General features: G+C 62.8%; 48 protein-coding genes and 1 tRNA gene (1 of these 49 running past the window's edge). 18 read left to right on the plus strand and 31 right to left on the minus strand.

Features of this window, described 5'->3' with window-relative positions:
* Positions 1 to 343: 343 nt before the first annotated feature.
* The 4 genes from ACREXZ_RS19575 to ACREXZ_RS19590 all read right to left on the minus strand — a co-directional run bounded on the left by ACREXZ_RS19575 (position 344) and on the right by ACREXZ_RS19590 (position 6,063).
* Positions 344 to 1,525: a porin gene (locus ACREXZ_RS19575; protein WP_431765773.1), complete on the minus strand. Its 1,182-nt coding sequence runs from the start codon at positions 1,523 to 1,525 to the stop codon at positions 344 to 346.
* 94 nt (positions 1,526 to 1,619) lie between these two features.
* Positions 1,620 to 2,933 carry an MFS transporter gene (locus tag ACREXZ_RS19580; protein WP_431765774.1) on the minus strand — a complete coding sequence of 438 codons (1,314 nt, stop codon included), beginning with the start codon at positions 2,931 to 2,933 and terminating at the stop codon, positions 1,620 to 1,622.
* Between the two features lie 68 nt (positions 2,934 to 3,001).
* On the minus strand, positions 3,002 to 4,414 hold the full coding sequence (locus ACREXZ_RS19585; protein WP_431765775.1) for a dipeptidase: 1,413 nt from the start codon (positions 4,412 to 4,414) through the stop codon (positions 3,002 to 3,004).
* A gap of 35 nt (positions 4,415 to 4,449) precedes the next feature.
* The gene (locus ACREXZ_RS19590; protein ID WP_431765776.1) at positions 4,450 to 6,063 is read right to left on the minus strand and encodes a carboxylesterase/lipase family protein; all 1,614 of its coding nucleotides are present in this window, start codon (positions 6,061 to 6,063) and stop codon (positions 4,450 to 4,452) included.
* Positions 6,064 to 6,256: 193 nt separating this feature from the next.
* Between ACREXZ_RS19590 and ACREXZ_RS19595 the strand changes: the two genes are divergently transcribed.
* Positions 6,257 to 7,201, plus strand: a complete 945-nt coding sequence (locus ACREXZ_RS19595; protein ID WP_431765777.1) for a LysR family transcriptional regulator — start codon at positions 6,257 to 6,259, stop codon at positions 7,199 to 7,201.
* Positions 7,202 to 7,236: 35 nt separating this feature from the next.
* Here ACREXZ_RS19595 and ACREXZ_RS19600 read toward each other — a convergent pair whose 3' ends face one another.
* Complete coding sequence (locus ACREXZ_RS19600; protein WP_431765778.1) at positions 7,237 to 8,016, minus strand: SDR family NAD(P)-dependent oxidoreductase; 780 nt, start codon at positions 8,014 to 8,016, stop codon at positions 7,237 to 7,239.
* 161 nt (positions 8,017 to 8,177) lie between these two features.
* Between ACREXZ_RS19600 and ACREXZ_RS19605 the strand changes: the two genes are divergently transcribed.
* Entirely contained in the window at positions 8,178 to 9,065 is an 888-nt protein-coding gene (locus ACREXZ_RS19605; RefSeq protein WP_431765779.1) for an AraC family transcriptional regulator N-terminal domain-containing protein, read from the plus strand.
* Between the two features lie 55 nt (positions 9,066 to 9,120).
* Here ACREXZ_RS19605 and ACREXZ_RS19610 read toward each other — a convergent pair whose 3' ends face one another.
* Positions 9,121 to 9,897, minus strand: a complete 777-nt coding sequence (locus ACREXZ_RS19610; protein WP_431765780.1) for an alpha/beta hydrolase — start codon at positions 9,895 to 9,897, stop codon at positions 9,121 to 9,123.
* A 130-nt stretch (positions 9,898 to 10,027) separates the two neighbouring features.
* On the opposite strand from ACREXZ_RS19610, the gene ACREXZ_RS19615 reads away from it, so the two are divergent.
* Positions 10,028 to 11,506: an HD domain-containing phosphohydrolase gene (locus tag ACREXZ_RS19615; RefSeq protein WP_431765781.1), complete on the plus strand. Its 1,479-nt coding sequence runs from the start codon at positions 10,028 to 10,030 to the stop codon at positions 11,504 to 11,506.
* A 60-nt stretch (positions 11,507 to 11,566) separates the two neighbouring features.
* Here the strand turns inward: ACREXZ_RS19615 and ACREXZ_RS19620 are convergent, their stop codons facing one another.
* The 5 genes from ACREXZ_RS19620 to ACREXZ_RS19640 all read right to left on the minus strand — a co-directional run bounded on the left by ACREXZ_RS19620 (position 11,567) and on the right by ACREXZ_RS19640 (position 17,154).
* Positions 11,567 to 12,721 (minus strand): porin, encoded by a 1,155-nt coding sequence (locus ACREXZ_RS19620; RefSeq protein WP_431765782.1) that lies wholly within the window; start codon positions 12,719 to 12,721, stop codon positions 11,567 to 11,569.
* Positions 12,722 to 13,166: 445 nt separating this feature from the next.
* Complete coding sequence (locus ACREXZ_RS19625) at positions 13,167 to 15,452, minus strand: LPS-assembly protein LptD (protein ID WP_431765930.1); 2,286 nt, start codon at positions 15,450 to 15,452, stop codon at positions 13,167 to 13,169.
* A gap of 292 nt (positions 15,453 to 15,744) precedes the next feature.
* Positions 15,745 to 16,137 (minus strand): hypothetical protein, encoded by a 393-nt coding sequence (locus ACREXZ_RS19630; protein WP_431765783.1) that lies wholly within the window; start codon positions 16,135 to 16,137, stop codon positions 15,745 to 15,747.
* 116 nt (positions 16,138 to 16,253) lie between these two features.
* Positions 16,254 to 16,640, minus strand: a complete 387-nt coding sequence (locus ACREXZ_RS19635) for a hypothetical protein (RefSeq protein WP_431765784.1) — start codon at positions 16,638 to 16,640, stop codon at positions 16,254 to 16,256.
* A 238-nt stretch (positions 16,641 to 16,878) separates the two neighbouring features.
* Complete coding sequence (locus ACREXZ_RS19640; protein ID WP_431765785.1) at positions 16,879 to 17,154, minus strand: hypothetical protein; 276 nt, start codon at positions 17,152 to 17,154, stop codon at positions 16,879 to 16,881.
* Between the two features lie 276 nt (positions 17,155 to 17,430).
* Here ACREXZ_RS19640 and ACREXZ_RS19645 point away from each other — a divergent pair, with 276 nt between their 5' ends.
* The 3 genes from ACREXZ_RS19645 to ACREXZ_RS19655 all read left to right on the plus strand — a co-directional run bounded on the left by ACREXZ_RS19645 (position 17,431) and on the right by ACREXZ_RS19655 (position 20,331).
* Positions 17,431 to 18,183: a COG4705 family protein gene (locus ACREXZ_RS19645; protein WP_431765931.1), complete on the plus strand. Its 753-nt coding sequence runs from the start codon at positions 17,431 to 17,433 to the stop codon at positions 18,181 to 18,183.
* 46 nt (positions 18,184 to 18,229) lie between these two features.
* Positions 18,230 to 18,661: a histidine kinase gene (locus ACREXZ_RS19650; RefSeq protein WP_431765786.1), complete on the plus strand. Its 432-nt coding sequence runs from the start codon at positions 18,230 to 18,232 to the stop codon at positions 18,659 to 18,661.
* A gap of 452 nt (positions 18,662 to 19,113) precedes the next feature.
* A complete protein-coding gene (locus ACREXZ_RS19655; RefSeq protein ID WP_431765932.1) occupies positions 19,114 to 20,331 on the plus strand; it encodes a helix-turn-helix domain-containing protein in 1,218 nt (405 codons plus the stop codon).
* A 48-nt stretch (positions 20,332 to 20,379) separates the two neighbouring features.
* On the opposite strand, the gene ACREXZ_RS19660 is transcribed toward ACREXZ_RS19655, so the two are convergent.
* The 4 genes from ACREXZ_RS19660 to ACREXZ_RS19675 form a co-directional block, all read right to left on the minus strand.
* Positions 20,380 to 21,705, minus strand: a complete 1,326-nt coding sequence (locus ACREXZ_RS19660; RefSeq protein WP_431765787.1) for an MFS transporter — start codon at positions 21,703 to 21,705, stop codon at positions 20,380 to 20,382.
* Between the two features lie 139 nt (positions 21,706 to 21,844).
* Positions 21,845 to 24,058 carry a molybdopterin cofactor-binding domain-containing protein gene (locus ACREXZ_RS19665; RefSeq protein WP_431765788.1) on the minus strand — a complete coding sequence of 738 codons (2,214 nt, stop codon included), beginning with the start codon at positions 24,056 to 24,058 and terminating at the stop codon, positions 21,845 to 21,847.
* Between the two features lie 2 nt (positions 24,059 to 24,060).
* Positions 24,061 to 24,522: a (2Fe-2S)-binding protein gene (locus ACREXZ_RS19670; RefSeq protein WP_431765933.1), complete on the minus strand. Its 462-nt coding sequence runs from the start codon at positions 24,520 to 24,522 to the stop codon at positions 24,061 to 24,063.
* Positions 24,523 to 24,790: 268 nt separating this feature from the next.
* Complete coding sequence (locus ACREXZ_RS19675) at positions 24,791 to 25,297, minus strand: Fur family transcriptional regulator (protein WP_431765789.1); 507 nt, start codon at positions 25,295 to 25,297, stop codon at positions 24,791 to 24,793.
* Between the two features lie 285 nt (positions 25,298 to 25,582).
* Here ACREXZ_RS19675 and ACREXZ_RS19680 point away from each other — a divergent pair, with 285 nt between their 5' ends.
* The 7 genes from ACREXZ_RS19680 to ACREXZ_RS19710 all read left to right on the plus strand — a co-directional run bounded on the left by ACREXZ_RS19680 (position 25,583) and on the right by ACREXZ_RS19710 (position 30,623).
* On the plus strand, positions 25,583 to 26,464 hold the full coding sequence (locus ACREXZ_RS19680) for an RNA polymerase sigma-70 factor (protein ID WP_431765790.1): 882 nt from the start codon (positions 25,583 to 25,585) through the stop codon (positions 26,462 to 26,464).
* Between the two features lie 163 nt (positions 26,465 to 26,627).
* Complete coding sequence (locus ACREXZ_RS19685) at positions 26,628 to 27,107, plus strand: carboxymuconolactone decarboxylase family protein (protein WP_431765791.1); 480 nt, start codon at positions 26,628 to 26,630, stop codon at positions 27,105 to 27,107.
* Between the two features lie 68 nt (positions 27,108 to 27,175).
* The gene (locus ACREXZ_RS19690) at positions 27,176 to 27,592 is read left to right on the plus strand and encodes a cupin domain-containing protein (protein WP_431765792.1); all 417 of its coding nucleotides are present in this window, start codon (positions 27,176 to 27,178) and stop codon (positions 27,590 to 27,592) included.
* Between the two features lie 86 nt (positions 27,593 to 27,678).
* Entirely contained in the window at positions 27,679 to 28,725 is a 1,047-nt protein-coding gene (locus ACREXZ_RS19695; RefSeq protein WP_431765793.1) for a LysR substrate-binding domain-containing protein, read from the plus strand.
* 129 nt (positions 28,726 to 28,854) lie between these two features.
* The gene (locus ACREXZ_RS19700) at positions 28,855 to 29,610 is read left to right on the plus strand and encodes an SDR family oxidoreductase (protein ID WP_431765794.1); all 756 of its coding nucleotides are present in this window, start codon (positions 28,855 to 28,857) and stop codon (positions 29,608 to 29,610) included.
* Between the two features lie 21 nt (positions 29,611 to 29,631).
* Complete coding sequence (locus ACREXZ_RS19705) at positions 29,632 to 30,147, plus strand: Ohr family peroxiredoxin (protein WP_431765795.1); 516 nt, start codon at positions 29,632 to 29,634, stop codon at positions 30,145 to 30,147.
* A gap of 104 nt (positions 30,148 to 30,251) precedes the next feature.
* On the plus strand, positions 30,252 to 30,623 hold the full coding sequence (locus ACREXZ_RS19710; protein WP_431765934.1) for a DUF3331 domain-containing protein: 372 nt from the start codon (positions 30,252 to 30,254) through the stop codon (positions 30,621 to 30,623).
* Between the two features lies 1 nt (position 30,624).
* Here the strand turns inward: ACREXZ_RS19710 and ACREXZ_RS19715 are convergent, their stop codons facing one another.
* The 10 genes from ACREXZ_RS19715 to ACREXZ_RS19760 all read right to left on the minus strand — a co-directional run bounded on the left by ACREXZ_RS19715 (position 30,625) and on the right by ACREXZ_RS19760 (position 44,028).
* Entirely contained in the window at positions 30,625 to 30,984 is a 360-nt protein-coding gene (locus tag ACREXZ_RS19715; protein ID WP_431765796.1) for a hypothetical protein, read from the minus strand.
* A gap of 104 nt (positions 30,985 to 31,088) precedes the next feature.
* A complete protein-coding gene (locus ACREXZ_RS19720) occupies positions 31,089 to 32,141 on the minus strand; it encodes an SEL1-like repeat protein (RefSeq protein WP_431765797.1) in 1,053 nt (350 codons plus the stop codon).
* Positions 32,142 to 32,488: 347 nt separating this feature from the next.
* Positions 32,489 to 32,776 (minus strand): PAAR domain-containing protein, encoded by a 288-nt coding sequence (locus ACREXZ_RS19725; protein ID WP_431765798.1) that lies wholly within the window; start codon positions 32,774 to 32,776, stop codon positions 32,489 to 32,491.
* Positions 32,777 to 32,801: 25 nt separating this feature from the next.
* Positions 32,802 to 34,109: an SEL1-like repeat protein gene (locus ACREXZ_RS19730; protein WP_431765799.1), complete on the minus strand. Its 1,308-nt coding sequence runs from the start codon at positions 34,107 to 34,109 to the stop codon at positions 32,802 to 32,804.
* 3 nt (positions 34,110 to 34,112) lie between these two features.
* Positions 34,113 to 36,122, minus strand: coding sequence for a phospholipase D-like domain-containing protein (locus ACREXZ_RS19735; RefSeq protein WP_431765800.1), 2,010 nt, complete (start codon positions 36,120 to 36,122; stop codon positions 34,113 to 34,115).
* Between the two features lie 2 nt (positions 36,123 to 36,124).
* On the minus strand, positions 36,125 to 38,974 hold the full coding sequence (locus ACREXZ_RS19740; protein ID WP_431765801.1) for a type VI secretion system Vgr family protein: 2,850 nt from the start codon (positions 38,972 to 38,974) through the stop codon (positions 36,125 to 36,127).
* Positions 38,975 to 39,575: 601 nt separating this feature from the next.
* Positions 39,576 to 40,478: a hypothetical protein gene (locus ACREXZ_RS19745; protein WP_431765802.1), complete on the minus strand. Its 903-nt coding sequence runs from the start codon at positions 40,476 to 40,478 to the stop codon at positions 39,576 to 39,578.
* A 608-nt stretch (positions 40,479 to 41,086) separates the two neighbouring features.
* Positions 41,087 to 41,176, minus strand: a tRNA-Ser gene (locus tag ACREXZ_RS19750).
* 149 nt (positions 41,177 to 41,325) lie between these two features.
* On the minus strand, positions 41,326 to 42,621 hold the full coding sequence (serS, locus tag ACREXZ_RS19755) for a serine--tRNA ligase (RefSeq protein WP_431765803.1): 1,296 nt from the start codon (positions 42,619 to 42,621) through the stop codon (positions 41,326 to 41,328).
* A 93-nt stretch (positions 42,622 to 42,714) separates the two neighbouring features.
* Positions 42,715 to 44,028 (minus strand): replication-associated recombination protein A, encoded by a 1,314-nt coding sequence (locus ACREXZ_RS19760; protein ID WP_431765804.1) that lies wholly within the window; start codon positions 44,026 to 44,028, stop codon positions 42,715 to 42,717.
* 232 nt (positions 44,029 to 44,260) lie between these two features.
* Between ACREXZ_RS19760 and cytX the strand changes: the two genes are divergently transcribed.
* On the plus strand, positions 44,261 to 45,580 hold the full coding sequence (gene cytX, locus ACREXZ_RS19765; protein ID WP_431765805.1) for a putative hydroxymethylpyrimidine transporter CytX: 1,320 nt from the start codon (positions 44,261 to 44,263) through the stop codon (positions 45,578 to 45,580).
* A 28-nt stretch (positions 45,581 to 45,608) separates the two neighbouring features.
* Here cytX and lolA read toward each other — a convergent pair whose 3' ends face one another.
* Positions 45,609 to 46,343 (minus strand): outer membrane lipoprotein chaperone LolA, encoded by a 735-nt coding sequence (lolA, locus tag ACREXZ_RS19770; protein WP_431765806.1) that lies wholly within the window; start codon positions 46,341 to 46,343, stop codon positions 45,609 to 45,611.
* A 78-nt stretch (positions 46,344 to 46,421) separates the two neighbouring features.
* On the minus strand, positions 46,422 to 48,737 hold the full coding sequence (locus ACREXZ_RS19775) for a DNA translocase FtsK (protein ID WP_431765807.1): 2,316 nt from the start codon (positions 48,735 to 48,737) through the stop codon (positions 46,422 to 46,424).
* A 319-nt stretch (positions 48,738 to 49,056) separates the two neighbouring features.
* Between ACREXZ_RS19775 and trxB the strand changes: the two genes are divergently transcribed.
* The 3 genes from trxB (at position 49,057) to ACREXZ_RS19790 (ending at position 51,603) form a co-directional block, all read left to right on the plus strand.
* The gene (gene trxB / locus ACREXZ_RS19780; RefSeq protein WP_431765808.1) at positions 49,057 to 50,055 is read left to right on the plus strand and encodes a thioredoxin-disulfide reductase; all 999 of its coding nucleotides are present in this window, start codon (positions 49,057 to 49,059) and stop codon (positions 50,053 to 50,055) included.
* A 158-nt stretch (positions 50,056 to 50,213) separates the two neighbouring features.
* Entirely contained in the window at positions 50,214 to 50,969 is a 756-nt protein-coding gene (locus tag ACREXZ_RS19785; RefSeq protein ID WP_431765809.1) for a Smr/MutS family protein, read from the plus strand.
* A gap of 46 nt (positions 50,970 to 51,015) precedes the next feature.
* Positions 51,016 to 51,603 (plus strand): trimeric intracellular cation channel family protein, encoded by a 588-nt coding sequence (locus ACREXZ_RS19790; protein WP_431765810.1) that lies wholly within the window; start codon positions 51,016 to 51,018, stop codon positions 51,601 to 51,603.
* Between the two features lie 763 nt (positions 51,604 to 52,366).
* Here ACREXZ_RS19790 and ACREXZ_RS19795 read toward each other — a convergent pair.
* The 4 genes from ACREXZ_RS19795 to ACREXZ_RS19810 all read right to left on the minus strand — a co-directional run bounded on the left by ACREXZ_RS19795 (position 52,367) and on the right by ACREXZ_RS19810 (position 56,789).
* Positions 52,367 to 53,482: an ABC transporter ATP-binding protein gene (locus ACREXZ_RS19795; protein ID WP_431765811.1), complete on the minus strand. Its 1,116-nt coding sequence runs from the start codon at positions 53,480 to 53,482 to the stop codon at positions 52,367 to 52,369.
* Between the two features lie 110 nt (positions 53,483 to 53,592).
* Complete coding sequence (locus ACREXZ_RS19800; RefSeq protein WP_431765812.1) at positions 53,593 to 54,450, minus strand: carbohydrate ABC transporter permease; 858 nt, start codon at positions 54,448 to 54,450, stop codon at positions 53,593 to 53,595.
* The gene (locus ACREXZ_RS19805) at positions 54,440 to 55,381 is read right to left on the minus strand and encodes a carbohydrate ABC transporter permease (protein ID WP_431765813.1); all 942 of its coding nucleotides are present in this window, start codon (positions 55,379 to 55,381) and stop codon (positions 54,440 to 54,442) included. The genes ACREXZ_RS19800 and ACREXZ_RS19805 overlap by 11 nt, the downstream gene beginning before the upstream one ends.
* A 160-nt stretch (positions 55,382 to 55,541) precedes the next feature.
* Positions 55,542 to 56,789 (minus strand): ABC transporter substrate-binding protein, encoded by a 1,248-nt coding sequence (locus ACREXZ_RS19810; protein WP_431765814.1) that lies wholly within the window; start codon positions 56,787 to 56,789, stop codon positions 55,542 to 55,544.
* A 506-nt stretch (positions 56,790 to 57,295) separates the two neighbouring features.
* On the opposite strand from ACREXZ_RS19810, the gene zwf reads away from it, so the two are divergent.
* Positions 57,296 to 57,671, plus strand: the start of a protein-coding gene (zwf, locus tag ACREXZ_RS19815; RefSeq protein WP_431765815.1) for a glucose-6-phosphate dehydrogenase. It continues 1,085 nt past the right edge of the window; 376 of the gene's 1,461 nt are visible here — the first part of the coding sequence; the start codon lies at positions 57,296 to 57,298; its stop codon lies off the right edge, out of view.

The following is a 57,671-nucleotide window of genomic DNA, read 5'->3' on the forward strand; positions in this document are numbered from 1 at the left end:
TCGCCCTTGTCGCCTGCATGCGCAAACTGCTCATCACGCTTAACGCAATGGTTCGCTCCAACACTCCCTGGCAGTCGGACTTCCATGACGCGTGACATTGCTCGTCTCAAGATAGTTGCTGTCGACCCGAGTTAGCGCTTTAGCGCTTACTCGGGTCCCATGTCGGAGTTGGCGCTTTAGCGCCTTACTCCGGCGTCGACCCCATTCCATAGCGGCGCGTCGCCCGACGCGTCATGTTTCCACGATACGCGCGGCAGTTAACCGGAAGCTGACGGCCAGATTAAATCGCCGTCAGGTACGGGAACGTCAGATGAATCGCGGGCCTGACCGCAAGCAGCGTGACTCAGAACTTGTGCCGGATGCCCAGCCTGACCGCGGCAGCGTGGTTGTTGCTCGATGGTGTCAGGTTGTTCAACGAAGCCACGGCGGTAACATCGCGCGAATCGACGCCCGAGGCCTTCTGATAGACGCCGACGCAATACACGTCGGTGCGTTTCGACAGGAAGTAATCGGCGCCAATCGACAGTTGGTGGTAACTGGCAGCGGGCTTCTCGCCGCTCTTGTCGGCGACACTGCCGCCATGCGTGTAGTCATAGGCCGCACCGATCAGGAACGCGGACGTGAACTGATATTGCGCGTTCACTTCGACGTTGTTGAAGACCGCCGTGCCCGAATAGCCATGCGGGTTCGCACCAGCCGACAGATCCCCCAGGTTGCTGAAGCGCGTATTCGAGTAGGTGAAGCCCAGTGTCGCCGCTCCGAACACATAAGAGCCCGCTGCCGCAGCGACGCTATAGGCGCGAGCCGAAATGAAGCCCGTGGTAACCGGCGACGCAAGCGACACCGATGCCGGCGTGACCGCGGCGGCAGCGCTATTGCCGAAAAACCCGACGTTCGGCGTCCGCGCGTTCAGGTACGCGGCAGCAAGACTGAGTGGACCGTTGGCATAGTTTGCGCCGAGCGACCAGACCTGATCGCCGGTTACGTCACCGGCCTGCCCGCCAGGGGCATACATACCGCTGAAAGAGAAGCCACCATACGTATTGCTCACGTACTTGACCGCATTGTTGGTCCGGACCGTGTTGTTGAAGTTGTCGAGATCGCCAGGATGAGCGGTGATATAGCCGCCCCACTGGTCCCCGACTGCGAACAGACCGATCGAGGTCACGACCGAATCGTACTGTCGCCCCAGCATTAACGTGCCATACCGGCTGGATGCGAGACCGACATACGCCTGCCGGCCGAACATGCGCCCTCCTTGTCCGAGTGTGCCGGAGTTGACGTCGAAACCGTTCTCCAGCACGAATAGCGCACGAACACCACCGCCGAGATCCTCCGTCCCCTTGAGACCCCATCGGCTGCCCTGAAGGACACCGCTCGACAGGTTATAGAGCGCGTGTCCATTGGCGTTCGATTGATAGTTGATGCCCTCGTCGATGATGCCGTAGAGCGTCACCGAGCTTTGTGCGTGACTCGCCGACGAGATCAGCATCAGTGCCGCGATACCCGCAATCTTTTTGTCCATTCCCTTCTCCTCACCGTGGTTAATATTCATATTTCTTTTAGTCATCCGAAATTATTTACCGTCACCATTCCATTTTTATCTCACAGCATTCTGTCTAGCGCCCGCCTGTCCCGTCGATCGCTGGCTCCATCGCCACACGTCTGACAAACGGGAGCGCGAACGTTGAAAGCACGATGCAGCCGGTCACCGCGATAGCGGGCGACAGTCTGTTCCCTGTTGCGTGAATCAGCCAGACGGCAACCAGTTGCGTCATTCCGCCGAACAGCGCGACGCCGACGCTATACACGCTGCCCGTCGCCGTGGCACGCAACGCCTTGGGGAACATCTCGGGAATCAGCGTGATCGACGGTGCGCCCTGTATCGTGAAGAAGATGGACAGGCTGACGACGACAATGAACAGACGGGCAACACTGGGATTGCTCGTCAACCATGCGTCTGCGGGATAAAGCAGGAGGACCAGGACGACCCGTGCTGCAACGATCGGAACCATCCGGCCGAACGCGTCGGCAATCTTTCCGACGATGGGCGACAGAAACGCCATCACCAGACCCGACGCCATCGCACACGCGTAGGAAGCGGACTCATCGAGCTTCAGTTCGCGAATCGCATACGTGGGAATGAAAAACAGGATCATGTACGCGGTGACGGTACCGCCCATGATGAGGAAGATACCGGCGACGACGTCGCGTGCATGGCCCCTCAACAACGCGACGATGGGCGAGCGGGAAGCCGCTTCGTCGACCGTTCCTCGCGGAGGCGGGACCTCGAGCCCGGACAGCTGACGGCGAATCAGGATGCCGATCGGAAGAATCACCGCACCGGCAAGGAACGGCAACCGCCAGCCCCACGCATAAAGCGCGTCATGAGGAAGAAGCCACGCAAGCAGCGCCGCCGACGCCGCACCCGCCGCGATACCGAGCCCCTGGCTGGCCAGTTGCCAGCTCGTGTACCACGCCCGCGCGCCCGGGGGTGCGTGTTCGAGCAGCACGGTCGTCGCGGGGCCGACCTCGCCGCCCGCGGAAAACCCCTGAATAAGCCGCGCGACGACCATGATGATCGGTGCGGCCACCCCGACGTCGGCATAGGTCGGCGCGAGGCCCGCGAGACAGACGCCGAGTGTCATCAACGACAGCGTCAGCGTCATCGCCGCGCGCCGGCCGGCGCGATCGGCGTACATGCCGATCAGCACGCCGCCCACCGGCCGCATCACGAAGCCGACGCCGAACGTGGCGACCGACGACATCAGCTGACCGTCCGCACTGAGCGGCGAAAAAAACTGATGCCCGATGATGATGGCGAAAAAGCCGAACACGGTGAAGTCGAAAAACTCCAGCGCATTGCCGATGGTCGTCGCGCTCAGAAGCTTCGACCGCGACGTTCGGGCAGTTTCGGGTAAGGCGATGCTCAAGTGGTCTCCCATGATGTCTCTCTGATGGAAGCTGGATGGAGGGTGGGTCGATGCGGCAATGCGATGCTTCACGCCCTGGGCGCTCCCCGCGAAGCGGCAAAGTCCTGAACCGGATAGCGTGCGAGTTCGTCGAGCAGAAATGTCCATCCGCGCAGCCCTTCGCCGATCGAGCGGATGTAGAAGAATTCATTCGGCGCGTGCACGTCTTCGTCGGGCAGGTTGTAGCCGAACATCAGCGTGTCGACACCCAGCATCTCCTTGAAGATCGAGGTGATCGGCACGCTCGCGCCGAGCCGGACGTGGGTGGGTCGACGACCCGTTTCGTTGAGCAGCACGGTTTCGGCCGCACGGACGAGCGGATGGTCCGGCGACAACGTGGACGCGGGCGCCCCGCCGTGCGTCGCCAGAATCTCGAGCGATACGCCATGCGGACAATGGCGCTGCAGGTGCTGCACGACCCGTTCGAGCACGTCCGCCGGATTCTGGCCTTCGACCACCCGCACGGTGAGCTTCGCGCTCGCGACGTTCGGGATGATCGTCTTGCCGCCTGCGCCGGTATAGCCGCCCCACATCCCGTTGACGTCGAGCGACGGACGCAGCGTCATCTGCTCCCTGACCGTGTAGCCGGGCTCGCCGTGATGCGTGGCCGCGACATCGGCGACATAGGCGTCCGCATCGAACGGAAAAGCGGCGGTGTGGGCCCTCTGCGCGGGCGTGAGCGGCGCGATGCCCGCATAGAACCCCTCCACCGCGATCGCACCGCTTGCGTCGTGCAGCGACGCGACCAGCCGCGCCATCTCATGCAGCGCGTTACGAACAAGGCCGCCGTAGCGTCCCGAGTGCAGATCCTTGCTCGCGGTGCACACGCGAAATTCCAGCTGGCCGCTGCCTCGCGCACCGGTGTTGATCGTCGGTACCTCCGCGCTTGCGCGACCGCCATCGGCCGACAGCACCGCATCGACACCGAGCAGATCGCGATACCGCTCGATGATGCCCCTGAGCGATGGACTGCCCGTCTCCTCCTCGCCCTCCAGAAACACCTTGACGTTCACCGGGCACTGCCCCGTCACCGCGAGGAACCCCGCAATGACCTCCAGCGCGATCGTCGTCGAGCCCTTGACGTCCGACGCACCGCGCGCAAAGAGACGCCCGTCCCGCTCCGTCGGTTCGAACGGCGGACTGTTCCACAGTTCGAGTGGATCGGCGGGCTGCACGTCGTAGTGTCCGTAAATCAGGATCGTCGGCTTCCCCGGCGCACCCAGCCATTCGCCGTAGACCGCCGGCTCGCCACCTCCGTCCAGTTCGCGGATGTTGTGCAGCCCGATCTCTTTCAAGCGCGTCGCGAGGTACTGTCTCGCTTCGTTCATATGCGGCGCGAACGCGGGGTCCGCACTGACGCTGGGAATACGGAGCAAGGTCTTGAGCCGCGCCAGGATGGGCGCGTGCTCCACCCGAAGATAATCCACCACATGTTCGATCATAGGTATTCCGGTTTCGTAGTCTGTTTCGCGAGTCATCAGTAGATCGGGGGGAAAACGCCAGGCCCCCACAGCGTGCTGCACTTGTGCACCGTTTCGAATGCGGTGTTCGAGACCGTGCTCGACGGCGACGTCAACTCGATCGTCTCGCGATCGCCAGGACCGGCATAACGCGGCCAGCGGGGCAGTGTCGGGTCCGTACCCGTGCCGTTCGGATCGCCGAGGCGAACAAAGTTGCCGAGATACTTCTTCATCTGGACACCGAGCGCCTGCATGGCAGGAGCCGGATTGCTGCCCGCGACAGCCGACGGACCGAACCAGTAAGCCGCATCGGTGCCATGCGCTGTCCCCAGATAGAACGTCTTCGGGTCGGTCGGGAACGACAGCGTCGGATCGGTGAATTCCCATCCGTACACCGGTACCCATGCGGCGAGCTGGTCGCGGCGAGCGCTGTTGCCGCAGCCGTACAACGCGTCGCCCATTGCGCGGGCGAAACCTTGCGCGGGCACCGCATAGTTCGCGAGTGGATAGGCCGCCTCGATCGCCGACGTGTCGTAGCCAGGCGGCGCAAGCGATGCGATCGCCTGCGTATAGACCGACGCCGACAACGTGGGGGGGACGAACAGCGTGCCCTCGTCGTACACGCCGCCGATCATGACCGGCACGCGGTTGAAGGTACCCGCAGCGAAGGAGACAGCCGGCACCTGCGTGACGATCTTCCCGTCGATGGTCGGACGCCACTTGCCGGCCGTCTGCGCCGCCACGAGATCGTCGGGGGACTTGCCGCGCAGACACGCGACGACATCCGTCGCACCGCCGCACCCTACAGCCTGGATCAGCGTATCGCCTTGCGCGGTCGCGGTTGAAGGCATCAGATTCGAGTACGCGCCGCCGCCGCCACTTTGCATGACCGCCTTGCTGAACAGCCCCTTCGATTGCGGCGACTGCAGCAGCGTGAACATCGACGTGGCGCCGGCCGACAGGCCCCACACCGTGACGTTAGCCGGATCGCCGCCGAATGCCGCAATGTTCTTCTGCACCCACTGCAGTGCAGCCTGCTGGTCCATGACGGCGAAATTTCCCAGACTGCTGTCGCCGGCCGATGCCTGTAGCGCCGCATTCGCCAGATAGCCCAGCGCGCCCAACCGATAGTTGAAACTGACGAACACGAGGTTGTCCGTCGTCGCGATCGTGCTGCCGTCGATCTGCGCGCCCGAACCGATCGTGAACGCCCCGCCATGAATGTAGACGAGCACCGGCAACTTGCCTGTGGCCCGTGCGGACGCCGGCTCCTGCACGTTGATGAAGAGACAGTCCTCCGCCATGGCGTTTGCGGGGATGTTGTTTTGCGCAGTCGGTTGCGGACACGCATTACCGTAGGCCGCGGCCGTCAGCGTGCCGGTGCGGGACGCCGGCGCCTGCGGCGGCCTCCAGCGCAACGCGCCGACGGGAGGCTGCGCATAGGGCATCCCGAGCCACGCAACGATGTCACCGCTTTGCGCCCCGACGACGGGACCTTCCGTCGTCTGAACCTTGAGACTCGCCGTGCTATCCGCGCTTTGCTGAACCCCGCCGCCACATCCTGCGAGCGCAACCGCGAGCACGGTGGCGAACAGCGCGAAGCCAGGCATCCTCCATCTGTCTGCTTTCATCTCTCCCCTCATTCATGTCTGCACGTCTGTGTCGACCGAGCCCGATAGCCAGTCGATGACGCATGCTAGAAATCCGAAATTCATATGTCCAATGCATTGTTTTTTTGATTATCATTACATTCCCTGATAGGAAAACTCCCGCCATACCTCACGGAATACCTCACGCAATACGGTCTCTGAACAGGGATTCACGATGAACCTGCATCACCTCGAGCATTTCCTCGCACTCGTCGAAACAGGCTCTTTCAGCAGGGCGTCGGAAGCGCTTCATCTCACGCAGCCGGCGTTGAGCCGCAGCATCCAGATGCTTGAACAGGAGCTCGGCACGCGGTTGATCGATCGCATCGGCAAACGAAACGAACTCACGCCGTTCGGCGTCGTGGTCGCGGAGCGCGCACGAAAGCTCGTGTCCGATGCGGTGGATCTGAAGCACACCGCGCAGTTGCTGACGCAGGGGGAAGGAGGCACGGTCCGCCTTGGGTTGGGATCCGCGCCCAATGCGATGTTCGCCGGGCCGTTGCTGTCGTACATGCTGAGCAAGTACCCGCGCGTCGGCGTTCATCTTTTAACCGGCGGTCCCGAAGCACAGGTGGCCGCTTTACGGGAACGTGAGTTCGACGCACTGCTCATGCATTCGCGCTCCATTGCGCCACAGGAAGATCTGCGCATCCAGTTGCTGGGCCGGGTGCAGTCCGGTTTCATGTGCCGGAGCGGTCATCCGCTAGCGAGGCGCCGTCGCGTGGAATTCGCCGAGATTGCCCAGTATCCGGTCCTTGCGACCAAGTTGAGCGACGACGTGACGCGCGCGCTGATCGAGCGCTTCGGGCCGGACGCACATCCAGCCCGCTTTCTGCGCGCATCGTCGGATTCCGTCGCGGCGTTGATCGAGGCGGTCCTGACGACGGACGCGATCGTTCTCGGCACGCTCGCCACAGCGCGTGTGTGGCTCAGCAGCGGCGACATCTCAGTGGTGCGTCTAGATCTGCCGCCCGAGGCCACGGCGCAGTATGCGTTCGTCACGCTTGAAGGCCGCACGGAGTCCCCCGTGCTCGAAACAATCCGGCAGTTCTGCGTCGAGCTCGCGCTCGGCGAGGCGACGCAGGCGGTTAGCGGCCGGAAAGCGAAGCGCGGCCGCTGATCCGGCCGCGTGTTGCTACATCGATAAGCGTCGCGCTACACCATCATCCCCCCCGACACCTCGATCCGCTGCGCGTTGACCCAGCGGTTATCGTCCGACAGCAGCGCGGCGATCATCGGGCCGACGTCGTCCGGTTCGCCCGCGCGTCCGAGCGCCGTCATCTCGGCCACACGCTTGTTGACTTCGGGGTTGTCGCGCACCATGCCGCCGCTGAAGTCGGTCGCGATCGCGCCCGGCGCGACCGTGTTGACACCGATGCCGCGCGGACCGAGTTCTTTCGCGAGGACCCGGGTCAACACCTCGATAGCCCCTTTCATCGATGCATAGGCCGTGACGCCGGGCATCGAAACGCGCGTCAGCCCCGACGAAATATTGACGATCCGTCCGCCGTCGGCGATCAGCGGCAGCAGCTTCTGCGTCAGAAAGAACACGCCCTTGAAATGAATCCGGTAGAGGGTGTCGAGTTCGTCTTCGGTCGTCTCGGCAAATGCGTTATGCAGCGACGTGCCCGCATTGTTGACGAGGTAGTCAAACCGCTGCGCGTCGAGCGACGTCAGCGCCTGGCGGACCTCGCCAACGAAACGATCGAACGACGCCGAGTCGCCGGTATCGAGCGGCAACGCCACCGCGCGGCGTCCGGCCTCGGCGGCCGCCGCGACGACGTGTTCCGCTTCTGCCCGATTCGAGCGATAAGTGAAGATCGAATCGACCCCGCGCCGGGCGAGGCTCAGCACCGTGTTGCGGCCGATCCCGCGGCTTCCGCCGGTGACGATTGCGATTCGGGCCCGTGAATCAGGCGTGTTTTGCGTCGACATGACTTGCTCCTGTGGGTTACGTGACAGCAAAGATAGCCTTCGCGCCCCACCGGTTGAATACCGAAACTCGCCCACTTCTTGCCTGATCCTGCTCGACCCGCTATAACATCCGGATGCCGCACCTACGCACACAAACGCAACCCACACACCGGAACCCCGCCATGTCAGATGCTCTCGTGGACGCCGTCGCCCGCTATACCGATGCGCAGCCCGGACAGAATCCGTTCGTCACGGCAATCAACGGACTCACGCTGCTTCGTTCGCTACACGAGCAACGGGCTGTTCACCGGATCTACCGACCCGCGCTCTGCATCGTCGCGCAAGGCAAAAAATGGACGACGTTCGGCGACCGGCGGTTCGAATACAACGCCGGCCAGGCGCTCGTTGTCAGCGTGGAGACGCCGGCGTTCGGCCGGGTCGTCGAGGCGAGTCCCGGCAAGCCGTATCTCGGCGTCATCATCGAGTTCGATCTCGCGATCATGCGCGAGGTAATGGAGGGACTGGACCGTCCGCCGAAAGCGGGCGGCGAAAGCGGCTCGGGGATCTTCGTCGCGAACTTCGACGGCCCGCTCGCCGACTGCGCGCTGCGTCTGGTTCGTCTGCTCGATACGCCCGATGCGATTGCCGCGATCCAGCCGCTGATCATGCGCGAGATCGCCTACTGGCTGCTGACGGGTCCGCACGGCGGAGAGATCGCGCGGCTTGCACTCGCGAACAGCCACGCGCAGCGCGTGATGAGCGCAATCCACGTGTTGCGCGAGCGCTTCGCGGAGTCGGTCCGTATCGAGGAACTGGCGTCGATCGCGCAGATGAGTCCGTCCGCGTTCCACCGGCAGTTCAAGACGCTGACGTCGATGACGCCGCTGCAATACCAGAAGCAGATCAGGCTGCTCGAAGCACGCCGGCTGATGCTCGCCGATGCTGCGAACGTCGAGACCGCGGCGTTTCGCGTGGGCTACGAAAGTCCATCGCAGTTCAGCCGTGAATATTCAAGGATGTTCGGTGTGCCGCCGCGACGCGACGTCACGGTGCGCAGAGCGGCTGCATGACGAATGCATCGGAGCGAACGCCTGCTTGCTCCGATGCATTCGAAACCCAACCCGCTTATTGCGCCTTCTTCGCCTCGGCGATGATCGCCGCAGCAACCAGAGCCGGATGACTCACCATCGCCACGTGGCTCGAATCGACGTGCGTCACCGTCGCGCCGATGTCCTTCGCCATCGCGGCCTGCAGATGCGGATCGATCATGTGATCGCGATCGGCAATGACAAACGCCGACGGCTTGCTATGCCACGACGCGGTCGTGACCTTCTGGCCGAGCGCATCCGACGACCACGGCCCCTGCGTCGCGGCGATCACGCGTGCTTCCGGCTCGGGCACGTCCTGCGCGAACTGATGAATGATCGCATCGGTGGAGAGCGTCAGGAACCCGCCCGAATCCTTCTTGAGCTGCGATGCCCATGCAGGCGCCGGCTTGTCCTTCAGCATGTCGTTGATCGACTGGCCGCTGTCCGGCGCAAACGCCGCGACGTACACGAGCGACTCGACCTTCGGGTCGTTGCCTGCCTCGGTAATCACCACGCCGGCCCACGAATGGCCGACCAGAACCACTGGGCCGTCCTGCGCATCGATCGCGCGCTTCGTCGCCGCGACGTCGTCCTGCAGCGACGTCAGCGGATTCTGCACGGCCACGACGTGCGCGCCGTGCGCTTCGAGGATCGGCACGACCTTGGCCCAGCTGGAGCCGTCCGCGAACGCGCCGTGAACCAGCACGATGTTCTTGCCCTTCAGGTCCTGCGGCGGTGCGGCATGAGCAACGGCCGCGAAGAGCGCGCCGCCGACCAGCAGCGCGGACATACTTTTTTTCAGGAGATGTGTCACGATTGGCACCCTTGTTTGGAATCGAGGAGAGACGCCAGAATGATCGATTTCGGCGAGAGAAGACATCGGTCGAATGACCGATGCGTCTACTGTCGAGCCCCCCGTCCCATCCGATGGAGATTCAGCGAGCATGTCGCAACCGCGTAGCCCGGTGCCCGTATTCGATGCGATGAAGGCGCTCGCGTTCGTCGGCGACCTGAGCATGGGCCAACCCACCGACCACTCGATCCGAACCGCATGGCTCGCGGGCCGCATTGCGCGCACGGCCGGCTTCGACGACGCTGCAGCGCACACTGTGCAGGACGCCGCGCTGATCCGCTGGTCGGGATGCACGGCTAATGCACCGGATTTTTCGGAACTCTTCGGCGACGACGTCGGCGGTCGCGAGGCGATGCTCGCCGGGCGCGCCAGCTGGTCGACGCGACTCGAACAGCACGGCGGCGGCGCCGTGGCGATAAAGCCGCTCGCCGAGATTCACTGCGAGGTGTCCGGCGAGGTCGGGGCGCGGCTCGGGTTATCCGCCGCCACGCAGGCGATCCTGCGCAATGTCTTCGAAACGTGGGACGGCGGCGGTCTGCCATCGCAACAGGGCGAGGCATCCGTGCCACCAGGCGTTTTCGTCGTCGCGCTCGCGGGCGATCTCGAGATATTCAGCCGCACCTACGGTGCGGTACGCGCACGGGACTTGATCTCGCGCAAGAGCGGGGTGGCCTATCCGCCCGATCTCGCTGAAGCCGTCCTCTCCGAAGGAGAACGCTGGATCGCGGAACTCGATGCGCGCACCCCGCACGCACTAGCCGCGTCGCTCGCGGAGCCGCACTCTGCGCGAACCGCCGCCGTCGAACTGCTCGCCGACATCATCGATTTGAAACTCCCGTGGATGACCGGCTATTCGCGCGCGGTCGCGACCGCAGCCGCGGACTGCGCCGCGAACAGCGGCTGCACGAACGAAGCCGTCGAGACGGTCTATCGGGCTGGGCTGATCCACGGGATCGGGCGCGCGGCTGTACCCAACCTGATCTGGGAGACGCGTGGTCCGCTACCGGAGTCCGCATGGGAGAAGGTGCGGCTCGTCCCCTACTGGACGTCCCGTGCTGGCAGGCAGGCGGGCGAACTCGCCGACGCCGCCGAACTCGGCTCGTACGCATACGAACGAAACGACGGCAGCGGCTACTTCCGCGCGCTCGGCAAGCCAGCCATCGACACGATCGGCCGCGAAGCGCAGATCATCGCGGCGGTCGTCGCATGGGTCGCGCTGCGTTCGCGGCGGCCCTGGCGCGATGCGCTGCCGGACCACGAAGCCGCTGCGCTGCTGCGCGACGAAGCGACACGCGGCCGTTTCGACCGGACGGTGATCGACATGCTGGTCTCGGGTGGTCGCGCGGAAAGCATCGAGCTGCGCAGGGATGGGGCGGGCAGCGTGCTGACGCCGCGCGAACTCGACGTCCTGCGCGCGATCAGCCGTGGCGGCAGCAACAAGGAAGTCGCAAAAGCATTGACGCTCAGTCCGAGCACCGTGCGAACGCATGTCGAAAATACGTTCCGCAAACTGGGTTGCTCGACGCGCGCGGCGGCGACGTTGAAGGCGTCGTCGATGGGGCTGCTGTGAGGAATCGTTTAGACCCGACACGGATTTCTCCGCGTCGGGTCTAAACGCATCGTTCGCAGCTTAGAACTTGTGCCGGATACCGAGGCTCACCATTTCCTGCGTGCTGGTCCCCGCGACGCCGTACGACCCGATCGACGCTTCTGCGCTGCTCACCGTGCCGTCGGCGTTCAGCTGCTCGCCGCTCGCGTGCTGCCATGCGCCGACCAGATAGACGTCGGTACGCTTCGACAGGCTGTAGTCCGCGCCCAGCGAAACCTGGTGATACGTGGCGCTGGTGTCACCGGTCGCCTTCGTATAGCTGTAGCCCACACCGACGAGCAGTGCCGGCGTCGCCTGATAGTTGACGAACGCCTGGCCGGTGTTGAATTTCTCGGTCGACGCGAAGGCCGACTGCGCATCGGCCTTGTACGCCGAATTGCTGTACGCCAGGCCGAACGTGTACGGTCCCGCGACATACTGACCCGCGACGCGCGCGATGTTGATCGACCTCGCCGTCACGTAGCCCGAGTTGACCGGACCATCGAACGTGCCATCCGACGTCGACGACCACGCGGTGCGAAGCGTGCCGGAGTTCGAGTTATCCGCGACGAAGTAACCCGCCGACAGCGACAACGGACCGTTGTTGTACGCCGCCGCCGCCGACCACGTCTGCCCCGAACCGGTCTGCCCCGCCACGCCGCCGAGCGCGTACATCGTCTCGACCTGCAGGCCGTAATACGTCGGCGACAGGTACTTGATCGCGTTGCTGGTCCGTGAGCTGTTGTCGTAGTTGTCGACGTCGCCGGCCGTCGCGAACGTGCTGCCGAAGTAGTTGTCCTCGGTCATGCCCTGCACCAGGTCGACGAGCGGATCGTACTGGCGACCGAGCGTCAGCGTGCCGTACTGCGCGCTTTGCAGGCCGACGTAGGCCTGGCGTCCGAACTCCGACGTCGTGCCGTTATACGAACCCATCTTGCCGTTGTTCACGTTGAAACCGCTCTCCAGCTGGAAGATCGCCTTCAGGCCTCCGCCGAGATCTTCGGAGCCCTTCACGCCCCATCGGCTGCCCGACAGATTGCCCGAGTACAGTCCGAGCTGATTGCTTCCTGTGGCGGTCGCGTTGTGCGTGTACTGAACGGATTCGTCGATCAATCCATACAGCGTGACGCTGTTCTGGGCGTGTGCCGTACTGGCCATCGCCCCGAATAACGCGAGAGACGCGAGTGTCTTTTTCATTCCTGATTCTCCAAGGGTGTAACGAGGCGCAGTGCGCCTGCAGTGCGTTGTCTCGCCGACGTTGCGCGAGACGTTCGACTCGAAATCCGGCCGTGCATTTATTGCGGTGTCGACCGGACGCGCCATTAGCGCACGCCAGATAAGCGCAGCCGTTGGCTGCCGGCAACAGCGGTTCTTACGGTCTCTTTCGAAGGGCACCGCCCGTAAATATCGGCGCGCGACGCATGCGCTGCGTGCGCGTGTCGGCGCTTGCCGAACAGCCGCGCTGCGTATCGTTTGCGCGGGATTGCATCGTGCGTTGCAGTGCTTGCCATCGGTGTCTGGCGAAAACAGAAGAACACGCACGGTCACGCGACGTGACGCGGTGAAAGGACTTGCAATGCATTCGGATGGGGACGTTCACGCGTATTTCGGCGAACAGCGCGCGCGCGTGTTCAGAAGCGGCTCACGGATAGTCGGAGAAACGCGATTCGGGTGTCGGTGTGTCGGGCATCGTGTAGCCCGGCACATTCGCGCGGAATTGCTGCGTCAGGCCATTGTCGATCCGGCTCAACCCGTTCAACTGCAGTTGCATCAGCACCCGCGTGCCGGTGCTCGGCGTCGTGGTCGTGCTGGTGTTCGTGTATTTCTCGACGGCGACGCTGAGCGCCCAGCAGTCCGCGTTGTACTGGACGCCAAGCAGACCGGTCAGCAGATGATGACTCACGACGTCGTAGTCGACCGATCCGACGGCGGAGAGCCGGCGAGTGATGGGCCACTGGCTGGACAGCAGCACCTGGTCCAACGCCTGATCGTCGAGCGTCGCATCGGCTCGCGCGTACAGGAACGCCGCGTTGATCACCTTGCCCGCGGCCGGCTTCCACGCGACGCCGGCGCTCGCCTGCGTGAACACATCGCTCGACTGGTTGTATTCGACGGCCGTCTGGACCGCCAGGTTGTCGCGCACGTTGAACGACGCACCCGCAATCAGGTTCGATGGTCCAACCGTTGGCGGATCGTCGCCGGACATCGTCACCTGGGTCGAGCGAAAGTAGTATTCCTGCGCGAGCACGAAGCGCGCGCGTTCCGCGCCGCTTGCAGCATCGATGAAGCGCGTCGTGAGACCCGCGGTCACGCGATTCATGTCCGACACACGATCGCCGCCGATGAAGCGGTTGCTCGTGAAGATTTCGGCAAGCCCGAAGTCGAGTGGCGCGGTGTCGAATATCGGTGCGAACGTCTGGTCGCGGTAAGGCGTGTACACGTAGTACAGACGCGGTTCGAGCGTCTGGATGAAATCGACACCAAACAGATTCACGTGGCGCTCGAAGGTCGCGCCCGAATCGAGACTCAGCGTCGGCACGTTGAAGCTGAAGGTTTTGGGCTGCCCCGTCGGCGCATCGCTGCCGATCGACGACAGGTCGTACGACGCGAAATGCCATTGCAGCTTCGGCGTGATGTACCAGCCCGGCCGCACGACCGAATAGCTGACGTACGGGTCGAACGTCAGACGCGTGCCCTGTGTCGAATCGCCGACCGGAATCGAGAATCGTGTCGCATCGGCGTCGGCGCCGAAGTCGAAACCGCCGACGTTATAGCGCGCGTATTTGACGTCGACCTCCGGCTCGCGGTTGTACGGCGGCGCCGTAGTGAACGACTGCCAGTTCTGGACCCGCGTCAGTACCGACCACGGCCCGTGGCTCCACGTCACGCCCGCTTCCTGCTGGAACAGCGTCTGCGTGCCGAGCATGAACGAACTGGTGTCCGACAGATCCGTCGTCACCGCCGCATCCGACACGCGGTTGTAGATCGCATAGGCGGCGAACCCGTCGCCGAGCGTCTGGTGATGCGTGAACGAAATCGCGTAGCGGTTCGTCTTCGTCGTCGCGTCGTTGGGCAGGAAGGCGACCGACAGCGTGCCCGAGTAAGTCGGCGACAGATAGCGATAGTCGGTGGTCAGCATCGCTCCGCGCTTCGAGATCAGGCGGGGTGTCAAGGTCAGATCGTAGTTCGGCGCGAGATTGAAGTAGATCGGCACCGACACGTCGTAGCCGTTCGTCGAACTGATCGAAAACATCGGCGGCAGCACACCGCTCTTGCGATCCCCGTTCAACGGAAACGACAGCCACGGCGACGCGAACAGCGGCACGCCCTGGAAGAACAGCACGCCGTCGTGCGCGATGCCCTCCTGCGCCGAGCTGTCGAGATCGAGCTTCGATGCCTTCACGAACCACGCGGGGTGCGCGCACTGGCAGGTCGTGTACGTGCCGTCGTAGACGGTTTCGCGGGTATCGTCGAGCAGGTCGACCCGCGAACCGCTCCCCGTGCCGCCGGTCAGGTTGAAGCGGTACTTCGGCGTGGGCATCGTCCCTTCGTTCGCACCGACGATCAGATGCGCGGTCGGCCCGACGAACAGGTTGCCATCGTTCGTGAGTTGCACGTGGCCGTACGCGTCGGCGGTATCGCTGTCGACCGCGTAGTGAATCGCATCGGCTTTCACGACCGACCGGTAGCGGCGCAGTTCGGCCTGCCCTTTGAGCGCGATGTCTGTGTCGATCGTGCCGGTGGCCGACAGGCCTTCGCCAAACATCGCGGTGGCTTCGCCGGGTTTCGACGGATGCTCTTCCAGTTGCAGCGCTAGCCTGAGACCACCTGCGCCACCGGTTCCGTCGAGCGGATCGGGTTGCGCGGCCGCGCCGCTCAACTGCGCGAACGCGCTGTGCGGTGTCCACACGGGCAGTGCAAGCAGCACATTCAACGAGATCCTGAGCGTCCAGGCCCGAAGCCCGGCGCGCCGGTTTGCAGTCGATGACAAGGTAGTTCGTCTGTTACGAGGGATGCGGCGGCCGATGCGCTACGCCCGGATGATTCGGGTGAGCGTCGTCGCTATCGCGTGCACGCGGCAGCGACGACTCGGGATCGAAGTCGGGTTCATGCGCGTGATCGCGCACGGTGTCGGTCGGAGAACTGGAACCTCAACGTTGACACACACCTGGCACAGGCGCAGTGACTGCCCGAGCCAGGTGTGTGTCACGTGTGCACGGTTACGACCGCTCGAACATTCCAGCGCGGTTAGCCGCGATGAAACCGTCGCGCCTGTCGCGACTGTCGTCAGACTTGCCTGCGCGGTTCGCGTCCGGTCTTCGTGCGATGGGTGCCAAAGGTGTTGCGGGAACGCCGTAGTCGACCGTCAGCGTCACCGTCGAATAGCGTTGTGCGGGATGAAATCCGCGCGACGTCTGCGGCGCATAGCGGCCCGACGAAAAGCCCTGCCGTGTCGTGCCGTCCTGTGCCTGCCATGCTTCGCACAGCAGATCGTGAAAGGAGTCCTTGAACAGTTCGACGCATTCGCCCGATGAACGCATGCTGGCGTCCAGCATGTCGGGCGGTTGCGCGAGACGGTTCGTGAGTAGCCATGCCGCGAACAGATTGCGCATCGTATCAACCTCCTGCAGTGAAACTCGACATGCGAGCACTCACGATAGCGGGAATGGTCGGCGGATGAGTTACCGCTGTGTTACTCGCGCTTACCGTAAGCGCAGCACAGGCCGCGCTAGTTCATCAGCGTGCCGGCATCGGGTGCAATACTGGATGCGATGTCGAATCGACTCGACAGGGCCTTGACCAGATGCGATGCACTGGGTGGAGGAAGCACGAACGCGGTCCAGCCGACGCCGCCATGGCGCAGCAGCAGCACCGGCCCCGCGAACAGCGGCGAGCGGTCGACGTGCCAGCACGGGTCCACCTCGAGCGGATAGTTCTGCGCGCGGACCGGCTCCAGCGGATGCGCCGGCTTCATCGTGCTGCGCAACTGGACAAGCTTCGCGATCAGTGCGTCGACGTCGTCGACGCGCAATAACGACGACTCGTTGTCGATCGAAAAGCGAACGGCGGTCGCGCCCGATTCGTCGACGAGTTCCATAGCCATGGTGTGATACATGAGCAAACCTTAGCAACCAGATGTGGGAGGGACACGATGCGGCGCGGGCTCGATTGCCCGGCTGAACGATGGGGTAAAACCATCATAGGGCAGTTTCTGCGCGGTTTTGTTGCCCGATGTTTACGTCGTGTTAAAGGGCAAACAAAGGGCAAATCCGCGTGTGAATCGCACCCCATCGGCATGGCCGCCGCCAGTCCGGCGCGGCGACCATGCTTTCCTCTTCCCCTGCTTGTGCTCATCAGCCGTTTGCTTTGGCCGCGGCCTCCTTTGTCATCAGGCGCTGCGCCTGCTGGTCGCCACCGCGTGCTTCCTGCGCGGTCTGCACGGACGTTTCGGTGAGTTCCGCCAGCGCCGCACGCGCCGCGCCGCTGATGCTTACCGTGTACGACGCGTGCGGCGAAGTCGAACCGGACGACGACGACTTGCTGCTCGTCGACGAAGCGGGCGCGGGGGCCGGAGCCGGCGGCGTTGCCGCCGCTTGCGCCGCGTGCTGGCCGATAGCCGAAATACTCATGGGTCTCTCCTTTTAAAAAAATAAAGGTGCTGCAGTCGGTCTATCGGCTGCCGGTATCGAGTGCTTGAACACTATATTTTTTTCTTTCCAGATATTTCTTAAGGTTCCGTTAAGCGTTGAGAGCGGCCCCCGACATAACGTTCCTCTTCATTTCCTCGTAAGCAATTCATAAGGAATCTGCCTGCATATTGGCGTCGAAATCCGGCGCCTGCCGGTATGCATGACTACGGATGGGAGAGACACTTGACCGACACCGCGAACTATTCCGCTGCGCTCATGCGCAACAAGGTCCCGGAAGCAACCCTCGTCTTCTGGGCGATCAAGATCATGGCAACCACCGTCGGCGAGACGGGTGCCGACTACCTGGCCGTGCACGTCGGCCTCGGCACTGCGGTGACGGGTGCTGCGATGTCCGTGCTGTTGCTGGTCGCGCTGACGGCGCAGCTTCGCGCTCGCGCTTACGTACCATGGCTCTACTGGCTGACCGTCGTGCTCGTCAGCGTGGTCGGCACGCAGGTCACCGATGCACTGACCGACGGTCTCGGCGTCAGCCTCTATGTGAGCACCGCCGTATTCGCCGTCGCGCTCGCGTGCACGTTTGCGCTCTGGTATCGAACCGAGCGAACGCTGTCCATCCACACGATCTTCACGACGCGTCGCGAGCTCTTCTACTGGGCCGCAATCCTGCTGACGTTCGCGCTCGGCACCGCGGCCGGCGATCTCGCGACCGAAGCGCTGGGGCTCGGCTTCACCTTCGGTGTGCTCGCATTCGCCGCGCTGATCGCACTGGTAACCGCCGCCTATTCCGCAGGCGCCAATGCGGTGCTGACGTTCTGGATCGCCTACATCCTGACGCGTCCGCTCGGCGCTTCGCTCGGCGACCTGCTTTCGCAGGCGCGCGATTACGGCGGCATGGGTCTCGGCACGATCCGCACGAGCGCGCTGTTTCTCGCGGTCATTGTCGTGCTGGTCGCGTGGTCGAGCGTCACGGAGCAACGCACCGTACGCATCACCCGCATCCGCGAGTAACGGTGCCGGCACGCTTCATCGTTCACACTCACTCAGGAGATCACTCGTGAATCAACGCAGGTTGAACCAGACGGTCATCGCATCGCTCATCGCGATCTCGGCGATCGGTCTCGCACACGTTTCGCCCGGCACGATCGGCATCGCTACCGCACAAGCGGCACAGGCGGCGCAGACCGCAGCCGCGTCGAAGCTCGGCGACCTGTCGCCGTTTCGCAAAGTCGCGACCGATACCGCGGCACTCGTCGACAAGGGCGACCTCGCCGGAGGCAAGGCGCGCATCAAGGATCTCGAGGTCGCATGGGACGACGCGGAACCGTCGTTGAAACCGCGCGCGGCAGCGGACTGGCACACGGTCGACAAGGCGATCGACCGCGCGCTCGCCGCACTGCGCGCCGCCACGCCCGATCAGGCAGCCTGCAGGCAAACGCTCGCCGGGCTGATCGCGACGCTCGACAAGGTAAGCGGCAAGGCAGCGTGACGACCCAACCCGCGACAACGTGCGTTTCTACGCGGCCGATCTCGCGCAGGCTACGCGCTGGAACGACACTGTCACCGGATGCGATGCGGGTTCGCGCGCCGGTGTCCGGGGTGGGTTTCGTTGATGGTGTAGATCGCGCGGCGCGGCCGGCCGATGCGGCAACGCCGATCCCGTATGACCACCGGCTCGAGCACGGAGACGCTGTCATTGCTCCGACAACGTATCGAATGCTCAAGCCGGGGTCGCGCCGGGCATTGCACCAGGCGTACAACGCGTGGTTTCTCTCAGGTCCTGCACCGATCGATTTATAGTCCGGCCAGTCCGGTCGGCAGCGGCACTGACTGTGTTCGAAGGCCGGGTCGTGTCGTCTTCCTGATCCGCGTCGATGAACTGCATCCGACGGGACCGCGACTTTCAGACCGGGTGGCGCCTCGTTTCGGGGAATTGTGCCCATGCCGGACCGGGCTGTCTTGACCGTGCGTCTCAGTTTTTGGGACACGACAGGGGGCATTGCGCGGATGGCCGCCATGTCTCCGATTTCGTCTGAATATAGATTTCGCTATATCAGGTTTGTTTTTGGGGATTCCGTTCGCGTTCGCTTATCCGATAAAATCGGCGCCGCGGTTGCTTCACGATGTGCCGCGGCGGAAACCGACAGCATGACCTACCACGCTACCCCTGCTGATTCAGGCCCTCTGCAGAAAGAGGGCATGGTCCACAGCCACTTCGACGTTGAGGCCCTCGCGCCGCACCAGCAACTGCTGGCATGGCGAGACCGGGTCGGCCATGTCATCGACGTTCTGCCCACCCGCTCCGCACTGGAGATGCCGTTCAACGCATCGATCGACCGCTATGGCGTCGGCGAATTCGTTTTTACCGATTGCCGCTCCGACACGATGCTGCTCGATCGGTCGCTCGCCCGCATCTCGACGGACAGCATTCGCGACTTCGTGTTCCACGTGTTCCTCGAAGGCGACGTCGACGACGTGTCGGTCCGCTCGTCTCCGCGCGCGGGCGGCACGGGTGCGGCCACCTTTCTCGCGCTCGACATGGGGCAGCCCGTCCGGATGCGGCGCAATGCCTGCCGCGTGCTCACGTTCTTCGTGCCGGGCGCACTGGCGGCGCAAGTGTTTCCCGATCCGGAAGCGCTGCACGGCCGGACGATGCGCGACGAAACACCGCTCACGCGCCTGATCCTCGAACACGTGACGGCGCTCGGCGGGAATGTCGCGGACATGGACGCCGACGCGGCGCGAAGCGCGATCCGCGCGGCCGCTGAACTGCTCGTCGCGGCATTCGGCAAGCAGGCCGGCCTCGACGGCAGTGTGCGCGCGGCGGCCCGTGCGGCGATGTTCGGCCACGTGCGGCGGCACATCCAGGCCAACCTTCGCAATCCGGATCTCTCGCCCGAAAACATCGTGGATTCGCTGCGACTTTCGCGCCCCAGCGTATACCGGCTGTTCCAGCACGAAGGCGGACTCGGCGCCTATATCCGGCACCTCAGATTGCGGCAGGCGGTCGACGAACTCGCCCGCTGCCGGCATCTCACGGTGACGGAGATCGCGTACGGACTCGGCTTCACGAGCTCGTCCGATTTCACGCGCGCATTCCGGCGCTCGTACGGCATGGCGCCGCGCGACTTTCGCGAGGTGGCCGCGGCGCGGGCGTGAGAAGCGTCCCTCACTGCGCCATGCATTCGCGCATGGACAGTCGAAGCGCTACCCGCGATGAGCCCGCTCCCGGAACAGCACGAACGCGCAGAAGCTCGTCGCGCACGCCAGCGCCACGTACCAGGCCGCGGATAATGGGTTGCCCGTCCATTTGATCAGCGCGGTGACGACGAACTGCGCCGTGCCGCCGAACAGCGCGACCGCGACGGCCATCGACGTCGCGAGGCCGCTCGCGCGCACCCGCGCCGGGAGCGCCTCCAGAACAAGCAGCAGGTTCACGCTCGTGCCGAGCGCCACCAGCACGCAGATCGCTCCGACACCCAGCAGCAGCGGCAGCGTGCCCTGCGCGCGGGTGATCATCATGAAGACCGGAACCACGAACAGCGCGGTCGCACCCGAGGTCGCGAGCACCAGCGGTTTGCGGCGCCGCAGCCGGTCCGCGAGCAGGCCCGACACCGGCGACACAATCGCCAGCAGCAGCGCCGACAACGCAGCCGAGCGGAACCCGACGGCGGCCGGCAGATGCATCACACGCATCAGGTAGCTCGGCATGTAGTAGACGACGACGTAGACCGTGACCGTGTGCCAGATCATCGTGAGCGTGGCGAGAATCAGCGTCGAGCGATGGTCGCGCCAGAGTTCGACGAGCGGCGCGCGATGGCGTACGTGGGTCGCGCCAGTCGCGTGGGTCGCGGCGGGCAGCGGGATCTCCCGAAGCTGGCGTCGCACGTAGATTGCAAGCGGCGCGACCAACAGACCGACGATGAACGGAATACGCCAGCCCCACGACGCGAGGTTCGCCGGCGACAGCGTGCTGGTCAGGAGCACGCCGAGCATCGCCCCAAGCAACGCCGCGCTCGCCTGGCCAGCCAGTTGCCAACTGACCCGGAAACCGCGGCGTAACACGGGCCCCGCTTCCAGCAGATAGCTGGCCCCCGCGCCCAGCTCACCGCCCGCCGCAAAGCCCTGCACGGCCCGCGCAAGTACGACGATCACAGGCGCGGCCAGACCGATCGCGCTGAACGGCGGACAGAAGCCAATCGCCGCGGTGCCGAGCGCCATCAGCCAGCAGGTCGTCGTCATCGCGGTCCGGCGGCCGACGCGATCCGCGTACGCGCCGATCGATATCGCGCCGAGCGGACGCATGAAAAAGCCGACACCGAAGGTGCCGGCTGCGAGCAGCAACGACGTCATCGGATCGGTCGACGGGAAAAACTGTTCGCCGATCGTGGCCGCGAAAAATCCGAATATCGTGAAATCGAAAATCTCGAGGCCGCCGACGAGCGCCGTCGCGACGATGACTTTGGAGAGCCGCTGGGTGGTTGGTGGATCGATGTCGATCCGTTCGTGTGTCGGGTTGGGTGTGGTCTGCACTGAGGGTCCTGTTTTCGTGGGCCGCGGGTGTTGGCCGGGCCACGTGAAATGGTACAGGACGTGTGCTGCAGGCGATGTCGAAATCGGGCCGAAGACGACAGACAGGTCCGTCGTCTTCGGCTACTCCGTCAGACGTGCGTCAGGCGCTCTTCTCCCCCGCAGCCGGGAACGGCAGCGTGTGAATCCGCTTGCCGGTGGCCGCGAAGATCGCATTCGCGACCGCCGGTCCGACCGGCGCGACACCCGGCTCGCCGACGCCGGTCGGTGCTTCGCCCGACTGCACGATGTGCACCTCGACCTTCGGCATCTCCGCCATCCGCAGCACCTGGTAGGTGTCGAAGTTGTTCTGCTCGACCTTGCCGTCCTTCAGCGTGATCGCGCTGTGCAACGCAGCCCCGAGGCCGAAGCCGATGCCGCCTTCCATCTGCGCGGCGATCACATCGGGATTGATCGGCGTGCCGCAATCCACCGCACAGACGACGCGCTCCACCTTCACGGTGCCGTCCTTGTCGACCGACACTTCCGCGACCTGCGCGACGAACGTCTTGAACGCCTCGGCGACCGCGATGCCGCGCCCGCGACCTTGCGGCAACGGTTTGGCCGGGTCCCAGCCCGCCTTCTGCGCGGCGAGTTCGAGCACGGCCTGCATGCGCGGTTCGTGTGCGAGCAGATCGCGACGGAACACGAACGGGTCCTTGCCCGCCGCGTGCGCGGCTTCGTCGATGAATGCCTCGACCGCGAACGCCGTATGCGAGCTACCGACGACCCGCCACCACAGCACGGGCACACCCGTCTGCGTGGTCGTCAGTTCGACCGAGACGTTTGGAATCGCGTAGGCCACGTTCGCGGCCCCCTCAACCGATGTCCCGTCGACCCCGTTCTTGACCATCACGGGCGCGAATGCCGTGCCGGCCATGATCGACTGGCCGACGATCCGGTGCCGCCAGCCGACCAGCTTGCCGTCAGCAGTGAGGCCTGCGTCGAGCTTGTGGAAATACATCGGCCGGTAGAGGCCGCCGTGGATGTCGTCCTCGCGGGTCCACTGCAGCTTGACCGGGGTGCCGTTCGCGCCCAGCGCCTTCGCGATCGACACGGCCTCGACGATGTAGTCCGAGCGCATGTTCGCGCGCCGCCCGAAGCTGCCGCCCGCATACAGCGTGTGAATCTTCACCTGCTGCGGATCGAGCCCGGCCGTGTGCGCGGCGTTGCCCTGGTCGACGGTCTGGAACTGGTCGCCCGCCCAGATTTCGCAGCTGTCGGCGGTGAGCTTGACGACGGCGTCGAGCGGTTCCATCGGCGCGTGAGCCAGATACGGGAACGCGTAGGTGGCCGAGATCTTCTTCGCCGCGCCCGCGAGTGCCTGCGTCGCGTCGCCGTCCTTGCGCGCGGATGCGCCGGGCTGTTCGGCGAGCTGCCGGTACTCGGCCATGATCGCGTCGGAGCTGCGCTTCTCGGCCTTCGAATCGTCCCAGTCGATCTTCAGCGCGTCGCGGCCCTGCTTCGCCGCCCAGAAACCCTTCGCGACCACTGCGACGCCGCCCGGCACCTGCACGACCGAGACGACACCGGGCACCGCTTTCGCCGCCGATGCATCGAACGATTTGACCGTCGCGCCGAACAGCGGCGGCCGCTGCAGCAGCGCGACCAGCATGCCGGGGAACGTCATGTCGAGCGTGAACTGCGCGGTGCCGTTGGTCTTCGGCGGCACGTCGACGCGCGGTAAGTGCTGCTGGCCGATCAGACGAAAATCCTTCGGCGACTTCAGCGTGACCTTGTCCGGCACCGGCAGCTTCGCGGCAGCCGACGCGAGCGAGCCGTACGTCGCGCTCCGGTTGGTGGCCGCGTGATGCACGCTGCCGTCGCGTGTGGTCAGATCGGCGGCGGGCACCTGCCATTGCGCGGCCGCTGCGGAGACCAGCATCGCGCGCGCTTTCGCGCCGGCTTCGCGCAACTGCATCCACGAGTTCGCCATCGCCGAACTGCCGCCCGTGCCCTGGATCGTCCCGAACGCGAGATTCGCGTAGCGCTTCGCATCGGCGGGCGCGCTTTCGACGCGCACGTCCTGCCAGTTTGCATCGAGCTCCTCGGCGACGATCGTCGCGATGCCCGTGTACGCACCCTGGCCCATCTCGACGTGCTTCGCGATGACCGTGACACTGTTGTCGGGCGCGACGCGCAGGAACGCATTGGGCGCGAACGTCGCATCGGGCAATGTAGCGGCGAGCGCGCGGCGGCCCGAGCCGGTCCACTCGAAGCCGATGGTGAGGCCGACGGCCGCAACGGCGCCGGCTGCTTTAAGGAAAGTCCGGCGGGAAGGACGCACCGCACCCGTGAGATCGAGATCGGTCGTCATGGTCAGGCCTTCAGGGTGGCAGCGGCTTCGTGGATGGCCGCGCGAATGCGGGTATAGGTCGCACAGCGGCAGAGATTGCCGTTCATCGCGGCGTCGATGTCGGCGTCGGTGGGCGTTGCGTTGTGTTCGAGCAAAGCAGTCGCGGACATGATCTGCCCGGATTGACAGTACCCGCACTGTGGAACCTGCAGCTTGACCCATGCGGCCTGAATCGCTTTCGCGGGACGGCTCTCGATGCCTTCGATGGTCGTGACGTGCTTGCCCGCGACGGCGGCAATCGGCAGCACGCACGAACGGGTGGCCGTGCCTTCGAAATGAACCGTGCAGGCGCCGCATTGCGCCATACCGCAGCCGAACTTCGTGCCGTGCAGGCCAACGTTCTCGCGGATCGCCCAGAGCAGCGGCGTGGTGGGATCGGCATCGACCGTGACGTTCTTGCCGTTGAGAACAAACGATATGGACATGGAACCTCTCCGTGGGGAAAGCCCGGACTTGATGCCGGGTGTACGCGCGAGTGTGCCCGATCGTCTGCGATTGCGCTTACCTGATCCTGCGAGATTCTTGAACGATCCTGCAAATCTGCTTTGGGTTTTGGTGCGGTGCGGCGGGTCGGCGCCGTGAATGGAATTCAGCGCGTCGTTGCGACGCAGCGAAGAGGTGGGATGGAAGTAGCGGCAGACCCGCTGCGCCTGACTCGACGATCGCAGGCTGCGGATTCGATGCGTCAACGGGTCAACGTGGCTTGTTCCCGGGCTCGGGCATCGAAGCGGGTTGGTGACGCAGCACGGGCTTCTCGGGTAACGCGGTTTTCGTGGACATGTCGCGATCCCGGCAGGCTGCGCATAGACCGAAGAGCATCACTCGCGGGTCCGACACCGAGAACTTCAGTCCGGCGGCAACCTCTTTCAGGCGCGCGTCGATCTCCGCGTCGGCAAACTCCTCGATGCTGCCGCACGCGTTGCACATCACGTGATAGTGCCGGCGCCCGTCATTCAGTTCGTACACGAGGCTGCCGTCGCCGATAACGACGGCCGACCCCAGCCCTGCCTCGACGAATTGCCCGAGGACACGGTAGATGGTCGACAGGCTCATGTTGCGTTCGTCGCTGGCGAGGCTCCGGTAGACCTGCTCCGCGCTGAAGTGCTCGTGAGCGTGCGCGCGAAGAAACCCCAGAACCTTGATGCGCGGCGACGTCGGCCGCAAACCGGCGTGCTCCAGCAACTTGTGAAAGTCGTCCATGAAATCGATCTTGAAAAGCCCTGGCGCGACGGCACCCCAAGCGTCCGGACATGATCCTGGAACGCGAATCGACCAATATCCGATGTCTATGCTTAAGGGATACTTAACCGCGCCATTCGCGTGTCGCTGCGGGTGAACGAAGATGCTGGGTCGGTTACGATAGCCTTTCGAGGTTTAGCCTCGCATGAAGCCCGGGTTGACGTTCCCGCTCGTCGTCACGCGAGTGGGTCAGGGTCGTCACGTCAAACTAGCGCTAGCGCTAGAAACACAGGAGGAAGTCCGTTCATGGATGACGCTGCGCATGCGTTCCACCGGCTCCGGCCGCGATTGCAGAAGATCGCGTACCGCATGCTGGGGTCCGTCGCCGAAGCCGAGGATATCGTGCAGGACGCGTGGTTGCGCTGGCATGCGACGGCCCGCGACAGCATCGACAACACGGAAGCGTGGCTCGTCGCGGTCACCACGCGGATTTCCATCGACCGCTTGCGCGCGGCAAAAATTCAACGCGAGTACTATGCTGGCATCTGGCTGCCCGAGCCCCAGGTAACCGAGTCTCCCGCCACGCCCGAGGAGGTCGCAGAGCGCACCGACGACGTTTCCCTCGCCTTTCTAATCCTGCTCGAACGACTCACGCCGGAAGCGCGGGCCGCGTTCCTGCTACGCGAAGTCTTCGATGCGGACTACGCCGAAGTCGCCGAAATCCTCGGCAAGACGGAAGCGGCATGCCGTCAGTTGGTCAGTCGCGCGAAGGTGCAGCTCCGCGATGAGCACCCGCGCCAGATCGTGCCGCACGACACGCATCTGCGACTGCTGCAAAGCTTCGCGCACGCACTCGAACGCGGCGACTTCCCGGCCATCAACGCCTTCCTCGCGGAAGACGCGACACTGATCGGCGATGGCGGCGGCAAAGTCACGAGCTTCCCGAAGCCGATGGTCGGCGGTCGGCGCATTGCGCAGCTTTTCTATGCGGCATCGCGACGTTACGGCAGCGAAGTCGGCACCAGGCTCGTGGCGCTCAACGGCGAGTGGGCGCTGCTGCGGTTCATCGAAGGCAAACTCGAATCGGCGCTTTGCATCGAAACGGACGGCAAACGCATTCTCCGTATTTACGTGCAGCGTAATCCGGACAAGCTGGTGCGCATCGCGGCTGTCCACGCTCACGGCTGAGCGCTGGTCGTGCCATCGATTGGTGCTGGTTGAGCAACACCGTGAGCCGGTCCGACCGCCTACCGCGCTCCGTCTCCCCCTCCTAAGATTCGTTCGTATGACCCATGTCCGCGGGCCGCACCTGCCGGGCATGGGCGTTCGCCCCTCATCGCCAGGAGAAATCATGACGCAACGTCTCAACTACATTCAGCAGTCACCGGCACTGTTCAAGAAGTACCTCGAATTCAGCAACCTGCTGAAGGACAGCGCGATCGAAGAAACGACCCGCGATCTTGTGTCTATCCGTGCATCGCAGATCAACGGCTGCGGCTTCTGCGTCGACATGCACGTGAAGGAAGCGCGTATTCATGGCGAGCGCGAACTGCGCATCTACCATCTGCCGGTGTGGCGCGAGTCGACGCTTTTCTCGCCTCGCGAACGCGCCGCGCTCGCATGGACCGAGGTGCTGACGAAGCTTCCCGAACACGGCGTGTCCGACGATATGTACGAAAACGTCCGCGCCCAGTTCTCCGAAAAGGAACTGTCGGACCTGACGTACGACGTGATGTCCATCAACGGATGGAACCGCGCGAACATCGCGTTCCGGACCGTGCCGGGTTCTGCTGACAAGACATTCGGTCTCGACAAGGCCAACCTCGTCTGAGCGAGGTTATTTGCGGTCCACATTTTTTTCCGCATGCGCGGACCGCATCATCCAGGAAAACCATCGCCATGTTTCGCTTGAAGAATGCCGTGCTGGCCGCGGTCACTGCTGTCGTCGCGGTAAGTGCACCGACCGGCGCCGCTTACGCCGTGGCGCCCACCGCCATCGTCACACCGTTGATGACGAAAGCCCTCGCAGACTACCCGGGCAAGGAAGCGTTGATGATCACCGTCGAGTACCCGCCCGGTGCCGTCGATCCCGTGCATCGGCATCATGCGCACGTGCTCGTCTATGTGCTGGAAGGATCGATCGTGATGCAGGTCAAGGGCGGCAAGGAAGTCACGCTGACGCCGGGGCAGACCTTCTACGAAGGTCCGAACGATATTCATACGGTCGGGCGTAACGCGAGCCAGACACAGCCGGCAAAGTTCGTCGTGCTGCTGCTGAAGGACAGGGGCGCGCCGGTTCTCATGCCAGAGAAGTAAGCCCGGCCGCGGGGAATGGCGGGCGATGTCACAACCCGGAGCGCCGGTTCGTCTAGTCGTGTATGGCCCCCACGACTCGCGCTCTCATGTCAGATCAATCGTTTCCGCGCCCCATCGCCGACGCCGATGACCCGCTCGCAAGCAGTTTTGCGACCAGTTACGCCGGCGTCGTTTCCTTCCTCACGGTTGCCAATGAAGGCAGCTTTGCCCGTGCGGCCGATCGCCTCGGCATCGGCCGCTCGTCGGTGAGCCGGCACGTGCAAAAGCTCGAGGCACAGCTCGACGCACGGCTGTTCCTGCGCACGACGCGCAACACCACGCTGACGCGCGAAGGCGAACTGTTCTACGAGAACTGCCAGCCGGGCATCGAGCGCATCGCCCAGGCGGTGGAAGACATGCGCGAACTGCGCAACGGACCGCCGCGCGGCCATCTGCGAATCTCGTCGACGCCCGGCTTCGGCCGCAAGATCATCGCACCGCTGCTGCGTGGTTTCTACGCACGCTATCCCGAGATCACGGTGGAATTGCTACTAAGCGATCGCCCCGCCGACTTCACGCTCGACCGCATCGACGTGTCGTTCCGCGACGGCCGGATGGAAGACAGCGGGATCGTCGCGCGGCAGCTGATTCCGATGCAGATGATCGTCTGCGCGTCGCCCGCGTATGCACGGCTTCACGGGTTGCCGCGTCACGTCGATGAACTCGCGAAGCATCGCTGCATCAATTTCCGTTCGGCGTCGAACCGCATTCAGGAGTGGGAATTCAAGGTCGACGGCCACACACAGCGATGCCAGCCGTTCGCGCAGCACACGTTCAACGACGCCGACCTGATGCTGCAGGCCGTGCTCGACGGACTGGGAATCGCGCAGTTACCCGCCTACCAGGTGTGCGATCTGCTCGACGACGGGAAGTTGATCTGCTGCCTCACACAACACGCGCCCGAAGACGGCGGTCATTACCTCTGCTACCTCAGTCGCAAGCAGCTTCCTGCGCGCATCCGCGTGTTCATCGACTACATGACCGAACACACGAGAGCACTCGATCTGCAATGCCCGGCGACTTTATCGACCTTGGAATATGGACACGCACTGAATGGCGACTCGCCGATTGATGCACTCGACGCAACACGGTAATTCTTTGGCGCGCCTACCGCACGACGTAGCGCATGTCTACGATGTTTGCTGCACAAAAGCCGGTGAATTTCCGGCGCTTCGAAACAATCAATCGCGGCTCCGCGGCCGCACACACATCTGGAGAAAATCATGAAGATCGTCGTAATCGGCGGTACCGGACTCATCGGCAGCAAAGTCGTCAAGCACCTTCGCGCGCGCGGTCACGATGTCGTCGCGGCGTCGCCGGCATCGGGCGTCAATACGATCACCGGCGAAGGGTTGAACGAAGCGCTGGCCGGCGCGAACGTCGTGGTCGATCTGGCCAATTCGCCATCGTTCGAAGATGCCGCCGTGCTCGAGTTCTTCCAGACCGCCGGCAAGAATCTGTTCGCCGCGGAGGTAGCCGCAGGCGTGCAGCATCACGTCGCGCTGTCGATCGTCGGTTGCGACCGCCTCCCGGAGTGCGGCTATTTCCAGGGCAAAGTCGTTCAGGAAAAGCTGATCCGCGAATCGGGCGTGCCGTACACGATCGTTCGATCGACGCAGTTCCTCGAATTTCTCGGCGGTATTGCTCAGGCGGGCAGCGCTGGTCGGACCGTGCGACTGTCGCCTGCGCTTTTTCAACCGATCGCCTCAGACGATGTCGGGCTTGCGGTCGCGGATTTTGCGGCGGGCGAACCGCGTAACGGCATCGTCGAGATCGCGGGTCCGGAGCGCGTGCGGCTCGCCGACATCGTGCAACGTTTCATGGGAGCGACTCACGATTTGCGCGAGGTCGTCGTGGACAAGCACGCGCGGTATTTCGGCGCGGAGCTGCAGGACAGTTCGCTCGTCCCTGATGGCAACGCACGTCTCGGCGCCATCAACTACGACGCCTGGTTCGCCAGCACGCAAGCCGCGAAGTAAGCGCATCACCGGCAATACACGATGACCCTGCTTCATCCCCCGCCGCTCGCACTGCTCGACAGCTATCGTGGACGAGATTCGAAGACGCTGTATTCGACCACCGTCACCGTGACGGGCGGAGACGCGGGTCACGGACGCGCGTCGGGCGTTGCGCGTTCCGACGACGGCGAACTCGCGATCGATTTGCGCATGCCCGCGGCGATGGACGGGCCCGGCGGTGGGACCAATCCGGAGCAACTGTTCGCGGCGGGCTACGCCGCCTGTTTTCATGGGGCGCTCTGTCTGCTTGCAGCACGGTTGGGCATTGCGGTTCACGGTGCTTCGGTCGAGGTCACCGTCGATTTCGGGCGTGACCCGATGGATGGGTTGTTCATGCTGACTGCGCGCACCTGCATCCGCATGCCTGGTGTCGAACGGGCTGTCGCGGAAGAACTGGTCCGCCATACTGAGCGGTTTTGTCCGTATACCAAGATGGCGCGGCGGGGGATTGAGAACGTCGTTGTGCTCGTGCCGATGGACGGTGAAGATCGAACATGAAACGGGGCGATCCGTGGAGGCAGATCATGGACTGCTTGCGTGGACGTGAGTCCGATGTGGTCCGTGATTCGCGTGAGTACCGGTCGCGGCTCTCGTTGAGCGCGATGGCGAATGTTTCGTCGATTACCCGCATCGAATGGGCGACGCCGGGCACGATCCTCATTTCATGGAGCGATTCGACGCTCGGTCGGTATCAGGATCAGCTCTGGCGCGCGGGCTTCGCGCATGCGTCTAGCGTGTGCGGGTTGACAGGTGCGACGGTGCGGCGTGGCGATGCGGTTTTCCGGCCGGTTGCTCGGGTGCGGGACAGGCCGGTGAATGTGTCTGATGTGATTCTGGCGGAGGGGTTGTGGCGGAGGGGTTGTGGCGGAGGGGTTGTGGCGGGAGTGGGATGTTGCTGGGGATTCGTGGCAGTGTGGCGCTTGACTGGTTGTTGTCTGCGTCACGTCGTTTTTTGCCCGGCAAAACCGGCTTGAACTATGAAGTGGATTTGCCCTCGCCCAGCTTCGGCCGATTAAACGCGAGAACCAGCGCGACCGCAGCCGCTGCGAGGAAAACGAAACTGAGTGCCCAGGCCGCGGTTTCGACGGAATCCGATATACCGGGGGATCCATTGCCGCCACTGGCACCAGCGACGCTTGCCATGGTGACCAGTAAGCCCAGAAGCGGAGCGGCAACAAGATATGCCAACGCTGAAAGCAGTAGTCGACGGCGAGACAGGAAAGCCCAGATATCTTGTGAGTTCCGCTTCATTGCCGCAACCTTGATGGGGAGGTACGCCATCGAAAAAACACTGTAAAGCCAGACACCCAGAAAACACAGCGCGATGAGTTGCATGTGCAGTTCCTTGTGAAGATGTTGGGTGAATTGAGATGCTGCTCGTGTCTGACAAGCAAGTGCAGTGTGTCGCTCGCTGTTCAGGAAATGTCGGCGTTCAGTCGCTAGTCATTTCGCGATGTCTTGATTGATGAAGCAGTCAGAGGCAAGCCCGTTGCGGGATCGAGGTCTTTTGCTTTCGCTAGCTGGTCGATGAGTTCCTCGGACGGCTTCTGCGGCGGTACTGCCGCGTCCCGTTCCCTCTGCCACTGGAAGGTGCCGTCCCACGGCGGGAGTTTCGCGGGAGGCAATGGTACGATCTTGTCGATGTCTGGAACCTTGGGGTTGCGACCATCGTTGGCGCGCAGGAATTCCTGAATCGCGCGATAGCGCCGTGAACGCTCAGGATCGTTAGAGAGTGCGAGGTAGTACAGGCCGTCAGTTGACGGCGGTGCCTTAAACCCATTACCCAAATAAGACACCGACGTCGTATCGCCCGCTTTCACTCCCTCCTGGAAAGCCTCAACGGCATCGGGAAAAAGTGAGTCGTTCTGCAAGTAGATTCCTAATTCTCCCGCTGCTTCACCGAAGCCTTGATCTGTAGCGCACTGGCGCATCTGTTTCGCAATATCCGGAGCCTTGTCGTGTGGCGCAAGTTGTTCAGCGACGTAAGTCTGTGCTTCCGGGTTACCGAGATCAGCCGCCTTGCGGAAATAGCGTAACGCAGTCTCACTATCCTGCTTCAGGCCATAACCCGCTTCCAGATAGTGACCGATATCATAGTAGCCGCCAGGCACGCCCTGCTCAACTAGCTGTGCAGCAAGTGTGATCGTCTCCTTTGGGGAATCGGGCGAATCCGCGAGCCCCTGTGAGATCAGGAGTTGCGCGTTATGATTGGCCTTGTAGTGGCCATACGCTGCCGCAATCCGGTAGTAACGGACAATCTCGTTGAAGTCCTTGGGGTCGTCCTTCTTCTGCAGATACCGCGCGTACTGGAAGAGCTGGTCCGCCTTTGGGTCGAGCGCCGGAAGATGATCTGCCTCATGTGTGCAGGTGAACGCAAGATTGGCGCGCACCGCGCTCATGTCAGGTAACGAAGAGGCTACCGTATTTTTCTTCGACGTACAGGCAGAGAAGAGAACCAGTACGAGCGGAACAAGCAAGCCTGCTTTCGTCATCGACCAGTCCAGGTAACCACAAGACCTTGGAGATCCGTAGAAAATCAACAGGTGAGGCGCGAGGTCGTCAAGTACTTCCTCCGGCTACCGGCGTTGTGCGTGAGAATTTTCTCCCGCTGTTCGGGCAGGTCGACCGGTTTCTCGCGTTCGATCTCCTGCTTGTCAGGCGAAACGCTCTGGCATTTGCACGCCAGGTACATCGAAGACTGAAACCACAAACGAATCATGTCGGTTGATCGGATCGCCTTCTGAATCGCGTCGTATACCAGACCGAGTAACTCGTCGCCATTCACTAGATCGAGCAAGCCGAACGGGCAGCGCGCCCATTCGGTCTGATTGCGTAAAGATCAAGCTTCGACCGACATCACCTGCTGCGACGCGATGAGTTTCGGAGGTGGATTGCATTTGCAGATGCACAGGTCGTCGTTCAGCGCAGCGGGCCGCCCGTCCGGTCCGGTCATCGGCAAACGGGGGCCGACGCATTTAATCTTGCCCGTCGAGTTGCAGGCCGGGCACACGACATCATCGCCCTCATGTGCAACGTGCCTGCTGCTGAGTTCGAGGGTCGTGGGCTTCGCGTGGACGATCCCGGATGCGGTCGTCAGGTCGCCATCCAGTATCAGATATCGTGTCATTGTGTGGTCACCGAGTATCGAAGCGTCATGCCTGATCGATGTACGCGACCAGTTGCCACGTGACCTTCGTGGTTTGCTGGCGTGTGCCCATCAGGCTGTCAAGAAGCACCAGCTTGCGCGGTTCGTGCACGACGAGTGAAGGTAACGTATCGCCCTTCAGGAAACGTCGCTGTGCATCGCCAAGTTGACCTGCTTCGAGCTTTGCGCACCACACGCCATCTTCGGGGCAAGTATCGCCGGTGCTTGCGATGGCGCCGATCGGGAGACGTGTGGCCACGTTTGCCGGCTGCTCTTCCTGCGATGTCTTGCTTGTTGATGCAGCCAGTGGCAGGCCGGTTGCAGGATCGAGGTTCTTTGCCTTCGCTAGCTGGTCAATCAGTTCTTCGGACGGTTGTTGCGGTGGCACCGCTGTGTCCTGTTCCTTCTGCCACTGGAAGGTGCCGTCCCAGGGTGGCAGCTTCGCCGGCGGCAACGGCACGATCTTGTCGATGTCGGGAACCTTGGGGTTGCGACCGTCGTTGCTATCAATGAATTTACCGATTAATTCATAGCGCCGTGCGCGTTCGGGATCGTTCTCTAACCCGAGGTAATAAAGACGGTTTGAAGCTGGTGGCCCCTTAAAGCCATTCTCCAAGAAGGAGGCTGACGTACTATCGCCGACACTCACTCCTTTCTGGAAAACAACGACAGCTTGAGGATAAAGTGAATTGTTCTTCAGGTTGATCCCTAACGTATTTGCTGCGTCGCCGTACCCTTGGTCTGTCGCACATTGGCGCATTTGACGCGCGATATCTGGTGCCCGGTCATGTGGTGCCAGTTGTTCAGCAACATACGCTTGCGCCTCTGGATTACCTAGGTCAGCAGCCTTGCGGAAGTAACGCAAGGCGGACTCAGTATCCTGCTTAAGGCCATAACCGGTTTCAAGGTAGTGACCAATATCGTAGTAACCGCTTGGGACGCCTTGCTTGACCAGTTGCATGGCGAGATCAACCGCCTCGGTCGGCGCATTGGGCGAACTGGCCAATCCCTCCGAGATAAGCGATTGCAGGTTCTGGTTCGCCTTGTAATGCTCGTGTGCTGCCGCTATCCGGTAGTAGCGAGCCATATCATTGAAGTCTTTTGAGCCTTCTTTTTTTTCCAGATATCGGGCGTACTTAAAAAGACTGTCAGCCTGTGGATCGAGAGGGGGCAAATGATCGTCCTGATGCGTACAGGTAAACGAGAGATTGGCGCGCACAGCGCTCATGTCAGGTAATGCAGTCACCGGAGTTTCCTTTTTCGTACAGGCGCAAAAGAAAAGCGTCAATGCAATGATCAATAGTTGTCTGTTCATGAGTCAGTCTGATCGGGAAATCGCGGCGGACGTTCGCAAGAAACCGACAAGCGACGCAGCGGGACTTTGATTGTCGTTCTTCAAGTCCGCGTTGTTCTTGATGATGTCACCCCAAGCTTTGAAGGCTTGCACCGGATCATCTTGGGCCCCTTGCCCGTTGGTGTGCAGCTTCCACAGTTTCGAGCGTAACGATTTCGCCGCGTCTTGATGCTCGGTACAGATGTTCAATTCGCTATCGCCTTCCATACTGCGGGAATTGATGTTCGCCGAACCGATGGTCGTGAATGCATCATCGATAACCATCAGCTTCGCATGGACGTATACAGGCAACCAGTCACCGGCGGGTGAATCAGGCGCAACCAGCGTACACACATGAACCTTGAGTCCGGTTACGTTCATTGACGGGATATCTACGTTCTTGATGTCCTCACTCTTAAACGCATCGATATCCTGCCAATCCTTCTGAATAGCGCTCTGATTTTCCCTATATGCCGACATGGCACCCGACGTGGAGCCGGGATTGAAGGGATCGATTTGCACCGACTGTCCGGACTCCAGTTCCTTTTCGCGGGCCGTGTCACTCGCAAGTGCGTCGTCGAGCGCTTTCTGTCTCGCGTCTCGCGCCGCGCTCAGCGCAGGATTCTGAATCTCCCTTGTGACGCCGGGCATCGCATTTGTCTGTCCCAACCCATGCAACATCCGATAGGTATTGAAGCTGCCGGGACCCACTGCTTCCTCAACGGAATTCGTAATCACGAACAGATGGATCGGACCGTGATAACCCGGGTCGCGCCCCCCTTTGATCTGCTGCAATGCAGTCTGTCTAATCTTGTCCGCGAGCGGAACCCAACGGAAATACTGGTTCTGGATGAAGATGTACTTTGTCGCATTATTTACCGCTTGCAGGTACATTGTCTTGATGTCCTGCTTGTCTTTCTGGGACTGCGTGCGAAGTAGCTGTGCTATCACACGCGCATCATCGCCGACCTCGGGGCGCAACTTCAGCTTGCATGGGTCGATTTTTTCCCGCGATTCGCCCAGACTCTGGCCGGTCGCATCGTCCCATGCCTGACAGAAATTCTTGTTCAGATCTCGCAATACTGGGCCGGTTATACGACTCGAAACATCCTGCCACGGATAGGGGCCGTTGCGGCCCTCATCGTGTTCCTTGCGCGCATAGTGATGCTCACTCGTGTCCCAGTACTGGTCGAGCATGTTGTGCCCCATCACGAAGCCCGTAGCGCGGTTCGGGTCCTCGTAGTCGATCAGCACCATCTTCTGGTGATGGGTCGGTGTCAGATAACCCGTCACATAGCTGTTCGTGATTTTCGTGCGGGTATCGCGCTCAGTATCCTTACCTCGCATGTAGAGTCGCCATTCGTTTTCGATTCGCTCGTCGAGACTGAAATCCCGCGTGGCGAATTCGACATTGGAAAGGGTGAGCGGATACTGACCGAGCCACCTGAGCCTGCGCAATGCGGACTCGAACCATGAGCCGGCCATCGTGACATTGTTCAGGTTCGCACAGTAATACCAGAATGTATCGTATAGACGTTCGGTATTGGTCTGGTAGTCACGCGAGAGTAGCGAAAACTTCCGGAACGCCCAGTCGGGAATCAGCTGCTTGACCCAAGTCTGTATATTTTCGCCCGGCATGTTGTTCTCGCCCCACTGGGACAGATACCAGTCGTCGTGCCAGCATAGCAGGCGCACCTTCACATCTTCCTTGCCCTTCTGTACGAGCAGTTGGCCGATGGACTTCGTGCCGCCCGTGCCGCGCCTGAAATACATCGACGGCTGGAACCCCCAGCATATGATGTCAATAGAATGCTTTGCGGCGAGGATCGTGTCGTATAGCCAGCCGAATGCTTCATCCCCATTCACCAGAGGTCTGAATGTACATTGGTCCGGACTGTATTCGGTGCCCTGCACAAACCACGGCGACGTTACGTTCGCCGTACATGTCTGGTTCAACGCCATCGGCGAAGTAATCGTTGTCGTCGGTGTTGCCATTACTATGCTTCCGAAGATGGGTTGAGCAGATCGTTATAAACCTGCCTGTGCACGGCCCGGTCAGGCGCAGCAGTATCACCGTCCGACAGGCTCTCGTGAAAATGGAACCCCTGATTCGCCAGTGCGCCGTTATGGGCATCCCGATAATCTCCGGGCACGGGAATTTCATGCTTGACGCCGTTTGCCAGTTCTAGCGTGTACTTCTGCGTCGTTACATGATGGTCGATCGGCAACTGCCCGGTGCTATCGAATACGCCCTGCTTCACCAGCGCGCCATCCGCGTAGAGTTTGTACGGCATACCCGCAGGAACGGCACTCGCGGCAGAGGGTGACGCGAAGGTACTCAACGACAGTTGCCGTGTAGGCAAGTCCTTGAACGCGGGGTTGGTCACGTCCATCCTCGTCGGTCCGCTGAACGGGAAGCTCGCCCCCTTGAAGTCGATCTTGCCCGGCGCGTGAATCTCGATATTGCCGTCCTTGATGCGGATATACGCGCCGCCCGAGGTCAGCAGAATCTCCTGCTGCGCCGCCGCCTGAATCTTCTCTGTCGCCGATGCCAGCATCAGCGACTTCTGTGCGGTCAACTCGACGTTGTCCGCATGCGCCTGCACCTGAATCTTCCCCTTCGCAGCAAACAGCTTCATCCCTGCGTTCTGCACGAACAGGCTCAACTTCTGCGTGACGCTCGCGACAAGCGATTTACCCGTCGCGATGTGCGTGCTCTGACCGCTCACCAGGTTGATGTGCTGGTCCGTCGCGACATGCGCCGACTTCTGCGTCGACAGCGCAATGCCCGCGGGCGCCGCGAACAGCATCACCGGCTGCGTGAATGCATTGGCATTGCCGGTTCCTCCACCTGCGGTGGCACCGCCACCACTCGTCGCACCCGCCGCGCTGTGCTGCGTCGCGTCGGTGAACGTCTTCATCGCATCGTGACCGTCCTTCAGGCTTTCGGCCTGCGACGTTTCGCTCGCCTGCGACAGTCCCTCGATCACGCTCTCCGAATTGACCAGCTGGTTGCTGGCTATCCGCGCATCGAGCGGCTGGCTCGCGACTGGATGCGTCGATACATAGAGCCCCCGTCCCGCACGCAGTGCACCGTACGCCTCGGAACTCAGATCGAAGCCGCTGCCGAGATAGTTTCCGCGCGTATTGCCGCTTTGGTCGATCAGATAACCAAGGTGCAGTTGCGCGTTCGTGCTCGAGCTGTATAACTGCACGCGATTCTGGCCAGTCGAATCGTCCATCACCATCTGGTTGAAGCCGCCGCCAGAGAACTCCTTCGAGCGGTACCCCGAGAGCAGCGCGTTCGAATGCCACTGCGGTGTCGCCGCACCGTTGTACACACGATGCAACGCGATCGGCCGATCGATATCGTTGCCGACATGACCGATCAGCAGCTCTTCGCCCGCACGCGGCATATGCACGCTGCCATAACCGTCGCCCGTATCGGACTGCGCGACGCGCACCCAGCACGACGCGCGCTCGTCGCCTGCGTTGAGCCGGTCCCAGACGAACAGCACCTTGATCCGGTTCAGCGCGTCGGTGTAGGCCTCTTGTCCCTTCGGACCGGCCACGATCGCGGTCTCAAGTTTCGCCTCGGGTTTGTCGTGTTCGAACGGGCTGTGGTACGGCACCGTCGTGCGCTGCGCTTCGATAGAGACACGGTAAAAACCCGACGAGCCATCCGAATGCGCCACGCTGAACAGCTTGCCGGGATCGTCTGCCCGAGCCTGCGCAAGCTGGTTGTTCAGGCTGTGCGGGTAGTTCGCTTCGTGCCCGGAGAGCGGCAGGTTGTTCTCGATCGCCCATTCGACCGCGATGCTCGCGAATTCACGCTGGTCAGCGGAATCCTGATCATGCGCGGGATGGCCCGAGATCGTAAAACGCCGCCCCGCATCGATCCGTCGCAGACCGGCCTCGCCGTGAAAACGTTTGGCCTCCGATTCCCACTCCTCCATGCGAATCTTCGACAGATGATCGCCGCGGTCCTGTTCCGGATACGTGTAGCCGCCCGTGTATTCGTAGACCTCTGTCTGAGTGGGCAAGCTACCCTGATTGGCCATCGTTGGAACCGATGTGCCTTTCGGATTGACCGGCGTGGATGGACTTTTGTAGTCGAAGGTGCGCGTCGACAGCACGGCGGATTGCAGCGTACGCGTGCCGGACCAGTGCGTGAGCCCATCGGCTTCGCTATTTGTCCCGGCGCGGTAAAAGTCGACAGCCTCCGGCGAGAGCGGTGCGAGCGTCTGAAGACGGTCGGTAATCACCAACGTGTGCGACTTGCCGTCGTCGGCCTGCTGCCACACACCGTACAGCCCTTCAGACTCGAGCAGCCGATGTACGAAGTTCCAGTCGAACTCATCCTGCCGACAGTACGAACGCGTGGGCAACGGCTTCGACAGCACGAAACGGAACATCCCCTGTGCCTGCGGATGCTGGTTGAACACGTCCGTGATGATCTCGTCGACGCTTTTGTCCTGCCAGTGTCGCTGGTCGCGGCGGTACTTCAGGAAGTGCATCCACGACGAGAAGCCGAGTTGATATGTGGTCAGGCTGCCGTCTGCCCCGAGTCGGCGCACCGTATGCACGTAACCGTGATGCGGCAGGTACGTCCCGTCGGTCTGCTGGATCCACAGCGTGATGGCCTGCGCGATGAGGCTCTTCAGTTGAACGTCGCCTGAAGTGGACACGCAGTCGAGGATGAAAAGGAAATCCCGGCCGATCCGCGAGTGTCCGGCGACCCGATGCGGCAGCAGGACATTATTGCCTGCCGGCGTATCCAGCTTCAGAAGGCGGTCCTGCTGCGACAACCCGCCGGTTATTGCCCCGATTAAGTCCTGCGCGCCCATGTTTTTCTCTATCTGATTATTCGTTCACCTCGCGCGATTTTACGTATGACGATAATGCTAAAGCAACTGGAAAATCATCAGGAATTGCAAGATGGGGAAGTCGGCCATGCCATCCGGCTATCACAAAAATGATTTATTTCAAAATCATTACAGGAATTCGCCGCGTAAGCAGATACCTGCTGATAGAGCTCACGACCATCGCGGCAAATATGCGAACGTTCTGGATTCACTCCCCGAATTTTCAGAATGATTCGTGAACTGCGTGGAGGTTTATCCATTAATTGCATTCAGTACAGGAGAGCGTCTGGATGATCATGCCAATGGTGAGCGAACGAAGCCCGACGTTTCGATTCGAAGAAGGGGCCCGAGAACGTCGGATCTACCCCGAACCACCCGTCCGCTCGGCTAGAGCTACCTCGATCGGTGAAACGGGCCAGGAAATAGTGAGGCCATCCCATAGGCCCTGGCCCACGGACGAGCGTACCTTTTCCCTTGGCCGTCAAGGGTTCGCTTCGCTGCTACACGCCCTCGACGGAATCAGCTTCGGTGGAGACGAGTGTGAGTGACGACAACCGCTCAAGGCGAAAGTGCCTAACGCGCTCTAGTCGAGCAGATCGGCGAATGCCTGCATGGCTTCACGCCGCCCCCCTCCCCTTGACAGACCTTGGATCGGACCTTTGACCAGTTCCATGAGCGGCTCGTAGTGCCGCTCCGGCTGGCTGTCGATCACCGCCACGAGTCTCGCTAGCGGAGCGCCCCGGCAGTTGTCAGGTAGTCTCTCGATGTCGCTGAGGACGCTTTTAAAGGGTTCAAGGTCGCTGGAATTTTCCGGCAAACGAATCTGGCTGGCAGATTCGCCGAGCCGATCGGCCAAGGCCCGCATTGGCTTGTTTTGCTGCTCCGCAGGCAGTTGCTTGATGTAGTGGAACAGTCCGTTTCTGAGTATCTTCTGAAGACCCTCCGGTAGCTCGCCTGTCTCTTTAATAAGTGCCCCTAGCGGCACGCCTTGCTGATCGTGAGGCAGCTCTTCTCCGACTGCCTTGAGAACGGTCGCGAAGGCTCCCAGATGATCGTCACCATCCAGAAGATGAATCTGACCAGCAAAGGCGGTCAGTTCTTTCGAACGCGGGCTCGGTCTCACCGGCGGCAAGTTTTCCGCCTGCACTCGCAATGGTTCCACGAGCTGACGGTACGTTTCATAATCAATGCGCAGGGGATGACCCTCGGGCATGTTAAAACTGGTCCCGAGTCCCTGAAGAAGCCGATCCGCCTCTAAAGTCGATTGGGGCTGGTGCTCGTCCGGCAATTCGCCCCAGCGCCTTTGGGCGTGCGCGAGGTCGCGCACGGGAGAACGGGCTCTCAGCAACGGCTGAAAGAACCCGGGGATAGCGCTCTCCTGCGCCAAAACGGCCGGAGACGCAGAGGCGCTGGCCGTCGTCGCGACTTCCTCGGTATATTCGTCATGCACTGGGCTTGAGGATCTTGATCGGACGGGTGTAGGCATGACACGCTCCATTGGAATTGTTCCGCGCCGACCATTTCATCCGATTGCGCCAGTCGTTGGACGGTCGCAAGCGAAATCGTCAATCAAAACCCGAACAACCCTCAGGAGCGCGGCTTTAGAGCATGGGTTAGCGGCCGATGCGACCAGCCCCTCGCCCACTGCCGGGCGTATCTTTTCCCGTGACCGTCAAGGGTTCGCTTCGCCGCTACGCGCCGCTGACGGAATCAGCGCTGGGAAGACAGGTGCGGCTTACGACAACGGCTCAAGGACCGCCGATCTTCTGCGAAACAACATACACATCGACGCCGCATATAGAGCACTCGGACGATGAGGCTTCGCTCGACGTGATGACTTCAATTGCGCGGCCCGACTTCTCATAAAACGTAATGTCGTACACGTCGCAGTACAGGTCTTTGCCGACCTTCCCAGAGGCGAGACGCACGGCGTGGGTTTTCGACTCGTCGGGCTTCGTGGGGTCGGTGATACGCGTGAGTACCGGTCGCGGCCTTCGATGGACGCGATGGCGAATGCTTCGTCGATTACCCGCATCGAATGAATGAAAAACCCCGCGACTCTTCTTGAAAGAATCGCGGGGTTTTCGAAAATTCTGGCGGAAAGGGTGAGATTCGAACTCACGGTACCCCTAAAGGTACACCGGATTTCGAGTCCGGCGCATTCGACCACTCTGCCACCTTTCCAGCTTGCCGCTTAGCGTTGCTTGACTTCTTTTAACGTCAAATAACGCTTGATCGACCACTCGCCAAGCGGGTCGCTACTTGGCGAAGGGCAGATTATAGAACAGTCGGAACCGGATTCCAAGTCCCTTTTCTGTCCCGCAGCCACGATCTTACGAAGCCACGAGCTCCAGCCGTTCGATGCCGTCGACGTACGGACGCAATGCCGCCGGCACGGTCACCGATCCGTCCGCGTTCTGGAAATTCTCCAGCACCGCGACGAGCGTGCGCCCCACCGCGAGCCCCGATCCGTTCAGCGTATGCACGAGCTCCGGCTTGCCCTGCGCATTGCGATAGCGCGCCTGCATCCGGCGCGCCTGGAACGCCTCGGTGTTCGAGCAGCTCGATATCTCGCGATACGTCTTCTGCGCCGGCAGCCACACTTCGAGGTCGTAGGTCTTGCTTGCGGAAAAGCCCATGTCGCCGGTGCACAGCGTAATCACGCGATACGGCAACTCGAGCTTCTGCAGAATCGCCTCCGCATGGCCGACCATCTGTTCGAGCGTGTCGTACGACGTATCCGGCGCGACGATCTGCACCATCTCGACCTTGTCGAACTGATGCTGGCGGATCAGTCCGCGCGTATCGCGGCCGTACGCCCCGGCTTCCGAACGGAAGCACGGCGAGTGCGCGGTAAGCCGGATCGGCAACGCGTTCGCATCGACGATGCTGTCGCGCACGGTGTTCGTCAGCGAGATTTCCGATGTGGAGATCAGGTACTGCGTGACGATGTTTTCGCCGCCACCCTTCTCGACGCGGAACATGTCGTCCGCGAATTTCGGCAGCTGGCCGGTGCCGTACAGGATCTCCGGATTGACGATGTACGGCGTGTAGATCTCGGTGTAGCCGTGCTGGCGCGTATGCGTGTCGATCATGAACTGCGCGAGCCCGCGATGCAGCCGCGCGATCTGTCCGCGCAGCATCGTGAAGCGCGCGCCCGACAGCTTCGCGCCCGTTTCGAAATCGAGTCCAAGCGGCGTGCCGACGTCGACGTGATCCTTCACGTCGAAATCGAACTCGCGCGGCGTACCCCAGCGACGCACCTCGACATTGCCCTGCTCGTCGTCGCCAACCGGCACGCTGTCGTGCGGCAGATTCGGCACGCCGAGCAGCAGGTCCGACAGACTCGCCTGGATCTCGTCGAGCTTCGCCGCCGACGTCTTCATCTCGTCGCCGATGCCGCTCACTTCCGCCATCACCGCTGACGTGTCCTCGCCCCGCCCTTTCATCGCGCCGATCTGCTTCGACAGGCTGTTGCGGCGTGCCTGCAGGTCTTCGGTGCGGGTCTGGTTCGCGCGGCGTTCGGCTTCGAGCGCGGAGAACGCCGCGACGTCGAGGGTGTAGCCGCGATCGGCGAGGCGTTTCGCGACGCCGTCGAGGTCTTTGCGCAGCAGCTGGATGTCGAGCATGGGAGGAGGCGACTATTCGTTGTGTGAAAGCGGGATTTTAACGCACCGCCGCGTCGCGCCAGCGGCACGGGCGCGGGAGTGCGCACTTCGGTGTCAGCCCTTCTTCGGCTTGTGTTCGTTGCGCCACTGCGCATCGAGTTCCGCGAGTCGCGCGAGCTTCTCGCCGATCTTTCCTTCGAGGCCGCGCGGCGTCGGCTGATACCAGTGCGGTTCGCGCATGTCGTCGGGCAGATAGGTCTCGCCGGCCGCGTACGCATCGGGCTCGTCGTGCGCGTAGCGATACTCGTGGCCGTAGCCAAGTTCCTTCATCAGCTTGGTCGGTGCGTTGCGCAGATGCACGGGCACCGCGCGCGACTGATCCTTGCCGACGAAGCGTCGCGCCTCGTTGTACGCCATGTACCCCGCGTTCGACTTCGGCGCGATCGCCAGATAGATCACGGCCTGCGCGAGCGCCAGCTCGCCTTCGGGCGTGCCGAGACGCTCGTAGGTCTCCGCGGCATCGAGCGCGATACGCGCTGCGCGCGGATCGGCTAGGCCGATGTCCTCCCACGCCATCCGCACGATGCGGCGCGCGAGGTAGCGCGCATCCGCGCCGCCGTCGAGCATCCGGCAGAACCAGTACAGCGCGCCGTCGGGGTTGCTGCCGCGCACGGACTTGTGCAGCGCGCTGATCTGATCGTAGAACGCGTCGCCGCCCTTGTCGAAGCGGCGCAGATTCTCGGCGAGCGCACTACAGAGTAGCGTGCCGTCGATTTCGGTGGTTTTCTGCTGTGCGGCCGCGCGTGCGACGATCTCCAGATTGTTCAGCAGCTTGCGGCCGTCGCCGTCGGCGGAACCGATCAGCGCGTCACGCGCTTCGTCGGTGAACGTCAGGCCGCCCAGTTCCCGCTGAGCGCGCTCGAGCAGTTCGCGCTGCTCGTCGGCATCGAGGCTCTTCAGCACGTACACCGCGGCACGCGACAACAGCGCGCTGTTCACTTCGAACGACGGGTTCTCGGTCGTCGCGCCGACGAACACGAACAACCCCGACTCGACGTGCGGCAAGAACGCGTCCTGCTGGCTCTTGTTGAAGCGATGCACCTCGTCGACGAACACGAGTGTCTGGTGTCCGTGCGCGCGATGCACCTGTGCGGTTTCGACCGCCTCGCGGATGTCCTTCACGCCCGACAGCACCGCCGACAACGAGATGAACTCCGCGTGAAACGCATCGGCCATCAGCCGTGCGAGCGTCGTCTTGCCGACGCCCGGTGGGCCCCACAGGATCATCGAATGCGCTTCGCCGGATTCGAACGCGACCCGCAGCGGCTTGTTCGGGCCGAGCAGATGCTTCTGGCCGATCACTTCATCGATCGAACGGGGTCGCAGGCGTTCGGCGAGCGGAACATTGGCGCGGGTTTCTTCGAACATGGTGTTTTGGGGATAATCTCGGCTTGCCGTCACGCGATGTGTATGGCGCAGGGCTTGCCGCCCGGCGGACCGCATCGAATGCCGGCATCTGCACCGGGCAACCGGAAAAGGCCGGACGGCACGCGTAATCCTGCATTATGACAGCCGCGGCGCCTGAGCGATTCGGGCCGACCTTATCCGAACCGCACACCACACAACCGCAACGCAACCACCAACACGACAGCGACACTCGATGACACAAGACCCGCTCGCCGGCGAGACCGGTTCCACCTACGCTCCGCTCACGCCCGTGCCCGACTCGCGGCGCGCCTTCCGCACCGGCGACGCGTTCGCGCTGTGGTTCTCGCTCGGCATCGGCCTGCTGGTCGCGCAGGCCGGCGCGCTGCTCGTGCCCGGCCTGTCGCTGCCGGCGGCGCTCGCCGCGATCGGCATCGGCAGTGCGATCGGCGTGGTACTGCTCGCGCTCGCGGGCGTCGTCGGTACGGATACGGGGCTCGCGGCAATGTCGTCGCTACGGCCGACACTCGGCGTGCGCGGCGCGTCGGTGCCGGCCGTGCTGAACGCGATACAACTGGTCGGCTGGGGCTCGTTCGAAGTGATCGTGATGCGCGATTCCGCCGATGCGCTCGCGAAGCAGGCATTCGGCTGGTCGATGCCGCTCGTCTGGACGCTGATCTTCGGGCTGCTCGCCACGCTGCTCGCGATCAGCGGGCCGCTGTCGTTCGTGCGACGCTTTCTGCGCACGTGGGGCATCTGGCTGCTGCTGGCGGGCGCCGCGTGGCTCACGTGGAGTCTGCTCGCGCAGCACGATCTGGCCGCGCTGATGCGCCGTCCTGGCACCGGCGAGATGGCGTTCGGCGGCGCGATCGATCTGGTGGTGGCGATGCCACTGTCGTGGCTGCCGCTGATCGCCGATTACACGCGCTTCGGCCGCCGCGCCGGCGAGACGTTCCGCGGCACGCTGCTCGGCTACGGTATTGCAAACCTGTGGTTCTATGCGCTCGGCGCGGTGTACGGCCTCGCGGCCGGCGGCGGCGATGCGTTGCTGACCACCGCGCTCGCGCAAGCAGGCGGCGGCCTTGCGCTGCTGCTGGTACTGATCGACGAGATCGACAACGCGTTCGCCGACATCCATTCGGCCGCGGTATCGACCGGCACGTTCTGGACGCGTGCGGGTGTGCCGCTGCTATCGGCCGGGTTCGGCGCGCTGTGCACGCTGATCGCGCTGCTGGTGCCGATGGCGAAGTACCAGAACTTCCTGCTGCTGATCGGCTCGGTGTTCGCGCCGCTGTTCGGCGTCGTGCTTGCGGATCACTTCATCGTGCGTCGCCGGGGAATCGACCTGGCCGCGCTCGCGGATCTGCGTGGCCGCTACGGGTTTTCCGGCGGCTGGCACGTGAGCGCGTTCTTTGCGTGGGCGGTCGGCATCGCCGCGTATCACGTGATCAACCAGTGGTGGCCGAATCTCGGTGCGACGCTGCCGGCGCTCGCGGTCGGCGCGCTGGGTTATCTGGCGCTTGTGTCGATTCGCCGGCGCGCCTATGCGGCTTGAACAGGGCTAGCGCCGGCGCTCGAGGTACTCAGCCGTTGATCACGTCGGCACCCTTCGGCACCACGAACTTGAACTGATCCGCCGGCATCGACGGATTCTTCTCGATGTTCGAGAACGTCAGCAGCGTCACGTTGCCGAACACGTCATGTAGTTCCATCGCCTCGAGATTGCCGTTGCGGAAACCGATACCGACACGCTGAAACTGCGTGTCCTTCGCTTTCGGCGTGAGCTCCAGCCAGTCGATGCCCTCTTTCACACCCGCGTCGCGCAGCGTGAAGTTCTTCTGCAGATCGTTGCTGCCGAACAGGATCGCCGCCGGACTCGCGCCAAGCGCGCCACCCAGCGTGCGGATCGTCACCTGATTCAGATCCTTGTCGTACACGTAGAGCTTGTCGCCGTCGGCCTGCAACACCTGCTCGTACGGCTTTTCGTACGTCCAGATGAACTTGCCGGGCCGCGCGAACGAGAATGTGCCGCTCGACGTGCCGCTGAGGCGCACGGTCGGCAGCGCGCCGCTTGCGCCCTGCGCGTTGTTCGGCGCCTTCACCTCGCGCTGCACGAACGAGCCGCGTGCCGAGTGCACCTGCGCGACGAACGCCTGCAGTTGCTCGGTGCCGCTCGCGAACGCCTGCGACGCAACCAGCAGCGATGCGCCGACCGCAACGCAGCCGGCCGCGCGCAGCAGCGCGCGAACCCCATGGCCCAGGCGGGCAAGGCCGTGACAGGCTTCGTGACGGGCTTCGTGCCCGGCGTTGTGCTGCATGGTGTTTCTCCGTGTGTGGAATCGATGGGCCGTGCGGATCGCTGAGCCGGATGCGCGCAGTGCGAACCGCGGCCCGAATCAGTCGGCTTCGCGTGCCGGCACCAGAATCTCGCGATTGCCGTTCGACGACATCGCGGACACGAGCCCCGACTGCTCCATCTGTTCGAGCAGCCGCGCGGCGCGGTTGTAGCCGATGCGCAGATGCCGCTGTACCAGCGAGATCGACGCACGGCGATTCTTGATGACGATCTCGACCGCCTGGTCGTATAGAGGATCGGACTCCTCGCCGCCCGCGCCGGTTCCCGCGGCACCCGCCGAACCTTCGTCGCCCTCGCCCGCCACGCCGCCTTCGAGAATGCCCTCGATGTAGTTCGGCTCGCCCTGCTCCTTGAGCTTGTTGACGACGCGATGCACTTCCTCGTCCGACACGAAAGCACCGTGCACGCGCACCGGCAGACCGGAGCCCGGCGGCAGGTAGAGCATGTCGCCCATGCCGAGCAGCGACTCCGCGCCCTGCTGATCGAGAATCGTGCGCGAGTCGATCTTCGACGATACCTGGAACGCCATCCGCGTCGGCACGTTCGCCTTGATGAGGCCGGTGATCACGTCGACCGACGGACGCTGCGTCGCGAGAATCAGATGGATGCCGGCCGCGCGCGCCTTCTGCGCGATCCGCGCGATCAGCTCTTCGACCTTCTTGCCGACCACCATCATCAGGTCGGCGAGTTCGTCGATCACAACGACGATGGTCGGCAGCCGCGTCAGCGGTTCCGGGTCGTCCGGCGTGAGGCTGAACGGATTCGGCAGTTTCTCTTCGCGCTTCGTGGCTTCGTCGATCTTGTTGTTGTAGCCGGCGAGATTGCGCACACCGACCTTGCTCATCAGCTTGTAGCGGCGCTCCATCTCGGCCACCGCCCAGTTCAACGCGTGGCCCGCCTGACGCATGTCGGTGACGACCGGACACAGCAGATGCGGAATGCCTTCGTAGACGCTCATTTCGAGCATCTTCGGATCGATCAGGATCATCCGCACCTGCTCGGCGCTCGCCTTGTAGAGCAGCGACAGGATCATCGCGTTGATCCCCACCGACTTGCCCGAGCCGGTCGTGCCGGCGACGAGCAGGTGAGGCATCTTCGCGAGATCGGCGCACACCGGCTTGCCGCCGATGTCCTTGCCGAGCCCCATCGTGAGCGGCGACGCCGCGTCCGCGTAGACAGCCGAGCCGAGGATCTCCGACAGCCGCACGGTTTGCCGGCGCTGGTTCGGCAGTTCGAGCGCCATGAAGTTCTTGCCCGGAATCGTCTCGACCACGCGGATCGACACGAGCGACAGCGAACGCGCCAGATCTTTCCCGAGATTGACGATCTGGCTGCCCTTCACGCCGGTGGCCGGCTCGATCTCGTAGCGCGTGACGACCGGCCCCGGGTATGCAGCGACGACGCTCACGTCGACGCCGAAGTCCTTCAGCTTCTTCTCGATCAGCCGCGACGTGAATTCGAGCGTATCGGCAGAAATGGTTTCCTGCGTTTCGGGCGCGGGGTCGAGCAATGCGATGGGAGGCAGCGTCGAATCGCCGGGCAGATCGGTGAAGAGCGGCACCTGCCGTTCCTTCTCGACGCGCTCCGATTTCTCCGGCTTCACGACCGGCGGCACGATGGTGACGGGTTCGTGTTCCTCGATCCGCACGCGGCCCTGTTCGACCTTGCCTTCGCGCTTCACCGCAGCCGCTTCGCCGAGCTTGCGGTCGCGGCCGGCCTCGCGGCGCAGCTTTGCAAACGTGACCGCCGAAATGATCGATTCGCCGACGCGCTCCGCCACCGACAGCCACGAAAAACGGAAATACAGCGACAGCCCGACCGCGAGCACGATGAGCAGCGCGAGCGTACCGCCGGTGAAGCCGAGCGCGTGCGACACGCCGCGCGCGACCGCCTCGCCGATCACGCCGCCCGGCGCGCGCGGCAGCTGGATCTTGAGCGACCACATCCGCAGCGCCTCGATGCCGTCGCAGGCGAGCAGCACCAGTACGAATGCGAAGGCTTCGGCGACCCAGCTGTGGTCACGTGGGGAATCGTCGGTTAATGCCTCGTGATGCGTGATGCGCCGGTAGTTCGCCGAGATGCGCCGCGCCAGCAGCACGACCCACCAGTACGCGGACAGGCCGAACAGCAGCAGCATGATGTCCGACGTCCACGCGCCGACGCGGCCCGCCCAGTTCGCGATGTGATCGACCTGTGCCGCATGCGTCCAGCTCGGATCGCGGCGGCTGTAGCTGACGAGCGCCATCAGCAGGAATACGCCGAGCGCGACCTGCAAGATCCAGCGGATTTCGGTGAAGAGACGCGACATGCGATGCGGCAATGCCTGCGCGTTCGCGGAATATTGTGCTTTTGCCATTGATCCTGTTACTTGGGCGTCCGCAGCGGCTCGGTTACGGGCCGAACCGGCCGCCAGTCGTTCGATCCGGCCTATTGTAAACGCAGTGCCGCGCAGCGGGCTGTAAATGAGGGTAACGGGCCACGGCGGGGTAACTGGGCACAAAACCCCATCCGCCGCACGGGTTCCCTGGCCCTCCCCACGCTATCGCGCCGATCACGAAGCTTCATGAAGCGGCGGATGGCCCCGCCCTTTATAATGCGCGACTGATACCCATCTATTGCTTCGACGCGCTCCCGGCCCGCTCCGGCCTGCCGGACGCCATTTACGGATTTTCATCATGCCCGCACCCACCAAACACGCCAAGGTCCTGATTCTCGGTTCCGGCCCCGCCGGCTATACGGCCGCCGTCTATGCGGCGCGCGCCAACCTGTCGCCGGTGCTCGTCACGGGTCTCGCCCAGGGCGGCCAGCTGATGACGACGACCGACGTCGAGAACTGGCCCGCCGATGCGAACGGCGTGCAGGGTCCGGAACTGATGCAGCGCTTTCAGGAACACGCCGAGCGCTTCAACACCGAGATCGTGTTCGACCACATCCACACCGCGAAGCTGAACGAAAAGCCGATCCGCCTGATCGGCGACGCGGGCGACTACACGTGCGACTCGCTGATCATCGCGACCGGCGCATCGGCGCAGTATCTCGGCCTGCCGTCGGAAGAAGCGTTCATGGGCAAGGGTGTGTCCGCCTGCGCGACCTGCGACGGTTTCTTCTACAAGCAGCAGGACGTGGCCGTCGTCGGCGGGGGTAACACCGCAGTCGAGGAAGCGCTCTATCTCGCTGGCATCGCGAAGAAGGTGACGGTGATCCATCGCCGCGACAAGTTCCGCGCGGAGCCAATCCTGATCGACCGGCTGCTCGCGAAAGAAAAGGAAGGCGTCGTCGAGATCAAGTGGAACCACGTGCTCGACGAAGTGACCGGCGACGCATCGGGTGTCACCGGCCTGCGCATCAAGCACGCGAAGACCGGCGAAACGACGGACCTCGGCCTGCAAGGGCTGTTCGTCGCGATCGGCCACAAGCCGAACACCGACCTGTTCGAAGGCCAGCTCGACATGAAGAACGGCTACATCATCACGAACGGCGGCCTGACCGGCAACGCGACGGGCACGAGCATGCCGGGCGTGTTCGCCGCCGGCGACGTGCAGGATCACGTGTACCGCCAGGCGATTACCAGCGCAGGCACCGGCTGTATGGCGGCGCTCGACGCGCAGCGCTATCTCGAAAGCATTCACGAGAGCGTCGGCGAGCACGTGCTGAGCGCCGAAGCGGACCGGTAAAATAGCGTCCGGGCCCAACCCGGGATATACGTGAGCACACGCACGAGGGCCGCGGCGATTACGCCGGCGGCCCTTGTCGTTTATGCCGCTGGCGTACGTCGCGGACAACCCCACCCTGTTCAGCCCTGTTCACCTTCTTGCGCGATCAGCCGACCGTCATGCCGAAGAACCTGCCTCATCCGAGCGAACCGAAACGCCCGCCGCGTGCCGCGCGACCCGAGCCGCAACCCGCGACGCCCACGAAACCCGCCGTCGATCCCGCGGCCGGCCTCGCGGGTCTCGGTGCGTTGCGCGATGCGTTGAAGTCCGATGCGCAGCATCGCGAACAGGAGCGCGCGGCCTCGGCACAAAAGCGTCGCGAAGCGAGCGCGGATGCCGATGTGTTCCGCCGCGAGATCGGCGAAGTCGCCCCGCTGGCCGCTCCGCCGCGCGCGACGCTCCCGCGCCGCCCGCCCGAACCGCTACCGGTGCAGACACAGCTCGACGAGGAGGCGGTGCTGCAGGAAGCGCTCTCCGACGAGTTCGATCCCGAGGTGCTGCTCGAAACCGACGACAGCCTGTACTACTGCCGACCCGGTATCAGTCAGGAGGTCGTACGCAAGCTGCGTCGCGGCGAGTGGATCGTGCAGGCGCAGCTTGACCTGCACGGGATGCGTCGCGACGAGGCACGCGACGCGCTCGCGGTTTTCATCCGCGAATCGGTGAAGCGCGGGCTGCGCTGCCTGCGCGTGATTCACGGCAAGGGACTGGGATCGATCGGCAAGGAGCCGGTGCTGAAAGGCAAGGTGCGCGCATGGCTCGTGCAGAAGGATGAGGTGATCGCGTTCTGCCAGGCCCGGCCACACGATGGCGGTGCGGGCGCCGTGCTCGTATTGCTGCAACCGGGTGCGCATCCCGCGCGCCCGAAAACCTGACGACCGCGTCGTGGTTCATCCGCGACTGACGCTCGCGCTTGCTGTCATGGAGGCGCTCGCGATCTTCGCGTACGCGATCTCCGGTTTCATCGAGGCGCGCACGCGCCGGCTCGATGCGGTCGGTACGTTTCTGGTCGCGATGGCGACCGCGTTCGGCGGCGGCACGGTGCGCGGCGTCCTGCTGGAACGTCGGCCGTTCTACTGGGTCGAGCATCAGACTTATGTGATCGCGATTTTCGTGCTGTCGTTTTTTGCTCCCGTTGTTTTGAAGGCGACGTCGCGAGTGTTGTCGGAGCGGGCGCTGCTTGTCGCGGATGCGATCGGTCTCGGGCTGTTCAGTATCTCAGGCACGTCGCTCGCACTCGATGCGCAGATGCCATGGTTCACTGCCGCGATGATGGGGGTGCTGACGGGTGTATTCGGTGGCGTGATCCGCGATGTGCTGTGCAATGAGGTGCCGTTGATTTTGCGGGATTCGCGGCCTTATGCGACGTGCGCGTTCGCTGGGTGTTTGCTGTATTTGCTGCTGGCTTATTTCGATGTGGATAATGTTTATAGTGTTTTGATTTCCACTGGGTTTATTCTTTTTGCTCGGCTTGTGACGTTTAAGCTGGATATGCGGTTACCGCATTAGCTTTTTTCGTTTTTCTGATTGATGGTCTTGTCCTTGCAGGCGGCTGCGATTGGGCGCCTCGCGGCGCAGGCGTTGCTGTTTGCTGCTTGCCCTGGCAGGCGGCTGCGATTTGGCGCCTCGCGGCGCAGGCGTTGCCCCTGTGCGGGGCGGCACCTCCTTTCTTTGCCGCGGCAAAGAAAGGAGGCAAAGAAAGCCGCTCGACACGTTACCCAGTCCTTTCCGCGCGTAGCCGGAGATGGCCCGCACCTAAGTGTCGTCCTCGTAGGGATGCGGTAGTGGTCCGAGACGAGATCGTCCATCGCGTCGCAAACCGGAGTGACAAGGCGCCCGCCCACCCCGCGGCGCACTGGTGCGCGCGCGGACAGGTCTGCGTGGGAAACCATTTGGGAAAATGTGGATGCGAAGCGGGAACAGAGACCGCTTTAACCGAAGGGCGTTATGCCTATCGGCGGCGAAGCCCGCCGGAGCGGATGACTGCCTTGTCACTACCGTGTGTGGCGCGAGGACAGATCTCGTCTCGGACCACTACGCTGTGTGAACGAGACGCCCACTTAGGCGAGTGCCACCTGGGCGAGCCTTCGGAAATGAGGAGCTTCGTCTCGAGCGGCTTTCTTTGCCTACTTTCTTTGCCGCGGCAAAGAAAGTAGGTGCCGCCCCGCACAGGGGCAACGCCTGCGCCGCGAGGCGCCAATAAGCACCGACCTGCGGAAAAACCACAGCACAGCGCGAGCAAATACCCCAGGCGCCGCCCAGCAAAAAAACCTTATGCGATCCGCTCCTCATTAGCAGGATCAAACAAAACCGCCTTGGAAACATCAAACAACAACGTCATATTCGCCAGCGCCTGCGGATTCGACGCCGGGTGCACGCGGCTCACCACCCGCTTGCCGTTCACCTGCGCGAATACCAGCGTGTCCGGACCGGTCGGCTCAATCACATCGACCTTCACTTCGATCGACTGCAGCTTCGCATCCTCAACGTTATGCGCGCTGCGCGCATCGGTGATGCGCTCCGGACGCAACCCGAGAATCACCTCACGCCCCATGTGGCTGCGTACCTTGCCGTCGAACGGCAGATTCAGCACGCCGCGCCATGCGCCCGTGTCGAGTTCGAGACCCGTGCCCGAACCCTGCTCGACCAGCTTGCCCTGAATGAAGTTCATCGGCGGCGCACCGATGAAGCCAGCGACAAACAGGTTCGACGGCGAATCGTAAATGTCCTGCGGAGCACCGAACTGCTGAACGATCCCGTCCTTCATCACCGCGATGCGATCGCCAAGCGTCATCGCTTCGATCTGGTCGTGCGTCACATAGACGATCGTCGTGCCCAAACGCTGATGCAGCAGCTTGATCTCCGAACGCATCTCGATCCGCAGCTTCGCGTCGAGGTTCGACAGCGGTTCGTCGAACAGGAACATCACCGGGTCGCGCGCGAGCGCACGGCCCATCGCGACACGCTGCCGCTGGCCACCCGATAGCTGGCCCGGCTTGCGGTCGAGCAGATGCTGGATCTGCAGCATGTTCGAAACACGATCGACGATCTGCTTCTGCTCGCCCTTCGGCACCTTGCGGATGTTCAGGCCGAACGAGATGTTTTCGCGCACCGTCATCGACGGATACAGCGCGTACGACTGGAACACCATCGCGATGTCGCGATCCTTCGGCGACAGGTCGTTCACGACCTTGCCGTCGATCAGGATGTCGCCCTTCGTCACGGTCTCGAGACCGGCGATCATGTTGAGCAACGTCGACTTCCCGCAGCCGGAGCCGCCGACGAGAATCAGGAACTGGCCGTCCTCGATGTCGATGTCGACACCCTTCAGAACCGGCACTCCGTTCGAATAAGTCTTGTACACGTCACGGATGGAAAGGCTTGCCATGCTGTGAATCCTCTAGTCTCTGTACTGCGTCGGCACCGCCGCGCGAGCGGCACCGGCCGGATGCTGTTCAAGCCATGGCGGCGCGTTGCGCCGCCATGGCGTTCGTTGGGTTAGCCCTTCACTGCGCCCGCCGTCAGGCCGCGTACGAAGTAGCGGCCGGCGATCACATAGACGAGCAGCGTGGGCAGCGCAGCGATGATCGCGCCGGCCATGTCGACGTTGTATTCCTTCACCCCGGTCGACGTGTTCACGAGGTTGTTCAGCGCAACCGTGATCGGCATCGAATCGACACCCGAGAACACGATCCCGAACAGGAAGTCATTCCAGATCTGCGTGAACTGCCAGATCAGGCACACCATGAAAATCGGCAGCGAAACCGGCAGCAGAATCTTCGTGAAGATCACGAAGAAACCCGCACCGTCGATGCGCGCCGCCTTCACGAGTTCGGCCGGAATGCTCACGTAGAAGTTACGGAAGAACATCGTCGTGAACGCGATCCCGTACACCACGTGAACCAGCACGAGGCCGCTCGTCGTATTCGACAGACCGAAGTAGCCTTCGACACGCGCCATCGGCAGCAGGATCGCCTGGAACGGAATGAAGCAGCCGACCAGCAACATCGTGAAAAGCGCGTCGGCGCCGCGGAACCGCCAGTGCGTGAGCACATAGCCGTTGAACGCACCGATGATCGACGAGATGAGCACGGCCGGAATCACCATCCGCACCGAGTTCATGAAGAACGGCTCCATGCCGTCGCAACGCACGCCCGTGCACGCCTCGCTCCATGCCTTGATCCACGGCGCGAAGGTCGGGTGGGACGGCGGCGTCAGCAGGTTGCCGTGACGCAGCTGATCCAGGTCCTTGAACGACGTGGACAGCATCACGTAGAGCGGAAACAGGAAGTACAGCGCAAACAGAATCAAGGCCGCGTAAATGACGGCACGGCTGATCGTCATCTTAGGCTGCATTGCGCGTGCTCCTCGATTCCATGTACATCAGCGGCACGAGCACGGCCACAACGGTCGCGAGCATCATCATCGACGACGCTGCGCCGACACCGAGCTGCCCACGGTTGAACGAAAACGTGTACATAAACATGGCCGGCAGCGACGACGACGTACCCGGGCCGCCCGCAGTCAGCGCGACGACGAGGTCGAAGGTCTTGATCGTGATGTGGCAGAGAATCAGCAGCACCGAGAAGAACACCGGGCGCATGCTCGGAATCACGATGCGGCGGTAGATGGTGGGCAACCTTGCGCCGTCCACCTGGGCAGCCTTGAAAATTTCGGCGTCGACACCGCGCAGACCGGCGAGAAACAGCGCCATCACGAAGCCGGTGGATTGCCAGACGGCCGCGATCACGATACAGAAGATCGCGCGGTCGGGATTGTCCAGCCAGTCGAACGTAAAGCTCGTCCAGCCCCAGTCATGGAACACCTTCTGCATGCCGAGGTTGGGGTTCAGGATCCATTGCCATGCGGTGCCGGTCACGATGAACGACAGCGCCATCGGGTACAGAAAGACCGCGCGCAATGCGCCTTCGCTGCGGATACGCTGATCGAGCAGGATGGCGAGAAACAGGCCGAGCGCGACGCAGATCGCGATGAACGGAATGCCGAACCAGCCGAGATTCGCGGCGGCGGTCCACCAGACGTCGTTGTCGAACAGTTCGCGATAGCGGTCGAGGCCGACGAAGTTGTAGCGCGGCATCAGCCGCGAATCGGACAACGACAGAAAACCGGTGACGAGGATAAAACCGTAAACGAAGACCAGGCTGATCACGATACTGGGGGAGAGCACCAGCTTCGGAATCCAGCGATCGGCTAACGCCGCTAGCGGCGACGTGCGGCGGGTCACGGCGGCCGTGTTCTTCCCGTTTCCGCTAAGAGAAGCAGTCACTACTCAACTCCTGAAACTGTACGGCCCGCGACTGCAGGCACGAAACGCAACGCTGGACGGACATGGGACGTAGCTCTGGGTCACGCGTCGTGCAAGACGCGCGGCGTGCCCGGTTACGCGTGGAGTCGCAACCGGGCAGCAGCCATCCTGCCTGCTTCGCTTACCTGGTCTTCGCAGCCTTCGCGAGGTCTGCCACTGCAGACTGCGAATCCTGCGTCGAGTTCATGAACTTCGTCACGACGTCGGTGATCGCACCAGCGGTCGCATCCGGCTGAGCCATGCCGTGTGCGAGCGACGGCACATAACCGCCCGCCTTGATCGCGGTCTGCTCATCCGCGTACGACTGCTTGCCGCAAGCGTCGAACTTGTCCATCGGCACGCCGAGGCGCACCGGGATCGAACCCTTGTACAGGCTGAACTGCTCCTGAAATGCCGGGCTCATGATCGTCTTCGCGAGCGCGAGCTGACCAGGCGTTGCGCCCGTCTGGCCCTTCTGCTGGAAGAACACGAACGAGTCGACGTTGAACGTGTATTGCTTCGACGTGCCCGGCACCGGCGCGCAGACATAGTCCGTGCCCGACTGCTTGCCGGCGTTCGCGAACTCGCCCTTCGCCCAGTCGCCCATGAACTGCATGCCGGCCTTGCCGTTGATGACCATCGCCGTCGCGAGGTTCCAGTCGCGGCCGGTACGGCCGTTATCCATGTACGACTCGATCTTGCGGACCGTATCGAACACGTTGACCATCTGCTGCGACGTCAAGGTCTTCTGGTCGAGGTCGACGATGGCCTTCTTGTAGAAGTCCGCGCCTTGCGACAGCACGACGTCTTCCCACAGCGTCAGATCCTGCCACGGTTGACCGCCTGCGGCGACCGGCTGGATGCCTGCTGTCTTCAGCTTGTCGGCGAGCGCGAAGAATTCCGGCCAGGTGGTCGGCGCCTTCGCACCGACCTTGTCGAGCGCAGCCTTGTTGATCCACACCCAGTTGACACGGTGCACCGAGAACGGCGCGGCGACATAGTGGCCACCCGCGTGCATGATCTTGTCGATCTGCGGCGGCAGGTTCTTCTTCCAGTCACCCGCGACCGAGTCGATCGGCACCAGCACGCCCTGATCGGCCCATTCCTGGATCAGCGGACCCTTGATCTGCGCAGCGCTCGGCGCGTTGCCCGAGATCACCTGCGTCTTCAGCGCCGTCATGGCCGCCGCACCCGCGCCGCCCGCAACCGCGAAGTCCTTCCACGTGTAACCCTGCTTCGTCATGTCGTCTTTCAGGACGCCGACGGCTTTCGACTCGCCACCCGAAGTCCACCAGTGCAACACTTCGATGGATTCGGCCGCCTGCACTGCCGACACGCTACACATCAGACCTGCGGCGCACAGGGCGCCCATGATCGCGCGGATTTTCATTGCTTATCTCCTCCAGACACCTGAAAAAAACAAAAGCCCCTGTTATGCCAGGGCGCGTGGTTGATCAAACAGGCAAAACACGGGCGGACGTCCAGCTGTCACATGCGCGCGCACGCGCCGGCGAGCCGGTGTTCGGCCGCGGGACGCTCAAGAGATGAGTGATTCGGGATGCAACTGACTGTCTCCTCTTTTGATTTTTGCCTGCCCCGCCTCGCACACGCTAACCGGTGCGCCTGAGGCGCGCTGCAGACTCGAGGTGCGTCGCGCATGTCGGCTGGAACAGGCAGAAAACTTATGTTCCATTAACATGCAGGGGACGAAAGCCGATTCGGGAAAACTCGTATCTCGCTGTTGCGAGCACGCTTTTTTCATCGAATTAGCGTTACCTCTTGATTTGGATTGTAGTTAAACTACAATTCAGTGTCAAAAAAAATTTTATCGGACTACGGCCGCCTGTTTGCTCACCTCACACTCACCTGGCGGCACCAGGACATCGACGGAGACACATGCAAACCGATTCAAGCTTCACCTTCGTCCTCTTCGGCGGGACCGGCGATCTGTCGATGCGCAAGATCCTCCCCGCGCTGTATGAAGCGCACCGTGCGGGCATGCTTGCGGAAGGCGGCAAGATCGTCGGCGTCGCGCGTCATGCGGACGATCGCGCCGGGTACATCGAATGGGTGAACGGGCACGTCAAGCCGTACGTATCGAAGAACGGTCTCGACGAAGCCGCGTGGGAACGGTTCCTCGCACGCATCGAATACGTGCGGCTCGATCTGAGCAAGGCCGAGGATTTCGTGCTGCTGCGCGACGAGGTGAATCGTTTGTCGGGCACGCGCGTGTTCTATCTCGCCACCGGGCCGTCGCTGTTCGTGCCGATCT

Origin of the sequence: Paraburkholderia sp. (assembly GCF_050742655.1) — a bacterium.
Lineage (GTDB): Bacteria > Pseudomonadota > Gammaproteobacteria > Burkholderiales > Burkholderiaceae > Paraburkholderia.

Bases quoted from the DNA above. Each gene is read 5' to 3' on its own strand.
- ACREXZ_RS19575 (WP_431765773.1), bottom strand. From the start codon at position 1,525: ATGGACAAAAAGATTGCGGGTATCGCGGCACTGATGCTGATCTCGTCG.
- ACREXZ_RS19585 (WP_431765775.1), bottom strand. From the start codon at position 4,414: ATGATCGAACATGTGGTGGATTATCTTCGGGTGGAGCACGCGCCCATC.
- ACREXZ_RS19590 (WP_431765776.1), bottom strand. From the start codon at position 6,063: ATGAAAGCAGACAGATGGAGGATGCCTGGCTTCGCGCTGTTCGCCACC.
- ACREXZ_RS19595 (WP_431765777.1), top strand. From the start codon at position 6,257: ATGAACCTGCATCACCTCGAGCATTTCCTCGCACTCGTCGAAACAGGC.
- ACREXZ_RS19600 (WP_431765778.1), bottom strand. From the start codon at position 8,016: ATGTCGACGCAAAACACGCCTGATTCACGGGCCCGAATCGCAATCGTC.
- ACREXZ_RS19605 (WP_431765779.1), top strand. From the start codon at position 8,178: ATGTCAGATGCTCTCGTGGACGCCGTCGCCCGCTATACCGATGCGCAG.
- ACREXZ_RS19615 (WP_431765781.1), top strand. From the start codon at position 10,028: ATGTCGCAACCGCGTAGCCCGGTGCCCGTATTCGATGCGATGAAGGCG.
- ACREXZ_RS19620 (WP_431765782.1), bottom strand. From the start codon at position 12,721: ATGAAAAAGACACTCGCGTCTCTCGCGTTATTCGGGGCGATGGCCAGT.
- ACREXZ_RS19630 (WP_431765783.1), bottom strand. From the start codon at position 16,137: ATGCGCAATCTGTTCGCGGCATGGCTACTCACGAACCGTCTCGCGCAA.
- ACREXZ_RS19635 (WP_431765784.1), bottom strand. From the start codon at position 16,640: ATGTATCACACCATGGCTATGGAACTCGTCGACGAATCGGGCGCGACC.
- ACREXZ_RS19640 (WP_431765785.1), bottom strand. From the start codon at position 17,154: ATGAGTATTTCGGCTATCGGCCAGCACGCGGCGCAAGCGGCGGCAACG.
- ACREXZ_RS19645 (WP_431765931.1), top strand. From the start codon at position 17,431: ATGCGCAACAAGGTCCCGGAAGCAACCCTCGTCTTCTGGGCGATCAAG.
- ACREXZ_RS19655 (WP_431765932.1), top strand. From the start codon at position 19,114: ATGCCGGACCGGGCTGTCTTGACCGTGCGTCTCAGTTTTTGGGACACG.
- ACREXZ_RS19665 (WP_431765788.1), bottom strand. From the start codon at position 24,058: ATGACGACCGATCTCGATCTCACGGGTGCGGTGCGTCCTTCCCGCCGG.
- ACREXZ_RS19670 (WP_431765933.1), bottom strand. From the start codon at position 24,522: ATGTCCATATCGTTTGTTCTCAACGGCAAGAACGTCACGGTCGATGCC.
- ACREXZ_RS19675 (WP_431765789.1), bottom strand. From the start codon at position 25,297: ATGGACGACTTTCACAAGTTGCTGGAGCACGCCGGTTTGCGGCCGACG.
- ACREXZ_RS19680 (WP_431765790.1), top strand. From the start codon at position 25,583: ATGGATGACGCTGCGCATGCGTTCCACCGGCTCCGGCCGCGATTGCAG.
- ACREXZ_RS19685 (WP_431765791.1), top strand. From the start codon at position 26,628: ATGACGCAACGTCTCAACTACATTCAGCAGTCACCGGCACTGTTCAAG.
- ACREXZ_RS19690 (WP_431765792.1), top strand. From the start codon at position 27,176: ATGTTTCGCTTGAAGAATGCCGTGCTGGCCGCGGTCACTGCTGTCGTC.
- ACREXZ_RS19695 (WP_431765793.1), top strand. From the start codon at position 27,679: ATGTCAGATCAATCGTTTCCGCGCCCCATCGCCGACGCCGATGACCCG.
- ACREXZ_RS19700 (WP_431765794.1), top strand. From the start codon at position 28,855: ATGAAGATCGTCGTAATCGGCGGTACCGGACTCATCGGCAGCAAAGTC.
- ACREXZ_RS19705 (WP_431765795.1), top strand. From the start codon at position 29,632: ATGACCCTGCTTCATCCCCCGCCGCTCGCACTGCTCGACAGCTATCGT.
- ACREXZ_RS19710 (WP_431765934.1), top strand. From the start codon at position 30,252: ATGGCGAATGTTTCGTCGATTACCCGCATCGAATGGGCGACGCCGGGC.
- ACREXZ_RS19715 (WP_431765796.1), bottom strand. From the start codon at position 30,984: ATGCAACTCATCGCGCTGTGTTTTCTGGGTGTCTGGCTTTACAGTGTT.
- ACREXZ_RS19720 (WP_431765797.1), bottom strand. From the start codon at position 32,141: ATGACGAAAGCAGGCTTGCTTGTTCCGCTCGTACTGGTTCTCTTCTCT.
- ACREXZ_RS19725 (WP_431765798.1), bottom strand. From the start codon at position 32,776: ATGACACGATATCTGATACTGGATGGCGACCTGACGACCGCATCCGGG.
- ACREXZ_RS19730 (WP_431765799.1), bottom strand. From the start codon at position 34,109: ATGAACAGACAACTATTGATCATTGCATTGACGCTTTTCTTTTGCGCC.
- ACREXZ_RS19735 (WP_431765800.1), bottom strand. From the start codon at position 36,122: ATGGCAACACCGACGACAACGATTACTTCGCCGATGGCGTTGAACCAG.
- ACREXZ_RS19740 (WP_431765801.1), bottom strand. From the start codon at position 38,974: ATGGGCGCGCAGGACTTAATCGGGGCAATAACCGGCGGGTTGTCGCAG.
- ACREXZ_RS19745 (WP_431765802.1), bottom strand. From the start codon at position 40,478: ATGCCTACACCCGTCCGATCAAGATCCTCAAGCCCAGTGCATGACGAA.
- serS (WP_431765803.1), bottom strand. From the start codon at position 42,621: ATGCTCGACATCCAGCTGCTGCGCAAAGACCTCGACGGCGTCGCGAAA.
- ACREXZ_RS19760 (WP_431765804.1), bottom strand. From the start codon at position 44,028: ATGTTCGAAGAAACCCGCGCCAATGTTCCGCTCGCCGAACGCCTGCGA.
- cytX (WP_431765805.1), top strand. From the start codon at position 44,261: ATGACACAAGACCCGCTCGCCGGCGAGACCGGTTCCACCTACGCTCCG.
- lolA (WP_431765806.1), bottom strand. From the start codon at position 46,343: ATGCAGCACAACGCCGGGCACGAAGCCCGTCACGAAGCCTGTCACGGC.
- ACREXZ_RS19775 (WP_431765807.1), bottom strand. From the start codon at position 48,737: ATGGCAAAAGCACAATATTCCGCGAACGCGCAGGCATTGCCGCATCGC.
- trxB (WP_431765808.1), top strand. From the start codon at position 49,057: ATGCCCGCACCCACCAAACACGCCAAGGTCCTGATTCTCGGTTCCGGC.
- ACREXZ_RS19785 (WP_431765809.1), top strand. From the start codon at position 50,214: ATGCCGAAGAACCTGCCTCATCCGAGCGAACCGAAACGCCCGCCGCGT.
- ACREXZ_RS19790 (WP_431765810.1), top strand. From the start codon at position 51,016: ATGGAGGCGCTCGCGATCTTCGCGTACGCGATCTCCGGTTTCATCGAG.
- ACREXZ_RS19795 (WP_431765811.1), bottom strand. From the start codon at position 53,482: ATGGCAAGCCTTTCCATCCGTGACGTGTACAAGACTTATTCGAACGGA.
- ACREXZ_RS19800 (WP_431765812.1), bottom strand. From the start codon at position 54,450: ATGCAGCCTAAGATGACGATCAGCCGTGCCGTCATTTACGCGGCCTTG.
- ACREXZ_RS19810 (WP_431765814.1), bottom strand. From the start codon at position 56,789: ATGAAAATCCGCGCGATCATGGGCGCCCTGTGCGCCGCAGGTCTGATG.